We start from the raw sequence: 56330 nt of genomic DNA, 5'->3' as shown, positions 1-56330 counted from the left end.
ACTGGTCAGGTGACGCTGCGCGGTGAATTCCCGAACCCGAACGGCGATCTGCTGCCGGGCATGTATGTCCGCGTGCAGATTCAGCAGGGTATCCAGAAAGCGGCCTTCGCCGTGCCGCAGCAGGCGGTTCAGCGCGATGCCGGCGGTCAGGCCAGCGTGCTTGTCGTTAACGCCGAAGACACGGTCGAGCAGCGTCGCGTCAGCGTCGGCCGCTCCGTCGGCGATCGCTGGGTGATTTCCGAGGGCCTGAAGGATGGCGACCGCGTCGTGGCCGAAGGTTTCCAGAAGACCGCTCCGGGCGCGAAGGTGAAGCCGGAACCGTGGTCTGATGAGGCCGATGTCGCCACTGCCGCCGGCAGTGAGAGCGCGGCTCCCGCTGCGAAGCAATAAGGACCGATTTCATGGCACGTTTTTTCATCGATCGGCCCATTTTTGCCTGGGTCGTCGCCATCTTCATCATGCTCGCGGGCCTGCTTGCCATTCCCATGCTGCCGATTGCGCAATATCCGAATGTCGCCCCGCCGCAGATCTCCGTCTCGACCACCTATCCTGGCGCGTCGCCGGAGGATATTTACCAGAGCGTCACGCGTCCCATCGAAGAAGAGCTGAACGGTGTTCCCGGGCTGATCTACTTCGAATCGACGTCGGAATCCTCAGGTCGCATTTCCATCAACGTCACCTTTGCGCCGGGCTCCAACATCGGTGAAGCCCAGGTGGAGGTTCAAAACCGCATTGCGCGCGTTGAACCCCGCCTTCCGCAGGCAGTCACGCAGCAGGGCCTGCGTGTCGAGCAGGCGGGCACGTCGTTCCTGATGATGGTGGCGCTCACCTCCGTCGACGGCAACACGGATGCCATCGGTCTAGGTGATTATCTCAGCCGCAACGTTCTGGGGGAGTTGCGCCGCGTTCCCGGCGTCGGCAGCGCGCAATTGTTCGCTACCCAGCGCTCCATGCGCATCTGGATGGACCCGGACAAGATGCTGGGCCTCAGCCTGACATCGAACGACGTCATCAGCGCCATCCAGGCACAGAACTCGCAGGTTGCCGCCGGCCGCATCGGTGCATCGCCAAATCCCATCGGCCAGCAGATTTCCGCAACCGTCAACGTGCAGGGTCAGCTCACCTCGCCGGAAGAATTCGGTTCCATCGTGCTGCGCGCTAATCCGGACGGCTCATCCGTCCGGCTGCGCGACGTCGCGCGCGTGGAAGTGGGCGGCGAAAGCTATAACTTCTCGAGCCGCCTGAACGGCAAGCCGAGCGCTGCTATCGGCGTACAGCTTTCGCCCACCGGCAATGCGCTGCAGACCTCCGAGGGCGTTCGCGCCACGATGGAGGAGCTGTCGCGGTATTTCCCGCCGGGTCTGGAATACGAAATTCCCTATGACACCAGCCCCTTCGTCAAGATTTCGATCGAGAAGGTCATTCACACGCTGCTCGAGGCCATCATCCTCGTCTTCGTGGTGATGTTCGTTTTCCTGCAGAATATCCGCTACACGATCATTCCGACACTGGTGGTGCCCGTGGCGCTGCTCGGCACCTGCGCCATCATGTATGTCTCGGGTTTCTCTATCAACGTTCTGACCATGTTCGCCATGGTTCTCGCCATCGGCATTCTGGTGGATGACGCGATTGTCGTCGTTGAGAATGTCGAGCGCATCATGGCGGAAGAGCATCTGTCGCCCAAGGAGGCCACCCGCAAGGCGATGGGCCAGATTTCCGGCGCGATCATCGGCATCACGCTGGTGCTGACAGCCGTGTTCGTGCCCATGGCCTTCTTCCCGGGCGCCGTCGGCATCATCTACCAGCAGTTCAGCCTGACCATGGTGGTGTCGATCCTGTTCTCCGGCTTCCTCGCCCTGTCGCTCACGCCGGCGCTCTGCGCGTCGTTCCTGAAGCCCATCAAGGCCGGGCACCATGAGAAGAAAGGCTTCTTCGGCTGGTTCAACCGCGGCTTCGACAAGGCCTCGCACAAATATTCCTCGTCCGTCGGCAGCATCATCAAGCGTTCCGGACGCTTCATGGTCATCTATGCGGCGTTGCTGGTCGGCCTCGGCTGGGCGTATATGCAACTGCCGAGCTCGTTCCTTCCGAACGAAGATCAGGGCTACCTGATTGTTGACATTCAGGCACCGGCGGAAGCCAGCAGTGATCGTACGCTGCAATCCATCCAGCAGATCGAAAAGATCTTCATGGAAGAGCCGGCGGTGGATCGTGTGATTGCGGTTTCGGGTTTCTCCTTCTCCGGCTCCGGCCAGAATGCCGGTCTGGCCTTCGCCACCTTGAAGGACTGGAGCGAACGCGGACCGAGTGATTCCGCCGCCGCCATATCGGCGCGCGTCAATGCCAAGCTGTGGGGTCTTCCGGACGCCATGTCGTTTGCGCTGTCGCCGCCGCCAATCCAGGGCCTCGGCAATTCCAGCGGCTTCACCTTCCGCCTGCAGGATCGCGCGGGCGCGGGACAGCCAGCTCTCAGCGCCGCCGGTGCGCAACTGATGGCCGCTGCCCGTCAGAGCCCCATCCTTGCCGGCCTTCGCATTGAAGGCATGCCGGATGCGGCGCAGGTCAATCTCATTATCGACCGTGAGAAGGCCAATACGTTCGGCGTCACCTTCAGCGATATCAACGCCACCATCTCGGCCAATATGGGCTCGTCCTACGTCAACGACTTCCCCAATGCCGGCCGCATGCAGCGCGTGACGGTGCAGGCGGAGCAGGGCCAGCGCATGAAGACGGAGGATCTCCTGAACCTCAACGTCCGTAATGCCAATGGCGGCATGGTGCCGGTGAGCTCGTTTGCCACGGTGGAATGGGTGCGCGGTCCCTCGCAGGTGGTCGGTTATAACGGCTATCCGGCTGTGCGTATCGGCGGCCAGTCCGCACCGGGCTATTCTTCCGGTGACGCCATTGCCGAAATGGAGCGTCTGGCGAGCGAATTGCCTGCTGGTTTCGGTTTCGAATGGACCGGGCAGTCGCTGCAGGAAATCCAGTCCGGTTCGCAGGCGCCGGCGTTGATTGGGCTCAGCGTTCTCTTCGTCTTTCTTCTGCTGGCAGCGCTTTACGAAAGCTGGTCCATTCCGCTCTCCGTCATGCTGGTGGTGCCGCTTGGCGTCATCGGCTCGGTGGCGGCTGTCATGCTGCGCGGCATGCCGAACGACGTCTACTTCCTGGTGGGCCTCGTCGCCATCATCGGCCTGTCCGCAAAGAACGCGATCCTGATCATCGAATTCGCGAAGGATTTGCGGGCGGAAGGAAAATCCACCTATGATGCGACGGTGGAGGCGGCGCACTTGCGCTTCCGGCCGATCCTGATGACGTCGCTTGCCTTCTCGCTCGGCGTGCTGCCAATGGCGATCGCCTCCGGTGCGAGTGCGGCGAGCCAGAATGCCATCGGCACCGGCGTTCTGGGTGGCATGATCTCGGCGACGATCCTCGCGATCTTCTTCGTCCCCGTCTTCTTCGTCTTTGTCATGAAGATTTTCGGGGATCGGAAGAAGGAGAAAGAGATTGCTGCTGACGCCGTATCGCCGGCGGAATAAAACGTGTGTGAAGGCCGGGCCAAAAGTCATGTGAATGCGTTCATCTGATTGACAGCCCGGCACTGCAAAGAAGGCACGGTGCGAAAGCGCCGTGCCGCGATTGGAAGGAGACATGAGCATGCGCCGAACCAAGGCCGAGGCAGAAGAGACGCGTCAGGCGATCCTTGCCGCTGCCGAGCGGGTGTTCTTCAAAAAGGGTGTTGCCAACAGCTCTCTCGATGAGGTGGCGGCTGCCGCCGGCGTCACGCGCGGAGCGATCTACTGGCATTTTTCCAGCAAGAGCGATCTCTTTATCGGCCTCTATCAATCGGTGTCCCTGCCGGAATCGGATCTGCTCGATTTCGGCGACCCCGACCTCAAGGGGCTGGCTCTGCTGGCCAAGATCGAGGAAGCGGCCTGCAAGTGGCTGACGCTTCTTTCAAAAGATGAGCAACGCCAGCGCATCATGACCATCAGCCTGCGCACCAATTACTCGGATGAGTTCGCCCCGGTGCTGCACGCGCAGGAGGAACTAGACCGGTATCACAAGGATCGGCTCGAGGGCGCTTTCGCGCGGGCGCAGGCGGAAGGTGCATTCAACGACAACTGGACGGCGGACTCTGCGCTCGACGCGCTCTACTGGCTGCTGAAAGGCATGTGCTCCGACTGGCTGCTGTTCGGCAAGCGTTTCGATCTGGCCAAGGAGGGCGCCGAAGCCGTGCACCGTCTGATGAAGGGTTTCCAGCGCTCCTCCGCATCCTGACAGGACTTTCACGACCTTCTGGCTTGCGGTTCATACGGTCAAATTTGAGTGTATTCTAAAACACCAGCGAAAATTGCTTTACGTACCTCAAAACGGACGCTAGCTTCTTCTTCGAGCTTTGGGAGGAGTTCGTAGATGGTCATTTCAAAGAAAATTAAGGGGCAAGCGCCGTCCGTTCCTGCGGGACACCGGTGACGGCACATGGCTTTTGCTGACGAATCTCCAGACCATGCCCTTATCCGGACGGTTGGGCTGTCGAAGTCTTTCGGGCCGGTACAGGTTCTGAAGGATATCGAGATCGCGGTGCGTGCCGGTGAGGTCCACGCGATCATAGGCGAGAACGGTGCCGGCAAGTCGACGCTGATGAAGCTTCTGGCCGGCAATGAAAAGCCGTCGGGCGGGGAAATCCGCATCGATGGCGAAGCCGTGGCGCTGAGCGGCCCCGTGGATGCTGAACATCGCGGCATTGTTCTCGTGCATCAGGAAATATTGCTGGCGCCCGATTTGACGGTGGCGCAGAACATTTATCTCGGCCGCGAAGTACGCAGGGGCGCCATGGTGGACGACCGCGCCATGCGCGCCGGCGCCCGCAAGGCGATCGCCGATCTTGGCGGTACGATCGATCCGGACGCCATTGTCGGCAGCCTGTCGATTGCCCAGCGGCAGCTGGTGCAGATCGCCCGCGTTCTGCTCGTGCCGCATCGCGTGGTCATTTTCGATGAGCCGACGGCGAGCCTTACGCCCATCGAAACGGATGCACTGCTGAATGTCATCAGGGACATCCGGGCAAAGGGCGTGGCCGTGCTTTACATTTCGCATCGTCTGCCGGAAGTGAAGGAGATTGCCGACCGGGTGACGGTTCTGCGTGACGGCAAGCTGATCGCCTCCCATCCGGCATCGGCGCTGGAGCCTGCCGATATGGCGCGGCTCATGGTGGGGCGCGACGTAGCCAAGCTTTATCCGGACCGCGCCGCCGGCGGCGAGCACGAGCCGGTTCTGCAGGTGGAGCATTTTACCGTTCCGGGGTATGCTCAGGATGCCGGTTTCAGCCTGCGCAGGGGCGAAATTCTCGGTTTTGCCGGTCTCGTTGGCGCCGGCAGAACGGAACTCATGGAAGGAATACTCGGCCTGCGCGCCGGGCGGGGAACCGTGCGGCATCACGGCAGGCCGGTGCATTTCGCAAAGGCGGAAGACAGCCTGAAGGCCGGCATCGTTTATCTGAGCGAGGACCGCAAGGGCAAGGGGCTGCTGCTTGGCAAGGATCTGCGGATCAACCTGACACTGGCCTCGCTCAAGAAATTCAGCCGGATGTTCCAGATCGACACGCGGCGCGAAACGGCGGCGCTCGATGATGCGGTGCGCGACTTCGATATTCGCACTGGCCGCAAGGATTTGCTTGCGGGCCAGCTCTCCGGCGGCAACCAGCAGAAGCTGCTGCTTGCCAAGATGATGCTCCTCGATCCCTCCATCGTCATCATCGACGAACCGACACGGGGCATCGACATCGGCACCAAGGAGCAAATCTACCGCTTTATCGCCAAGCTCGCGGATGAGGGGCGCTCGATCATCGTCGTTTCCTCGGAAATGCCGGAGCTGATCGGCATCTGCGATCGTATTCTTGTGATGCGTTCGGGCCGGATCGTCGGTGAGGTGACCGGTGAGCGCATGACTGAAAACGACATCGTGGCGCTGGCGACGGGCGTTCATACGCAGGAACCTGCCTGAGCGCCCGTGTCGCGGGAAATATGGCCTGATAAAGAAACTGAGGGAAAACATGACTGAGGCCGCATTTGATAACGGCAAAACGCCGAAGACCTCGAAGGACTGGGACCTGCGAGCGGTTGCGCCTTTCGTGGCGCTGGCCCTGCTGCTGGTTCTCGGCACCATCGCCAATCCCAATTTCATCGGCATCGACAATCTGTTGAATGTCGTCACCCGCAGCGCCTTCATCGCCATCATCGCGCTCGGGGCCACCTATGTCATCACGTCAGGCGGGCTTGATCTATCGGTCGGCGCCATGGTCGCATTTGTCGCCAGCCTGATGATCCTGTTCATGAATAGCGGTGTCATCGCCAGTCCGCTTTTGATGCTGCTTACCGCCATGGCGCTGGCGCTCGCCATCGGCGCTGCCTGCGGGCTGACAAACGGCCTCATCACTACCATCGGCCGCATCGAACCTTTCATCGCCACGCTCGGCACCATGGGCATTTATCGCGGCTTGACCACGTGGCTGTCGCAGGGCGGCGCGATCACGCTGCGCAACCCGGAAATCCAGACGCTTTATCGCCCGGTCTATTTCGGTAATATCTTTGGTGTGCCGGTGCCTGTCATCGTCATCTTCGTCACCGCCGCAATAGCCGCCTTCGTGCTCTATCGCACCCGCTATGGCCGGCATCTCACGGCCGTCGGCTCCAGTGAGGATGTGGCGCGTTACTCCGGCATTTCGGTCGCACGGGTCCGCACCATCGCTTATGTGGTGCAGGGGCTCTGCGTCGCCGTTGCGGTGCTGCTTTATGTGCCGCGTCTTGCCTCCACCTCGGCCACGACAGGCATGTTGTGGGAGCTGCAGGCGATCACCGCCGTCGTCGTCGGCGGCACGGCGCTGAGAGGCGGGGTAGGGCGCATCTGGGGTACCATCTGCGGCGCCTTCATTCTGGAGATCGTCGGCAATATCATGATCCTGTCGAACTTCGTCAGCGAATATCTGATCGGCGCCATTCAGGGCGCGATCATCATCATCGCCATGCTGGTGCAGCGTTCGCTCAGCCGCAGGTGACGTATCACGCCGCGCGATGTGGGGCACGCGCGGTTGAAGGAGGAACGCCCCGGTCTTGGGAGGAAAGAGACTATGCGTAGTAAATTCATCGGCGTGGCCTTTGCCGCGCTGGCCACGGTGCTTGCGGGTTCAGTACACGCACAGGACAAGAAGGTCACCATCGGCGTGTCCATTCCGGCGGCCGACCATGGCTGGACGGCAGGCGTCGTCTATCATGCCGAGCGTGTGGCGAAGCTGCTGATGCAGGAGCATCCGGGGCTCAACGTCATTGTCAAGACGTCGCCGGATGCCGCCAATCAGGCGAACGCGCTTCAGGATCTTGCCGTGCAGGGGCTTGACGCGCTTGTCGTGCTGCCATCCGATCCAGATCCGCTGGTCAACGCCATCAAGGAGATCAAGGACAAGGGCACCTTCGTCGCGCTCGTTGACCGTGCGCCGAGCGTCAACGACAATTCGATCCGCGATCTCTACGTTGCCGGCAACAACCCCGCGCTTGGCCAGGTGGCGGGCGAATACATCAAGAAGACGACGCCGGATGCCGAAGTCGTGGTCATTCGCGGCCTGCCGATCCCGATCGACCAGCAGCGCCAGGATGGTTTCGACAAGGGTATTGCCGGTTCCAGCGTCAAGGTTCTCGACCGGCAATATGGCAACTGGAACCGCGACGACGCCTTCCGTGTGATGCAGGACTATCTGACCAAGTACAAGAAGATCGACGTGGTCTGGTGTCAGGATGACGACATGGCAATCGGCGTGCTGGAGGCTATCCAGCAGGCGAAACGTACCGACATCAAGTATATCGTTGCGGGCGCCGGTTCCAAGGACATGATCAAGAAGGTCATGGACGGCGACAAGCTGGTGCCGGTCGACGTGCTCTATCCGCCGGCAATGGTGGCGACAGCCATGCAGCTGACGGCCGGGCATTTCTACGATCAGGTCCCGGTTGCGGGTGAGTATATCCTCGATGCGACCCTGATCACCAAGGACAATGCCGAGCAGTTCTACTTCCCGGATTCGCCGTTCTGATCTGACTTTCAGCCAACACCGACGCCCGCCGCAAGGCGGGCGTTTCATTTGATGGGTTACCCGTTCTTCCTGAACCACGCCGAGAGATAATCGACAAAGCTCCGCACCTTGGCGGGCAGGTAGCGGCGATGCGGATAGACCGCATAAATGCCCCTGTCCTTGGAAATATAATCGTCGAACAGCGTCACCAGCTCACCGGACTGGATGTAGGGTCTGGCGATGAAATCCGGCACCAAGGCGATGCCGAGACCGGCGCGCGCCGCGCGCAACGTCGCCTGCGGGCTGTTGACCTCGATCGGCCCGCTGATGGTGACCGAATTCGAGCCGCCATCCGGCTCCAGATACCGCACTGTATTATGAAAACGCGTATTGGTGTCGATGATGAAAGGCACGCGGGAGAAATCCTGCGGGCCGTCTAGCGGCCCGTGTTGCGCCACGAAATCCGCCGTCGCCACCGCATAGACCCGGAAATCGGAAAGCTTGCGGGCAATGAGGCCCGAATCTTCCAGCCGGGTGATTCGAACCGCGAGATCGAAACCTTCCTCGATCAGGTCGACGAATCGGTCTTCCGCAACGATTTCCAGCGACAGTTCCGGATTTTCCTTGGCAAAATCGATCAGGCTCTGGCCGACATCGGCATCGATGAAGGTGCGGGGAACGGAAATTTTGAGCTTCCCCTTCAGATCGGCATTCTTTTCACGCACCAGATCGGCGAGGTTATCGATCTCCTTCAGAATATCGGAAGCGGTGCGGTAATAGGTATGACCGGCTTCCGTCAGCGAGAACTGCCGGGTGGTGCGGTTGAGGAGCAGTGCGCCGAGATCATCTTCCAGTTCCCGCACATATTTGGACAGAAGCGCCTTGGAGCGCCCGGTCTTGCGCGCCGCGGCGGAAAACCCCTCAGCTTCGACAACATCGATAAAGGCGCGGATGCGGGTCAGCGTGTCCATGAAAATCCTCCGGTTCGTTCCATATAATTGAACGTGCGCATGTCACTGTTCAACCCTTAATTCACTGCTGAAAAAATCCGCTCTTTGGTGAAAAATTCCTCTTGATTATGACTGCGAATATTCTTATCTCCCGTGCTGCCCAAAGTCGCACGTGCCCATGTGTGTCCGCCGAGTCCTCGATGTGGTGAGGATTTAGGTAAGGTACCTGGAACTAACCCCTCCAGTCGCTATTCCGGCCAACCGGGAAATGCGAGGACATATGAAGCAACGACGGTGCGGGCCTTTCTGGTTCTCTGCCGGCTTTCCATCAGCCGGGGTACTGAAGAGGCACACCATCATTGCCTGAAGTGCGGTCGGGTCATTCCCTCCAATCGATGGCAGACAAAGCCGAATGATGCTCTGGCAGGGCGTCGTTCACATTCGCGCCTTGAGCGTATGCTATCGAGTCTGCGCCTCCACCGGCTGATTCGTATGCATATCTCGAGCGTCCTTTGTCCTTCGGATTTTTCCGAAGTCGGTTTAACAGGGAATATATCGATGACGACTGCACGCATTCTCGACTTCATCAAGACCCGACGTCCCGAAGGCCCTTGCCTCGTGGTTGATCTCGACGTCGTGCGCGACAATTTCAACGCTTTCCGGCACTCCCTGCCGAACAGCGCCATCTATTACGCCGTCAAGGCAAACCCGGCTCCCGAAATCCTGAAGCTGCTCGCTTCGCTCGGCTCCAACTTCGATTGCGCCTCCGTGGCTGAAATCCAGATGGCGCTTGATGCGGGTGCGACTTCCGACCGTATCTCCTTCGGCAACACCATCAAGAAGGAACGCGATGTTGCACGCGCTCATGCGCTCGGCATCGATCTCTTCGCCGTTGATAGCCACGAGGAAGTCGAGAAGGTTGCCCGTGCCGCTCCCGGCGCACGCGTGTTCTGCCGCGTGCTGACGGATGGCGAAGGCGCCGAATGGCCGCTGTCGCGCAAGTTCGGCTGCGTGCCGCAGATGGCTGTCGACGTTCTGGTCTATGCACATCAGCTCGGCCTCGAATCCTACGGCGTATCCTTCCACGTCGGTTCGCAGATGATGAATCTCGACGCATGGGATGCGGCGCTGGCCGATGCCAAGCGCGTCTTCGCTTCGCTTGCCAAGCAGGGCATCCACCTGCAGATGGTCAACATGGGTGGTGGTTTCCCGACCAAGTACCTGCGCGACGTTCCGGCTGCCGAAGAATACGGTCAGGCGATCGACACGGCGCTGCGCAAGCACTTCGGCAACCAGATCCCGAAGACGATCATCGAGCCGGGCCGCGGCATGGTCGGCAATGCCGGCGTCATCAAGGCGGAAGTTGTTCTCGTGTCGCGCAAGTCCGACAACGACAACCACCGCTGGGTGTTCCTCGACATCGGCAAGTTCGGCGGTCTCGCCGAGACGATGGATGAGGCTATCCGTTACCCGATCCGCACCGAGCGCGACCAGGACGAGATGGAGCCCTGCGTTCTGGCCGGCCCGACCTGCGACAGCGCCGATGTGCTGTATGAAAAGAACATGTACCCGCTGCCGGTCTCGCTGACCATCGGCGACGAAGTTCTGATCGAAGGCACCGGCGCCTATACGACGACCTATTCGGCCGTTGCCTTCAATGGCTTCGAGCCGCTGAAGGCTTACATCATCTGATCCGAACGCCGTCCGCTGAGCAGGGCGGCGTCTCGACCAAGCTTCCGTTCCGGCTTTGCCGATTGTGCTGATGCGCAAATCCCTGCTTGCTGCACCTCTTCCAGCCGAGGAAAGCGTGTCGGCGGGCCGGAACGGCTCCACCATTTTTTTATCAAGGGCCGCGTGTGGGCGGTAGTGTGACGGGAGGCCAAGGATGGCCGCTCTTTTGAATTCGGTACGGGCATTTTTCACACCGCAGACATTTCATGTCGATCAGGAAAATCCGGGCGATGTCGTCGCCCGTGAGAACCTGCTGGACCGCGCCATGGGCGCCGGCCGCCGCCGCAAGTCTTCCGAGAAGCTGCGCGCCGGTCGCGTTCCGGCCGAAGGTCTGGCACTCGTCGCCCGCGATGAGGATGGCCATGTCATCGGCACGGTGCGCCTGTGGAATGTCGAGGCCGGTATCTCCCGCGAAGGTCGCGCCGTCGAAGCGCTGCTGCTCGGCCCGCTGGCTGTCGATGCCGCCCATGAGGGCAAGGGCATCGGCTCGGCGCTGATGCGTGCCGCCATTGGCGAAGCCACCAAGCGCGGCCACGGCGCCGTTCTTCTGGTTGGCGACGCCCCTTATTACGAACGTTTCGGCTTCTTCGCCGACAAGGCCCAGCATCTCATCATGCCCGGCCCGTTCGAGCGCAGCCGTTTCCTGGCGCTGGAACTGAAAGCCGGCTGGCTGGAAGGCGCTGCCGGTCTGCTGGTGGCAAGCGGCCGCAGGCTCTCTGCCTGAACGAACCTCGCTGCTGATATCAAACCCCGGCCCAAAGCCGGGGTTTATTGTTTCTGCTATATGGCCAAGGGAGGTGGCCCTTGCCCGCCGATAATTCCCGAGCACCTCTTGCGCGCAAAAATTTACGGGTATATACCCGAGACAAATGCCAAACGATAGTTGCCACTGCATCCTGTTGCGCAAAGCATCCCGTAAGGTCTCGTCCTATTATGACGAGGCCCTGGCGCCGCTTGGCGTCAATATCGGTCAGTTCAGCCTGCTGCGGAACATCAACCGCACCGCGCCCGTCTCGCTAACCGATCTGGCCGCGCGGGTGGAACTGGATCGCTCCACCGTTGGCCGCAATGCCAAGGTGCTGGCTCGTATGGGTCTGGTGGCCATCGGCCATGGCGAGGATCAGCGGGAAGCGATGCTGACGGTGACGACGGAAGGACACGCGATCCTGAAGGCGGGTGCGCCGCTCTGGGATGGGGTACAGGATGAAATCGAGGCCCGGCTTGGGCCCGAAAAGACAGCACAATTGCAGGAACTGCTCGCAGCCCTGTAATTTTTGGGGACATGCGGGTATCTGCCCGCAATATAGGGTATATACCCGTAAAATATCGGCCACGGCCGCTGGAAAGGGAATTTGAACATGCTCTCCACACGCCTCGCCAGCTGGATGGCCAGCAGAAATCTGCATTATGGCTGGCTCGTTGCCGCAACCACCTTTCTGACCATGCTGGCCACCGCCGGTGCGATGGGATCTGCAGGGGTGATGATCCAGCCGCTGCATCAGGAATTCGGCTGGGATATTGCCGATATTTCCTCCGCTATGGCCGTCAGGCTGGTGCTTTTCGGCCTGCTTGGGCCTTTTGCCGCCGCCTTCATGAATCATTTCGGCGTCCGGCAGGTGGTGTCCACCGCGCTCGCCCTGATCATGGGCGGCATCGTCGCCTCCTTTTTCATGACCGAGGTATGGCAATTGCTGCTGCTCTGGGGCGTGGTGATCGGTGTCGGCACCGGCATGACCGCCCTGGTATTGGGCGCCACCGTGGCGGCTCGCTGGTTTTCCAAGCGTCGCGGATTGGTGATCGGCCTCATGACGGCGAGCAATGCCACTGGCCAGCTGGTCTTTCTGCCGCTGCTGGCGGCGCTGACGGAAGCCTATGGCTGGCGAACCGCCCTTACCCTGTCCGTGGCGGTAATTGCCACGGCCATGGTTCTCGTCCTGCTTTTGATGCGCGACCATCCTGCCGATGTCGGCCTGCCGGCCTATGGCGAGACCGTGGTGGCAAAGCCGGTCAAGCAGGATCACAATCTTCTCGCCACATTGCTATCGCCGCTGGTGACGCTGAAGAGCGTATCGGGCAACCCGGTCTTCTGGGTGCTTTTCGGCACATTTTTTGTCTGCGGGCTTTCGACCAACGGTCTTATCCAGACACACTGGATTTCAATCTGCGGTGATTTCGGCATGGCAGCGGTGACGGCGGCGGGCACACTGGCGGTAATCGGCATCTTCGATTTCTTCGGCACGATCTTCGCCGGCTGGCTTTCCGACCGGTTCGACAATCGCTTCCTGCTGTTCTGGTTCTACGGTCTGCGCGGCCTGTCCCTGCTCTACCTTTCCTTTTCAGGGTTCAGCTTCGTGGAACTTTCGGTCTTTGCCGTCTTCTACGGGCTGGACTGGGTGGCGACCGTGCCGCCGACGGTGAAGCTTGCCGCCGAGAATTTCGGTCGCGAAAAGGCCGGTCTCGTTTTCGGCTGGGTCTTTGCCGGCCACCAGCTGGGAGCCGCCACCGCCGCCTTTGGCGCCGGTTTCTTCAAGAGCGACTTCGACACCTATATGCCCGCGCTGCAGATTGCCGGTCTGATGTGCATGATCGCGGCCGTATCGGTTCTGCTTCTGCGCAAGCCCGGTTCCGCGAGCCTCACGCCCCAGACCGCGTGAGAGAGGTGATGCACTGAAAAAGGCCTGCTGATGCGGGCCTTTTTTGTATTTTCCGAGCATGTGCCGGGTGCGGCGTGCACCGCTGCTCGATCGCCGGACGGTTTTGTTGCGCAATTGTCACAATGCGTGCCGGTTATCAGCTCCCTTGCGTGATCGGCACGCCGGTTTGATCCATCTCAATCGGCCTGCCTTTCCCGTTGTCATACTGGCTCCCAAGCGGTTGCGGCCAAGCGAAGATTCGCCAGACCCGCCGTCATCAGCCGGTTTCCGGGGACTTGCCCGGCTGCGGTGCGCTATAGGAGAGATGGAATGACGAACAGAAACAGAAAAACCGCTTTGCTTGCCAGTGTCATGGCTGGTGTTGCGGCCACGCTGATATCCGCCAATGCCATGGCGGCCGATCTGGCCCCGGCAGCGCCGGCGCCCACCGCCGAAGAGGCGATTGCCGCGGCAAGCCCGTGGATGCTGCGCGTGCGCGGCCTCGGCGTCATCACCAATGACAGCGGCAGCGTCGACGGTGTGCCGGGCGCGGGCCTGTCCTATTCGGACACCGTGATCCCGGAACTCGACATCAGCTATTTCTTCACCCCGAATATCGCCGCCGAGCTTATCCTTGGTACCACCTACGCCAAGATCAACGGCGAGGGCGTGCTCGCCGGAACGCCAGTGGGCAAGACATGGCTGCTGCCGCCAACGCTGACGCTGCAATATCACTTCACCGATTTCGGCGCCTTCAAACCCTATATCGGCGCGGGCGTGAACTATTCGCTGTTCTACAACCAGTCGGAAAAGCCCGGTTTCAGCAATCTCGACGTGAAGAACAAGCTCGGTGCTGCTGTGCAGGTCGGTTTCGACTATATGCTGGACGAGCATTGGGGCGTGAACTTCGACGTGAAGAAGATCTTCCTGAAGACCGACTGGACCGCCGAATTGGGTGGCACGCCGATCAGCGGCAAGGCCAAGCTCGATCCCTGGCTGATCGGCGCGGGTATTACCTATCGCTTCTGATCACGGTTCGATGCTGCGCCGCCTTTGACGGGCGGCGTCATATCGGCTATAGGGACGGCCACGGGCAGAAGAGCCCCGGCCGTCCGCAGGCGTTTGCGCCCCTGGTGAAGCTCTTTTCAGAATAACGGTCATCCCCATGTTTTGCATGTCGTCGATGGCAACGCGGACCCCCTTCGGAACATTCGGCATGCGCATGTTGGAGAACCGTTATGTACGTGTCCAAACCGCTTCCCGCGCTTGAGGGGCTGAAGGAACAGGCGAAACGCCTGCGCGCCGCTCTCGAAGGCGAGGGACAGGCAATCACCCATTCGAAAGCGCTGGAACTCATCGCCGCGCAATATGGCTTCCGCGACTGGAATACCCTCCACGCATCAGCCGGCAACCGCCCCGCCTTCAACCCCTACCTTCTGGGCTCAAGGGTGGAAGGCTTTTATCTAGGCCAGCCCTTCGTGGCTTCGGTGCTGGGCGTACAGGCGCTCGGCGGCGATCCCGAACGCTACCGGCTGACCCTGCATCTCGACGATCCGGTGGATGTGGTGACTTTCGAAAGCTTTTCCGCCTTCCGGCAGCGGGTTCACTGCAACGTCGATACATCCGGCCGGACGGTGGAGAAAACCTCCAACGGTCGGCCGCAGGTGGAACTTGTCTGGTAAGGAGCCGCTGAAGGTTCCAGCGATGGCGCGAGCACCCGCCGAGTGGCGGGTGTCCCGTTTCTTTGACCAGCCTAAATCCGCGTCCCCGCCGCATCGAACAGGTGGAAATCCTTTGCCTGTGCGGCGATCCGCAGCGTCTCGCCGATGCGCAACTGCGAACGGCCGTGGACGCGGAAAACGATCGCAGTGCCATCGGCGAAGGATCCGTGCACATAACTTTCCGCACCCACCAGTTCCACGGCGTCCACCTGTACGGTGCCGGTGAAGGCGGCATCCGCGGGGGCTTCATCGGCAAGGGTGATATCTTCGGGGCGGATGCCGAGCGTGGCGACGCCCTGCGGCAGTGCAGTGGTTCCCTGCACCGACCAACCGGAAGAGCCGTTGGCCGTCGCCGTGCCGTGGTTGAGCAGGTTCATGGAGGGGGAGCCGATGAAGGTGGCGACGAAGGTGGTGGCCGGTTTTTCGTAAAGCTCGATCGGCGTGCCCATCTGCTCGATGCGGCCGGCATTCAGCACCACCAGCCGGTCTGCCAGCGTCATGGCCTCCATCTGGTCATGGGTCACGTAGACGCTGGTGGTGGCGAGCGAGCGTTGCAGGCGGCGGATTTCGACGCGCATCTGCACGCGCAGCTTGGCGTCGAGGTTGGAGAGCGGCTCGTCGAACAGGAAGGCTGCCGGCTTGCGCACGATGGCGCGGCCCATGGCGACGCGCTGGCGCTGGCCGCCGGAAAGCTGGCGCGGCCTGCGCTCCAGGAACTGTTCGATTTCGAGCGCCTTGGCCGCCTCGGTGATACGCCGATCGATCTCGTCCTTCGGCGTGTTGCGGTTCTTCAGGCCGTAGGCAAGGTTCTGCCGCACCGTCATATGCGGATAAAGCGCATAATTCTGGAACACCATGGCGATGTCGCGGTCGGATGGTTCGAGATCGTTGACGACGCGATCACCGATTATGATCTGGCCGCCCGAAATGCCCTCCAGTCCGGCAATCATTCGCAACAGGGTGGATTTTCCGCAGCCGGAGGGGCCGACGAGCACGATCATCTCGCCGTCGGCGATGTCCATCGATACGCCCTTGATGGCCTCGACATTGCCGCCATAAACCTTGCGGACGTCTTTCAGCGCAATTTTTGCCATTACTTCTCGGTCTCCACCAAACCTTTGACGAACCAGCGCTGCATCAGCACCACAACGATAACAGGGGGGATGATGGCGAGGATCGCCGTCACCATCACATAATTCCAGGGCGTCGAGGCATCGGTGAAATCCACCATGCGCTTGAGGCCGATGATGATCGTGTTCATCTTGGCGTCGTTGGTCACGAGCAGCGGCCAGAGATATTGGGTCCAGCCATAGATGAACAGGATTACGAACAGAGCGGCGATATTGGTTTTCGACAGCGGCAGCAGGATATCGCGCATGAAGCGGAACGGGCCGGCATTATCGATACGCGCCGCCTCGACCATTTCACCGGGAATGGTCAGGAAGAACTGCCGGAACAGGAATGTTGCCGTGGCGGAAGCCATCAGCGGCAGCGTCAGCCCCGCATAGGTGTCGATCAGGCCTAAATCGACGATGACCTTGTAGGTGGGCAGGATACGCACTTCCACCGGCAGCATGAGCGTGATGAAGATCATCCAGAAAAAGCCCATGCGGAAGGGAAAGCGGAAGAAGACGATGGCGAAGGCCGACAGGAAAGAGATGACGATCTTGCCGATGGCGATGGCGAGCGCCACGACGAAGCTGTTGAACAGCAGCCGCTCGAGGCTGACGCCGACGACACGCTCGACGCCTCCGACCATGGCGTCGGTATAGTTTTCACCGAGATGGCCGCCGGGCAGCAGCGACATTGGCGGGCGGATGATGTCGTTCGACGTCATCGAGGAGGCGACGAAGGTGTAATAGATCGGGAAGGCCACGATGATGATGCCGAGTACCAGCATCAGATGGGCGATCACGCGTGCGACGGGGCGATTTTCAATCATGGGAAATCCTCAGCCGTAATGCACGCGCTTCTCGACGAAGCGGAACTGGAAGGCGGTGAGCGCGATGACGATCACCATCAGGATGACGGATTGCGCGGCGGAAGAGCCGAGATTGAGGTTCACGAAGCCATCATTATAGACCTTGTAGACCAGCGTTTCCGTGGCCTTTGCAGGCCCGCCGCCGGTGACGGCATGGATGATGCCGAAGGTATCGAAGAAGGCGTAGACAGTGTTGACGACCAGCAGGAAGAAGGTTGTCGGCGCAAGCAGCGGGAAAACGATGGTCCAGAAGCGTCGCGCACCACGCGCGCCGTCAATGGAGGCTGCCTCCAGCAATGATTTAGGAATTGCCTGTAAGCCTGCGACAAAAAACAGGAAATTGTAACTGATCTGTTTCCACGCAGCGGCCGCGACGACCAGCAGCATGGCTTGGTTGCCGTTGAGCAGCGGATCCCACATGATGCCGTTACGGCGCAGGATATAGGAGAAGGTTCCCATGGCCGGGTTGAACATGAACAGCCACAACATGCCGGCCACGGCGGGCGCGACGGCGTAAGGCATGATCATCATGGTGCGGTAAAAGCCCTTGCCGCGCACCACGCGGTCCGCCGCCGTTGCCAGAAGCAGCGCCAGCCCCATGGAGACGAGTGCGGTCAGGATGCTGAAGATGACCGTGACCTGCAGCGAGTTCAGATAGCTCTCGTCTGAAAGTACGGCGGAAAAATTGGCCAGCCCGACGAAATTGCTGCTCAGCCCGAAGGCGTCCTCGCGCATGGTCGACTGGTAGAGCGCCTGGCTTGCAGGCCAGAAGAAAAAGATCACCGTGAGGATGATCTGCGGTGCGACCAGCAGATAGGGCAGGATCTTGTTGGGGAATACGACGCTTTGCACGGCGATCTCCTGATGAGATGGGAGTGCCGCCCGCACCGGATAAGGATGCGGGCGGGGGCAGGGATCGTTTAGTTGCCGATGGCCTGCTTGATGGCCGCATCACCGCGCGTGACAATCTTGTCGAGCGCCGTCTTTGCGTCCTGCTTGCCGGCCAGCATCGCCTCATACTCCTCGTTCATGATGTCGCGCACCTGCGGCAGGTTCACGAGACGAACGCCCTTGGAATTTTCCGTCGGCGGCTTGCCCATCATCTGCAGCAGCGGCGTTTCGCGGGCGGGGTTCTTGTCGTAGAAGCCGGATTTCTTGGTTTCCTCATAGGCCGCGATCGTCACCGGCATATAGCCGGAGACCTGATGCAGGCGTGCCTGAATCTTGGTCTGGGAAAGGAAATGGAAGAATTCGGCCACACCCTTATATTCGGCATCGCTCTTGCCACCGAAGACCCAGAGGCTCGCGCCGCCCGGAATGGTGTTCTGCGGACCATGGCCCTCATAATAGGGAAGCTGGCCGATACCGTAATTCATGCCAGTCTTGACGATATCGCCAAGGCCGCCGGAGGATTCGGTCAGGATGCCGCATTCACCGGACATGAACAGCTGCTTGGCTTCCGAAGTGCGGCCGCCGTAACGGAAGACGCCGTCTTTCGCCAGATCGGCAATCGCCTGGAAGTGTTCAGCGAAGAGCGGCGCGTTGACGGCAAGCTTCACATCGGTGCTGCCAAGCCCGTTTTCATTACTGCCATAGGAAACGTTGTTCCACGCGGCGAAGTTTTCAGTCTGAATCCAGGTGAGCCATGTGGAGGTGAAACCGCATTGGGCGGCACCGCTGGTCTTGATCTTCTTGGCGGCTTCGAAAACTTCCGGCCATGTCTTCGGCGGGTTGGCGGCATCGAGGCCGGCTTTCTGGAAGACATCCTTGTTGTAATAGAGGATCGGCGATGACGAATTATAGGGGAAGGACAGCATGGTGCCGTCAGGCTTGGAATAATAGGCGACGATGCCGGCCAGATATTCGTCCTTGTTGAAGGTATAACCGCCTTCCTTCAGAACATCCGCCACCGGCTTGATGGCGCCGGCGGCACCCATCATCACACCCGAGCCGGCGTCGAAGACCTGAATGATCGCGGGCGGCTGCTTGGCGCGGAAGGCGGCAATGCCGGCATTCAAGGTTTCCGGATAGGTGCCCTTGAAGACGGGCGTGATCTTGTAATCTTTCTGGCTCTCGTTGAACTCTTTCGCCAGCGTATCCACGACCTCGTTATTGGCGCCGGTCATGGCGTGCCACCACTGGATTTCCGTTACTGCATATGCATTCGATGTGACAAAAAACGAAAGCGCGGATGCCGCGGCGAGGCGGTAGCTGAGTTTTTTCAAGGTGATTCCTCCCATTATGAAAACAGTAAAAGATACAGCCCCTTAATTGCAGCCTATCCTCCTCGATCCGGCTGCGGGTGATCTTTCCTGTATTAGCACTACCGATTAAAAGCGAACTCTAACGAAAATGCAAGAGAACGTGGAACGATTAAAACGAAAGTGAAGGAAACGGATTTATTATTCCATTTCCTTCGTTCCGTGGTTTTTTCATGCGCCCGAGAGTTGGGAGCATGTGGCCATGACATTTTCTTATCCGGCATAAGGGAATTGCTCTCGCCGGAAATCCCGTAATCGTCATTGATATGTTATTACATTACGTATTATGGTGCCGTGAATTTTATGGATAGCGAAGGTGCTGAAGTGTTCGGAATGAAGCGGAAGAAGGCGGTGGAGCGCAGGGACGACCCAACCGTCGCGCCATCCGTCAGCACGGTGCCGGTCACCCTGCTGACGGGTTTTCTGGGGGCGGGCAAGACGACGTTGCTGAACGAGCTTCTGGCTGAGCCGGCCATGGGTGATGCCGCTGTCATCGTCAATGAATTCGGCGCGGTGCCCATCGATCACGGTCTGGTTCGGACGGGTTCTGAACGATATTTCAGAACGACGACGGGCTGCATCTGCTGTACCGCCACCAGCGATATCCGCACCTCGCTTTACGAGCTGCATCAGGCCTTTCTGGAAGGGGTGGTGCCTGGTGTATCGCGCGTCGTTATCGAAACCACCGGCCTTGCCGATCCCGCACCGATCATCAACAGCCTGATCGCCGGCGGCACGCCGGCGCTTGGCCTGCGTGATCACATTGTCGCCCGGCATTTCCATCTTTCAGGCGTGGTGACGGCTTTCGACGTTGTCGCCGGCCCCGCGATGCTCGACAGTTTTATCGAGGGCTGGAAACAGCTTGCCTTTGCCGACCACGTCGTCCTGACGAAAACCGATCTTGCGGATGCTGCGGCTATTGACCGCGAAAGCATCGCCGATCTCAATCCTGCGGCGTCGTTTCATGACCGTAATGCGGCCGGCTTCGACCTGATGTCGTTATTTAAGGCATCGGATTATTCGCTGCGCGGCAAGCCGGAGGATGCACCGGGATGGTTGGCGGCCGACAGGCTGAGCCTTCATTCCGCCCATCAGCACGATATCAACCGCCATGGTGTCGGGGTCGAGGCCTTCGATCTCACCTTTGACGGCGCTTTGGATCCGCAGGCGATTGTCACTTTTCTTGAACTCGTCACCAGCAATGTGCATTCCGGCCTGTTGCGGCTCAAGGGAATTTTCGGTGCGACGGATGACCCCGAGCGGCCGGTTGTCGCCCATGCGGTGCAGCATCGGCTTTATCCACTGACCCGGTTGGAAAGCTGGCCGGATGGCAACCGCGCAACGCGCATCGTCCTGATCGGCATGGATATGCCGCAGCAGCCGATCCGCGATCTGTTCGATACATTGGCCTCGCAGGCGGGGCGGAAGGCATTCCGATGACGGTAAAAACGAATCCGCTTGCGCGCAGCGGCTCCGCGATCGTCTCGCAGGCCCGCATCATGAAGGACTGGACGCGTGAACTGCTGTTCCTTTCAGAAGACGACATCGTCTCCGTCCACGAGATTTCCTGCGCGCTGCCGAATTGCCCGCCGAAGGAAACCGTAATCCTCATTCTGTCCGCATCGGGCAAGACTCGGCAATTGTCGGTTCATAAGGCGCTGCTGGATGTAGCCCGCCATGATGTGGTTCAGGCCATTGCCGCCGATGTGCTGTAAGGCCATGTGAAATGTAGCCCGCTTGACGCCGGGGGCGTCATCCGGCACTTCGGCAAAGACCGTGAGATTCGCGGATGATGAAGGGCGGGCAATGGCCGATCTGGCAGTATATGCGGGTTTGTTTGTAACGGCGTTTATCGCGGCGACCATTCTGCCCATGCAGTCGGAGGCGGCACTGGCGGGCCTCATCCTTCTTAAATCCCAGCCTGTCTGGCTATTGGTCGCCGTGGCCAGCGCCGGCAATGTTGCAGGCTCCTTTGCCAACTGGCTGCTCGGCCGCGGCATTGAGCGCTTTCGGCGTGAACGCTGGTTTCCGATCGGGGAGGCGGCGCTGGAGCGCGCGCAGAACTGGTATCGTCGTTATGGCAAATGGTCCCTGCTGCTCAGCTGGGCGCCGCTGATCGGTGATCCGCTGACGGTTGCCGCCGGCATCATGAAGGAGCCGCTGCCGGTGTTTCTGCTGCTGGTCACCATCGCCAAGGTCGGGCGTTATCTTGTGCTGGCGTTGGTAACGCTGAATTTTCTGTAGTATTTCAATTGTTTATTTTCGCGAGAGGGTGTTCCCTTTCGTCTCCCCGCCGGGGAGAAGATGGCCCGAAGGGTCAGATGAGGGGCAAGCAGAGATTTGCGAAGAGCTTGCCCCCACAACCCGCTGCCGCGACCTTCTCCCCGGCGGGGAGAAGGCGGAAGACGCATCCGCTCGGCTAAAATGCGGGCGGTGGAGTCAATCAGGCTGCCTGCCTGTCCCAGCTGGCGAAGGGGTCCGGCAGGTGCCGCCATACATCCGGCGTGAATGCTTCGGTATCGATAAGGCAGGCATCGAGCTGCGCGCGGATGCGTGCCTCGCTCATCGGATCGGAGCCGATGAAGACGATTTCCTGTCGCCGGTCACCGAAGACCGGGTCGAGATAGGGCTTCATCATATCCAGAAACTGCTTTTCGCGCGGCCATTGCTCCCTAGGCACGGCGGACCACCAGAGGCCCATCCTGCCGGTGCGGACCAATGCGCCGGCCTGACTGATCTCGCCGACATAACGCGGACGCGTTGCCAGCCAGAAGAAGCCTTTGGCGCGCACCACCCCCGGCCAGGCGCGGTCGATGAAGCGCTGGAACAGTACGGGGTCAAACGGCTTTTGGGCGCGATAGACGAAGGAGCGGATGCCATATTCCTCGGTTTCGGGAATGTGATCCTTGAAGCCGTGCAATTCCTTGAACCACAGGGGGTGTTCTTCGGCTCTGGCGAAATCGAAACGGCCGGTGCCCAGAACCTCCTTCAGCGCCACCTTGCCGAAATCGGCCTCGATGAGTTTCGCATCCGGGTTCAGCCCGACGATGATCTTGCGTGCGGCATCCCTCTCATCCGGCGTGGCGGTGCCGATCTTGTTGAGGACGACGACATCCGCAAATTCGATCTGCTCCACCAGAAGATCGACGATCGTGCGGTTGTCACCTTCGCCCGCCGTTTCGCCCCGGTCGGCCAGAAAATCGGAAGAACCGTAATCCTTGAGAAGATTGGCGGCATCCACCACCGTCACCATGGTGTCCAGACGCGCGACATCGGAAAGGCTGCGGCCGTTTTCATCGCGAAAATCGAAGGTTGCTGCGACCGGCAGCGGTTCGGCGATACCGGTGGATTCAATCAGCAGGTAATCGAAACGGCCCTGTTCGGCCAGCGCCCGCACCTCGGTCAACAGGTCGTCGCGCAGCGTGCAACAGATGCAGCCATTGGTCATTTCCACCAACTGCTCTTCCGTACGGGAGAGATTGGCGCTGCCATCGCGCACCAGCGCGGCGTCGATATTGATCTCACTCATGTCATTGACGATCAACGCCACGCGCAGACCATCTCGATTGGCGAGAATATGATTGAGAAGCGTCGTCTTGCCGGCGCCCAGAAAGCCGGAAAGCACGGTGACGGGAAGTTTTTTTGACATGTGGACCTCGTTCTTTAGCAACGCTCGCGTGGACCTCACGGCGGACACGCGGACGATCTGGAAACGACGGGTTCAATGCTGCCCCGTCCGTATTTTGTAACGTAATAACATTACATATTGACCGCATGTCAACGGGCGACAGAAAAAAACCTCCCGCAACGCGAGGTGGTCTGTGGCTTGCACAGAGCGCAACGTCATCTTTCCAAGAGTTAATGTTATTTCATTACATATTCGTTTGACGAATGTAATAACATTACATATTAGGTGTCATCGAATGACATCCTGCCCCGGAGGGATCGATGAACGATCCGTGCCTTGCCTTCAAAAACCTGACACTTGGATATGCCGGCCGCGCGGCGGTGCATCATCTGAATGGCGATATCGCCAAAGGCTCGCTCACTGCGGTGGTCGGCGCCAATGGTTCTGGAAAATCGACGCTGATGAAAGGCATTGCCGGCATTCTGAAGCCGCTCGGCGGCGAGTGCCGGCTGAGTTCAGGTATTTCCGTCGCCTATCTGCCACAGCAATCGGAACTCGACCGTTCCTTTCCGGCGCAGGTGCGGGATCTGGTGGCACTTGGTCTCTGGCCGAAACGCGGCCTGCTCGGCCGCCACCGTCCCGCAGACCGGGCGGCGATGGGCCGCGTCATGGAAGCGGTCGGGCTTTCCGGTTTTGAGAGGCGCAATATCGACTCGTTGTCCGGCGGCCAGATGCAGCGCGCTTTGTTTGCCCGCGCCATGCTGCAGGATGCGCAGCTGATCCTGCTCGACGAGCCCTTCAACGCCGTCGACGAGCGCACCGTTGCCGACCTTATGGTGCTGATCAAATCATGGGTGGCGGAGGGGCGCACGGTTCTGGCCGTCCTTCATGACCATCAATTGGTGCGGCAGCACTTTCCCCAAACCCTGTTCCTTGCCCGGAAGCTCGTCGGTCTGGGCACGACAGCCGATGTCCTCAAGGCGGAGAACATCCGGCAGGCGCGGCATTTCCACGAGGCATGGGAGGAAAATGCACCCTGGTGTGAGCCGGCCGACGAGCCTTCGGCCCAAATAGTCGGGGCAAGTCCGCAAACGGCATCCGTCCATTCCCATGCCCACTCACACGCGAATTTGAATGCCCATGGCTGATATCTTCATCCAACCCTTCGTCCAGTATGTCTTCATGCAGCGCGCGCTTGCCGGTGCCTTGATCCTTGCCATCAGCTGCGGCCCGGTCGGGGTGTTTCTGATGCTGCGCCGCATGAGCCTGACAGGCGACGCCATGTCCCACGCCATCCTGCCGGGGGCGGCGGTCGGGTTTCTGTTCTACGGGCTGGAAATCCTGCCCATGACCATCGGCGGGCTGGCCGTCGGCCTACTGGTCGCGCTGGGCGCGGGTGCTGTGTCGCGCTTCACTATCCAGAAGGAAGACGCCTCGCTTGCCGCCTTCTATCTCATTTCACTGGCGCTCGGCGTGCTGCTCGTCTCGTGGCGCGGTTCGAGCGTCGATCTCATGCATGTGCTGTTCGGCACGGTGCTGGCGCTGAACAATGAGGCGCTCGGCCTGATCGGCGGCATCTGCATCGTGACGCTTCTGGTGATGATCACCTTCTGGCGGGCGCTGCTGGCGGAATGCCTCGATCCCCTGTTCCTGCGTTCGGTCAGCAACTGGGGCAGCCCGGTGCATTTCCTCTTCCTCGCCATCGTCGTGCTCAATCTGGTCGGCGGCTTCCAGGCGCTGGGAACGCTGCTGTCGGTCGGCCTGATGATGCTGCCCGCCGCCGCCAGCCGCTTCTGGTCCAATCGCGTCGCGCCCATGTGCTTCATCTCCATCGGCATCGGCATGGTTTCCTGCTTTGCGGGCCTGCTTTTGTCCTATCACGCGTCGCTGCCATCAGGCCCTGCGATCATCCTTTCCGCGGGCGTCATCTATGCGCTCTCCATCCTCGTCGGCACGCGCGGCGTGCTCAGCGATCTTCTCGGTTCCGGCCGTCACAGAGCGGCCTGAAAACAGCGTTCGAAAAAAGGAGAACCTTCATGTTCAAAACCCTCCGTCTAGCAACGGGCGTCAGCCTTCTTTCCCTCTCCCCGGTTCTGATGGCGCAGGCGTCCGCCGCCGAACTCAAGGTCGTGGCGAGCTTCTCGATCATTGCCGATTTCGCCAAAAACGTTGGCGGTGACCGTGTCGAAATCACCACCCTGGTCGGGCCGGATGGCGATGCCCATGTCTATGAGCCGCGCCCGGCCGATGCCGTCGCCGTCAGCAAGGCGGATGTGGTGCTGGTCAATGGCCTGGAATTCGAAGGCTTCCTGAAGCGGCTGATCGACACAAGCGGCACAAAGGCGCCGGTGGTGGAACTTACCAAGGGCGTGGAGCCGCTCAAGCTTTCCGAAGAGCCGGCCGGTCACGCCCATCCGGAAGCGGAGGAAGAGGAAGGTCACGATCATAAGGCAGAAGAAGCCGGCCACAAGCACGAGGCGGCCGAGGCCCATGATCACGATCACGGCCATGAGGGACATCACCATCACGGCGAGTTCGACCCGCATGCCTGGCAGTCGATCAAGAACGCCGAAATCTACGTGAAGAACATTGCCGGCGCATTTTGCGAGGTCGACAAGGCCGGTTGCGCCACGTACACCGCCAATTCGGATGCCTATATCGCCAAGCTTGCCGCTCTGAACGAGAAGGTGAAGACCGAGATCGCCGCCATCCCGCCGGAAAAGCGCGTCATCATCACCTCGCATGACGCTTTCGGTTATTTCGAGCATGCCTATGGCCTGAACTTCCTCGCGCCGGAGGGCGTATCGACGGAATCTGAAGCCTCCGCTGCCGATGTCGCCAAGCTGGTGGATCAGGTGAAGCACGACAAGGCTTCGGCAATCTTCGTAGAAAACATCACCGACAAGCGGCTGATCGACCAGATCGCCAGCGAAACTGGCCTCAAGGTTGGCGGCACGCTTTATTCCGACGCGCTTTCGACCGCCGACGGCCCGGCTGCCACCTATATCGACATGATCAACCACAATATCGAGACGATTACGGCGGCCGTTCTCAGCCAGTAAAACGGGCAGTTTCGCTATGAGCTGGGGAGGGTGGCCTGCGCCGCCCTCTCTGCTTTTTGTGGTTTGCCCGTGCAGATATTTATGCAGTTCGACCGCAGGCGCAGAAGCCGTCGAGATTTCGCTGCGTCATCAAAAAACCTTGCGCAGGAAAAACCGGCTGTGCGGCCCGGGATAGTTCTCAATGGTGCCAAAGACCTCGTAGCCTTGCTTCTTGTAAAATTCGGGAGCCTGAAATGCGAAGGTATCGAGCCAGGTCCCTTTGCAACCCTCACCTTTTGCCCAGTCTTCCGCATCTCGCAGTAACTTCGACCCCAGATTTTCGCCACGCATGGCTTCCGGAACGAACAGCAGCTCGATGAAAAGCCAGTCGTAATAGAGCTTCGCCCACAAGCCGCCGCGAACTTCATTTTCGTTATCGCGGAGCAAGAGCGCCAGCGGCTTGTAATTTTCATCTCCCGCTTTTGAGAGATTGTAAGCAAGAAGAGGCTCGAGGATGGCCTTTCGATCCTCTTCCGCTGGCTCCAAAACACGCTGAATAGTCACGAGAGGCATTTCCATCTCCGTCGATTCCTGACCTTGGGAATGAATTCGATAGTAGATGAATGCACGGTTGTCACGCCCACTTGCTGGCGCAAATATGCGGCCTGCTGTGGAGCGAGAAGGCGGGACAACATCAGAGCGACAATCCCTTCGCGATGGCCCTGGAACTGCTCCTTTAGCGATTTCCATATTGGTGCTACACACCATCTTCATGGCTGATGCGCTTCACATCTTCACCGACGGCTCCTTCGATAATGCCTCCCGATCCGGAGGATGGGCGTTCGTCGTTCATGAAGCAGGCCATCAAGTCCATTCCGCCTCGGGCAAGACGGTTGGCGCATCGAACAATACGTTCGAGGTCCTCGCTGTCCTGAACGCAATGTCCTGGATCGCCGCCGAGGCGCCAACGCGGGCAGTCACGCTCTGGACGGACGCTGTTCATGTCATTGAAGGCTGCCGCCGATATAGGGCCATCTGGCGCACCAATGGCTGGAAGCGGATCACGCCTAACCAGCGCACCCGCCGAAGATCGATCCCCGACAGGGAAATCTGGCAGCAGCTCGACAACCTGCTGGAGCGGCATCCCCATGTGGTCGTGGAATGGTGCAAAGGGCACTCCGGCACTGTCGGCAATGAGCATGCCGATGCATTGGCGCGTGGGGTAGCCCGCGCTACGGTGGCTTAGCCGGCGGCCGTCAGTCGCCGAGATTCGGTGCGCTAAGCTCTTAACTCCAGTCACTTTCGGTCTCGATCTATTCCCGTATCGGGCGGTTGCGCGGTACTTTTTTACCGCAACGTCAACCCACGTAATCACGCACGGCGACCTGAATCGTTTCAGGTATTCTGTGCCATTTCGGAGGCACAACAGGACATCGTGAAGGAGTGGCTCCACCAGCATCCGTCCTTGCCGGTTGACAATCCATCCACCCTTTGAAATGGTAAGATGTCAGACCAATTTGGAGGGTGCGTCTTGGACAGATCCAGCCGGGAACTCATGCAGCCGATTCCGCCGAGCGACCGCGTGCGCCAGGTCGAGGCCGCTCTTTCCGACTATGTGGAGCGGGCAGGGCTGAAGGCGGGAGACCGGCTGCCGGCGGAGCGGGAACTGATGGCGGCGCTGGGCGTGGGCCGATCCACCATCCGCGAAGTCATCCGCAAGTTTCAGGCGCTGGGTGTCATCGACAGCCGCAAGGGCAGTGGCAATTATCTGCTGAAGCCGATTTCCGCTGCCACCGTGCATATGCCGATTTCCATCGATGCCGAAAGCCTGCGCGATGCGCTTTTGATGACGCTGGAGGTGCGGCGTGGCATCGAAGTGGAAGCGTCCATGGCGGCGGCGCGCCGCCGCACGGCGGAAGATATTGTCACGATGGAAGCGCGGCTCGATGAGATGGAGCGGGTGCATCTGGCTGAAGGCACGTCCGGCAAGGCCGACCTTGCCTTCCACCTCTCCATCTATGACGCCACGCATAATTCGCTGTTCAAGCAGCTGCTGGAGCAGATGCGCGAAGGTTTCGAACGTTTCTGGCTGAAGCCTTTCGACCGGCCGGACTTTGCAAGCCGCTCCTTCCCCTTTCACCGCACGCTGTTCAACGCCATCGCCGCCGGCGATGCGGAGACCGCCCGTGAAGAAACACTGAAAATCCTCGCTGTCGTCGAGGAGGATATCAAGGACATGTCGAAATGAACCAAGGCAACGATCTCTTCGATCCCGCCTCCCTGATCGTCGCCCATGACGAGGCCCACGCTTTCGAAGCCGTGGTGCCGCCACTTGTGCAGACCTCGCTTTTCACCTTTTCCAGCTACGACGAAATGGTTTCCACCTATCGCGGCGAAAAGGTGCGGCCGGTCTATACGCGAGGGTTGAACCCGACCGTGCGGATGTTCGAAGAGATGCTGGCAAAGCTGGAGGGCGCAGAAGATGCGCTGGGTTTTGCCAGCGGCATGTCCGCCATTTCGTCCACCGTTCTCTCCTTCGTTTCGCCGGGCGACCGCATCGTCGCGGTGCGCCATGTCTATCCCGATGCGTTCCGCCTGTTTGGCACCTTTATGCAGCGCATGAATATCGAGGTGGTCTATGTCGACGGCCGCGACGAGGCGGCGGTTGAAAAGGCTATGCCGGGCGCGAAGCTGTTCTACATGGAAAGCCCCACCAGCTGGGTGATGGAGGCCCATGATGTCGGTGCGCTCGCCGCGATTGGCAAGCGCCATGGCGCCGTCACCGTCATCGACAATTCCTGGGCAAGCCCTGTCTTCCAGCAGCCGATCTCGCTCGGTGTCGATCTTGTCGTGCATTCGGCGTCAAAATATCTCGGCGGGCACAGCGATGTGGTCTCCGGCGTGGTTGCCGGTTCCAAGGCGATGATCGACCGTATCCGGGCGGAAACCTATCCCTATCTCGGTGGCAAGATGTCGCCCTTCGATGCGTGGTTGCTGATCCGCGGCTTGCGCACCCTGCCGCTGCGCATGAGGGCGCATCAGGCATCGGCGTTGGATATTGCCAGCCGCCTGCAGGCGCTCGATGTGGTGGAAAAGGTTTGCCATCCGGGATTGGCGAACCGCCTGCCGCCCGGCCTCAACGGTACGTCTGGCCTGTTTTCCTTCATTTTCAAGGAAGGGGTGGATGTGCGCGCTTTTGCCGACCGCCTCAAACTTTTCAAACTGGGTGTTTCCTGGGGTGGGCATGAAAGCCTGATCGTCCCGGGTGAAGTGGTGCTTGAACAGAAGGCGCAGCCAAACTCCGCGCACACGTTCGGCATCAGCGCGCGTTCGGTGCGCCTGCATGTCGGACTGGAGGGCACGGAAGCGCTCTGGAACGATCTCGAACCCGCGATCAAGGCGGCCACGGCCGCCTGACGCGTTTTAAAACTGACGACAAAAAAGGGGAGAACGACATGAAAAAACTGGTAGCAGCAGCAATCTTCACCGCCCTGATGACCGGAACGGCGCTGGCGGACACGACCTTGAAACTGGTCGAAGTCATTACAAGTCCCGAACGGACGGAAACGCTGAAGGGCATCGTTTCGAAGTTCGAAAGCGCCAATCCCGGCACCAAGGTGGAGATCATCTCGCTGCCCTGGAGCGAGGCCTTCCAGAAATTCGCCACGATGGTCTCCGCCGGCGATGTGCCTGATGTGATGGAAATGCCCGACACCTGGCTTTCGCTTTATGCCAATAACGGCATGCTCGAGAGCCTGGAACCTTATCTTGCCAAGTGGGAACACACCAAGGGTCTGAGCGAGCGCACGCTGGAACTCGGCCGCGACGTGAAGAATACGGCCTATATGCTGCCTTACGGCTTTTATCTCCGGGCAATGTTCTACAACAAGAAACTGCTGGAACAGGCCGGCGTGAAGGAACCGCCGAAGACGCTCAACGAGTTTGCCGATGCCTCCAAGAAGGTCGCGGCACTTCCCGGCAAATACGGCTATTGCCTTCGCGGCGGACCGGGTGGCCTTAACGGCTGGGTCATGTTCGGCGCATCCATGGCGGGTTCGAACGAGTTCTTCACCAAGGACGGCGCATCCACCTTTGACAGCCCCGGCTGGGTGAAGGGCCTGACCTACGTGATCGATCTCTACAAGAACGGGTTGGCACCGAAGGACAGCGTCAACTGGGGCTTCAACGAGATCGTCGCGGGCTTTTATTCCGGTACCTGCGCCTTCCTCGATCAGGATCCGGACGCCCTTATCGCCATTGCCCAGCGCATGAAGCCGGAAGATTTCGGTGTCATGACCATGCCGAAGGGACCTGACGGCAAGACCTTCCCGACCATCGGTTTCGCCGGCTGGTCGATCATGTCGGCCTCCGCCAACAAGGACCTCTCGTGGAAGCTGGTCGAGACGCTGGAAGGGCCGGAAGGCAATATCGAGTGGAACAAGAAGACGGGCGCGCTGCCGGTGCACAAGTCGGCGGAGAAGGACCCCTTCTATGCCAGCGAGCAGTTCAAAGGCTGGTTCGATGAGCTGGCGGACAAGAACGCCGTACCCACGACGATGCCGACCTATCTTGAGGAATTCGCCTTCTTCAAGGATTCGCTTGTCATCAAGACATCGCAGGAAGCGCTGCTCGGCGATATCACGCCGGAAGACCTCGCCAAGCAATGGGCTGATTACATGACCAAGGCGCAGCAGAAGTTCCTGGCCTCCAAGTAACGATACGGGTCGGCCGCGCGGGCGTTTATGCCCGTGCGGCGGTCTTGCCGGGCCTTCGCTGCGGCGGGCCTATTCTTGAAATTTTCGGATCGGCCGGCGCGAGGCTGGAAACATGTCCGTTCCGTCGTCCGATCAGGGAGCGATACAATGTCCTATGCCCATGGCGCCGGGCCGGTGGCCGCGCGCAAACCGGCTTGCAAACCAGCGATGCGAAGGTTTGCCGACTGGGCCGAACCCTGGCTCTACAGTGCGCCCGTGCTTGTGCTCATCGTCGCCGTCATGCTGGTGCCGCTGGTGCTCGGCCTGTCCTATGCGTTTCGCGATGTGCAGCTGCTCAATCCGTTTTCCGGTGGTTTCGTTGGCCTGAAACATCTGGAGGCGCTGTCGCAGGATGCGGCCTTTTACCGGGCCTTGAAAAATACGCTGTGGTGGACCGGTGCTTCGGTGTTCCTGCAATTCTTCTTCGGCCTCATTCTGGCGCTGCTGCTGGACAAGCCTTTCGCGGGCAGGGGGCTGGCGCAGGCGTTGGTGTTCCTGCCATGGGCCGTGCCAACGTTCCTCGCTGGTCTCAACTGGGCGTGGCTGTTCAACCCCGTCATCGGGCCGCTGCCGCACTGGATGGTCTCGCTCGGGCTTCTCTCCGCGCCGAACAATATTCTCGCCGATCCGCATCTCGCCATGTGGGGGCCGATCATCGCCAATGTCTGGTGGGGCATTCCCTTTTTCGCGATCACCCTGCTCGCCGCACTTCAGGCCATCCCGCGCGATCTTTATGAGGCCGCTTCCATCGACGGGGCAAACCCGTTGCAGCGTTTCACCTCGATTACGCTGCCGTTTCTGGCGCCCACTATCGCCATCACAGTTTTGCTGCGTACCGTCTGGATCGCCAATTTCGCCGATCTCATCATCGTCATGACCAATGGCGGACCGGCAGACCGCACCCAGATTGTCGCCAGTTACATCTTCACGCAGGCGTTCCGGCGGCTCGATTTCGGTTATGCCTCGGCCATCGCGCTGGTGCTTCTGGTGCTGCTTCTGGCCTATTCCATGCTCATCGTGCTCCTGCGCCAACGCCTTATCGAGAAGGACTGACCGATGACATCAAGGATATTCCTCACCCTTGCCCATCGCCTGGCGATCCTCGCCTATATCGTCTTTGCGCTGTTTCCGCTGTTCTGGCTGCTCAAGGTCTCGGTCACGCCGAACGACCTGCTTTATAGCGAAGGTGTGCGGATGTGGCCGTCTCACGCGACGCTCGATCATTATCGATATGTCATAGAAAACAGTGCCTTCCCGACATTTTTTAAGAACAGCGTCATCGTTGCCGGCTCCACGGCACTTGCCGTTACGGTGCTCTCGTCACTGTCCGGTTATGCGCTGTCGCGGTTCCGCTTCAAGGGCAAATACTGGATCGTGGCGCTGATGCTGATTACCCAGATGTTTCCGCTGGTCATGCTGGTCGCGCCGATCTTCAAGATGCTGTCGCCGCTCGGCCTCACCAACAGCTTGACGGGTCTCGTCATCGTCTACACCGCCTTCAACGTGCCGTTTGCCACTTTCCTCATGCAGTCATTCTTCGACGGCATTCCGAAGGATCTGGAAGAGGCGGCGATGATCGACGGGGCAAGCCGCTTCACGGCATTCCGCCAGATTATCCTGCCGCTGACATTGCCGGGCATCGCTGCGACGCTGGGCTTCGTCTTCACCGCCGCCTGGAGCGAGCTTCTGTTTGCGCTGATGCTGATTTCCGGCAATCAGAGCGCCACTTTCCCGGTCGGGCTGTTGACCTTCGTATCGAAGTTTTCCGTCGATTTCGGGCAGATGATGGCGGCGGGCGTTCTGGCGCTCATTCCGGCCTGCCTCTTCTTCCTGCTCATTCAACGTTATCTCGTGCAGGGCCTGACGGCCGGCGCGGTGAAAGGATAATCCCATGGCTTCCATCGAGCTGAAGAATGTCGGCAAGACCTATGGCGACCTTGCGGTCCTGCACGGGGTCGATCTGAAGATCGAGGACGGCGAATTCATCGTCCTCGTCGGCCCATCCGGCTGCGGAAAATCGACACTGCTGCGAATGATCGCCGGTCTGGAGGAGATTTCAGCGGGTGAATTGACCATCGACGGTGAGCGCGTCAACGACCGCAAGCCGAAGGACCGGGATATCGCCATGGTGTTCCAGTCCTATGCGCTTTATCCGCATATGAGCGTCGCCGACAATATGAGCTACAGCCTGCGCCTGCGCCGCAGCCCCAAGGAAACAATCACGGCGGCCGTGGCTGGTGCTTCGGCGAAACTCGGTCTCGATCCCTATCTGGCACGCCGTCCGAAGGCGCTTTCCGGCGGCCAGCGCCAGCGCGTCGCCATGGGCCGGGCCATCGTGCGCCAGCCTAAGGCATTTCTGTTCGATGAGCCGCTCTCCAACCTTGATGCACGGCTTCGCGAGCAGATGCGGGCCGAAATCAAGCGCATGCATGCTGATCTCGGCGCTACCTCGGTTTATGTCACCCATGACCAGATCGAGGCGATGACGCTAGCATCCCGTATCGTCGCGATGAATGCCGGCCATGTGCAGCAGATCGGCGCACCGCTCGATCTTTACGATCGCCCAGCCAATCTGTTCGTCGCTGGATTTATCGGTTCGCCGGGCATGAATTTTCTGGAAGGACGGCTCGGGCGGGAGAATGACCGTAGTTTCGTCGTGCTCGGCGATGGCACACGCCTCGAACTCGGCCGCGACGTGAAGCTTGCCGATGGTGAGCCGGTCACACTCGGTATCCGGCCGGAACATGTCACCGTCTCGCCTGCGGATGGTGCTGTCGAGGCGACCGTCGATCTCGTCGAGCCGACGGGTCTCGGCATCATCCTGCACCTAACCGTGCATGGATTGCCCTTCAAGCTGTTTTCGTCTGATCGGGCGCTGTTGCAGCCGGGCAAGTCCATGCGGGTCGGTTTCCCGCAGGAACGGCTTCATGTTTTTGACCGAAACGGTGTCAGGATCGACGAGGCCTGAACTTAAGGCGTCATATCGCGATGCCCTTGTCATCGAACCTGTGGATTTTGGCATCATCTGGTGTGATGAAGACGGTATCGCCGTGTTTGCATTCGAATTCACCGTCGGTTCTGGCGGTGATGGGGCCGATGCCGGGGACGTCGAGGTGGAGGAAGGTGTCGGAGCCGAGATGTTCGGCAACCGTGACCTTGCCCTGCCACAGGCCGGTTTCTTTCGACAGCGTCAGGTGCTCGGGCCGCACGCCGGCGGTGGTCGCACCCTTTTGCCGGGCGTAATCGCCGGTCACCAGGTTCATGCGCGGCGAGCCGATGAAGCCGGCGACGAAGAGGTTGGCGGGCGAGCGGTAAAGCTCCATGGGCGAGCCGACCTGCTCGATATTGCCGCGGTTGAGGACAACGATCTTGTCGGCCATGGTCATGGCTTCCACCTGGTCGTGGGTGACGTAGATCATCGTCGTCTTCAACGTGTTGTGCAGCTCGGAGATTTCCAGCCGCATGGTGCCGCGCAGCGCCGCATCGAGGTTGGAGAGCGGTTCGTCGAACAGGAAGGCTTTCGGTTCGCGCACGATGGCGCGGCCGATGGCCACACGCTGGCGCTGACCGCCCGACAGCTGCGAGGGCCGGCGTTCGAGATAATCGGTGAGGTTAAGGATGCGGGCGGCATCGTCGACCTTCTTGTCGATGACGGCCTTGTCGAGCTTGGCCATCTTCAGCGGGAAGGCGATGTTGTTCCTGACGCTCATATGCGGATAAAGCGCATAGGACTGGAACACCATGGCAAGGCCGCGCTCGGCCGGGGCCTTTTCGGTGGCGTCGTTGCCGTCGATGACTATTCTGCCGCCGGAGACGTCTTCCAGCCCGGCAATCAGGCGCAGCAGCGTTGACTTGCCGCAGCCGGAGGGGCCGACGAAGACGACGAACTCGCCGTCATGGATATCGAGATCGATCGACGGGATGACTTTTGCCTCGCCGAAGAGCTTGGACACGTTCTGAAGGGAAATGCTGCCCATTATTGTCGTTCCTTATTTCACGGCGCCAAAGGTGAGGCCACGCACGAGTTGTTTCTGCGAGAACCAGCCGATGACGAGAATGGGGGCGATCGCCATCATCGAGGCGGCCGAGAGCTTGGCCCAGAACAGCCCCTGCGGTGAGGAGAAGGAGGCGATGAAGGCCGTCAGCGGTGCCGCATTGGTGGTCGTCAGCCGGATGGTCCAGAAGGATTCGTTCCAGGCAAGAATGACGTTCAGGAGCAGCGTCGAGGCAATGCCCGGAACCGCCATTGGTGTCAGTACATGCACGATCTCGTTCCAGAGCGAGGCACCATCCATGCGCGCTGCTTCAAGGATCTCGCCGGGGATTTCGCGGAAGTAGGTATAAAGCATCCACACCACGATCGGCAGGTTGATGAAGGTGAGCATGACGGTCAGCCCAATGCGGGTATCGAGCAGGCCGGCATTGCGGAAGATCAGGTAGATCGGCACCAGCACCGCCACCCCCGGCATCATCTTGGTGGAGAGCATCCACATCAAAATGTCCTTGGTGCGTTTGGTCGGCGAGAATGCCATGGCCCAGGCGGCGGGAATGGCGATCATGAGCGCGATGATCGTCGAGCCGAGCGACAGCACGACCGAGTTCATGAACGGCTTGAAGTAATCGCGCTGGGTCTGCACGGTGATGTAGTTTTCGAGCGTGCCCGAGGGAATGAGGCTGAAGCCTGCAATCGCCTCCGGCTCGGTCTTGATCGAGGTGAGGAAGGCGTAAAGGATCGGGAAGAACAGCAAAAGCGCCACGGCCCATGCCGCGATGGTGAAGCCGATCTTTGCGCGTGTCGTTGTCTTGCGGGCCATGATCGCTTCTCCTTAACGGTCGAGGTTCTTGCCGACGGCGCGCATCAGGAAGATGGCGACGATATTGGCGAGCACGACGGCGATGATGCCACCGGCCGATGCGCCGCCGACGTCGTAGCCCAGAAGCGCCGTGCGATAGATGAGGAAGGCAAGGTTGGTCGAGGCATAACCCGGGCCGCCATTGGTGGTGACGAGGATTTCCGCGTAAACGCCGAGCAGGAAGATCGTCTGGATGAGGATGACGACGGTGATGGCGCGGGCAAGATGCGGCAGCGTCAGGTAGATGAAGCGGTTGATGAAGTTGGCGCCATCCATCTCGGCCGCTTCCTTCTGCTCGCCATCGAGCGACTGGAGGGCGGTGAGCAGGATCAGCGTGGCAAAGGGCAGCCATTGCCAGGCGACGATGATGATGATGGAGAGCAGCGGAAACTGCGCGAACCAGTCGACCGGCTGCAGGCCGAAGAAGCGCGACAGATCGGCAAGCACGCCGTAACCGGGATGCATGATCATGTTCTTCCACACCAGCGCCGCGACAGGCGGCATGACGAAGAAGGGCGAGATGATCATGATGCGCACGATGCCCTGACCGAAGATGTCCTGGTCAAGCAGAAGCGCAATGGCGATGCCGCCGATGACGGTGATCGCAAGGACGCCGCCGACGATCAGCAGCGTATTCCAGATCGACTGGAAGAAGGCCGGATCGGTATAGAAATACTGGTAATTGAACAGGCCCGCAAAGCTGACATTGGCAGGGTTGAGCAGATTGTAGTTCTGGAACGAAAACCACAGCGTCATCGCCAGGGGCACGATCATCCACACCAGCAAAAGCAGCACCGAAGGCGCCAGCATAACCCGCGCCAGACCGCTCGTGTTTCGTGTTGCCATTGGTAGTCCCCTCCATGACCGATACCCGCAACGTCTCCGCCGGGGCATCCGAATTTAACTTGACGATTGTCTTAGCAGCGACCTTCGCCCGTCGCCGCATGGTAGGTTGCTAGCACCTGATCCACCGCGGCGATCAGAACCTCCTCCATATCCTTGCCTGCAACCGTTGCGAGCGGCAGCTCGCCGAGGTATTGGCGCAGCAGGGTTTCGGGAATTGTCTTCCCGTCAAGCGCCTCATGCAAGGCGGAAACGGCTGCGAGCGCCTCGGGCCTTGTCCAGTAATAGCGAATGCGGTCGCTGTAGCTGTAGTGACGCTGCAATCTGAGCGTGATGTCATCACCATGGTAATGACCCTGCCAGTCGCCGGGCGCGCCGAGCATCAGCTGTTCCATGGTCCGCGCCAGCGGCCGGTCGCCATAGTCGCCGACCATCTCGGATGCGATCATATCGAGAGCGTAGAGTGCTTCGCGGTAAGCGAAGGTCAGCCCCGGACCGACTTTCAGGATCGGATATCCATCGCGCACTAGGGCGCCAAGCGCTGCTCTCGTTTGATAATCCGTCGAGTGTGCCTCAAAGACCAGTTGCGGTTCGCCGTCCAGTACGGCGCTGAGCGCCGTGGCCGCATCCGGATTGTAAGCGACGACATTGTCGCTGCCGAATTCCACGCCGGGCTGCACGACAAAGGCGATGACCCGTTCGAACGCATCGGAAAGACCGTGCTGCGCGAATATCTCACGGTGCAGGTCAATGGTCGTGCGCGCCGCCTGCGGCTCGGTGGGCGCCACCGTGTCGAGCACGTGATCGGCGCCGCCCGGCACCGGCACTTCGGTGCCGAGAATGTAAAGCGGTTTTGGCAGGCGCGCCTCGGCGGCTGCCTTTTCGGCGACAGCCGCGAGTTTTGCCGCGCGATTGGCAACGGTCACGTCATCCAGTGCGGCCGGCTCACCGGCGCAGCCCATCGACGCATCCAGATGAATCTTGCGAAAACCGGCTGTGACATAGGCTTCGACCATGGTGGCTGCTTTTGTCAGCGCGTCTTCGGCTTTCTCCTTGCGCCAGGGATTGGGACCGAGATGATCGCCGCCGAAAATCAGGAGCTCGCCGGGCAGTCCTTCTTCCTGCGCAATGCTGTTGACGAAGGTAACGAAGTCGCGCGGCGTCATGCCGGTATAACCGCCGAGATGATTGACCTGGTTGCAGGTGGCCTCGATCAGCACGGCTGTTTGACCGGCAGCGGCGCGGCGGATTGCGGCGCGCAGGACAACGGGGTGGGCAGAGCAGACCGAAGTGATACCTGCCGGCTTGCCGGCACGGCGCGCGGCGGCGAGATTTTCCAGAATGGCGGTCATAGGACTTCCTCCGACAATAGCGCGGTCATGAAGGCGTCAAGTTCGGCAAGGCTGGCAGCGCCTTCCATGGGGCCGCGCTTTATGACGTTGTGCGCGCCTGATGCATTGGCATAGGTGAGCGCTCTTTCGGGATGCATGCCGAGGCGGCGGCAGGTGAGGTAAGTTGCGCCGAAACAGTCGCCGGCGCCGGTCGGATCGATTTCGGAGACCGTCAGTCCGGGGGCGTCGATGCGGCCATAGGCGCGGCTGAAGTGGCTGGCGCCTTGCGCGCCGCGCTTCAGCACGATCTCGCCGATACCGGAGGCGAGGAGCTTTTCTATCGCTGCGTCCTCGTTATCCAGACCGGAGGCAGCTTGAAGTTCTTCGCCGGAAGGCAGCAGAAGGTCGGTGACATCAAGGAGATCGTCGATCAGCTTGCGGCCCTCGTTACCCTGCACCAGTTCCTTGCGGATGTTCGGATCGAAAGACACCGAGCCGCCGCGCGCCTTGACGCTTTTGATCGCCTCCAGAATGATCTCGCCGATACCGGCAATCGCAAACGCCGATCCCATGACGTGCACATGGCCCGCCTGTTCGATGAGAGCCTGCGCCTTATCAGTCATGTGCGTTTCGCGCGCTGCCGAATGGGCGATGTTGAAAACGAAATCCCGTGCGCCGTTTTCCCTGTAGCGGACAAAAGCGCTGCCGGTCGGCCGGTCCGCAATGGTGGCGATGGCCGATATGTCCACGCCGTCACGGCGCAGCCGCTCGATGTTGAGGCGGCCGAAATCGTCATCGCCAACCGCCGCGATAATGCCGGCGCTGCCGCCGCAACGCGCGACCTGATCGATGAAAATGGCGGGCGCGCCGCTTGGAAAGGGGCCGATCAGCGTTTGCGGCTCGAGAAAGCCGTCGCCCACTGTCGTCGCCATGATTTCCACGAGGATTTCACCCGCCGTAATGGTCGGGCCTTTCGCGTGCGGCGCCAGTGCGGATACCTGCCTCATCGTCTCCTCCATATGCATTCGGCTCCCACCTTTCCGGTGGGTGCAAACCCCCGACGTCCCGGCTCTGCTATTTTCCGGATATCAGTTAAAATTTACGCGCGTCAAGATATTTTTTGATGATATTTTTGTTGCGATGCAGCAAGTAAAGCGGATCATGAAATTATTTTTGATGACATTATCGACTTTAAAACAGCAAGTTATAGCAGTATATCCAAGAGTGCTCACGTCACAGTCTATTTTTGGATGTTGACAAATGACGAGATTTTGCGAGATAAAAATTTACGCATGTATTGTTATGCGTGGACATCCGTAAAGGAGGAGCGGGTCTCATGAGCAAATTCATTGGAATTCTGTCGTCGTCTGTGGTTGGAGCGGGCCTTTTGGCCGGACTTGCGCAGGCGGAAGAAATCAACATCGCCACCGTCAACAATGGCGACATGATCATCATGCAGAAGCTTTCCAGCGCCTGGGAGAAGGAAACAGGAAACAAGATCAACTGGATCGTGCTGGAAGAGAATGTTCTGCGCGAACGCGTCACCACCGATATCGCCACCAATGGCGGCCAGTTCGACATCATGACCATCGGCGGTTACGAAGCGCCGATCTGGGGCAAGCAGGGCTGGCTGGCTCCGGTCGATGATCTCGGCGACGATTACGATTACGCCGATCTGCTCGATCCGATCAAGAAAGGCCTGACGGTGGACGGCAAGCTTTACGCGGTGCCGTTCTACACCGAAAGCTCGTTTACGCTTTACCGCAAGGACCTGTTCGACGCCGCCGGCCTGAAGATGCCTGACAATCCGACCTACGACCAGATCAAGGATTTTGCCGCCAAGCTGACCGACAAGTCGAAGCAGCAATATGGCATCTGCCTGCGCGGCAAGCCGGGCTGGGGCGAGAACATGGCTTTCCTCGGGACCATGATCAACACCTATGGCGGACGCTGGTTCGATATGGACTGGAAGCCGCAGCTGACGAGCGAGCCGTGGAAAAAGGCGATCTCGGATTACGTCGCGCTGATGACCTCTTACGGCCCGCCCGGTGCGGCAGCCAACGGCTTCAACGAGAACCAGACGCTGTTCGCATCCGGCCACTGCGCCATGTGGATCGACGCCACCTCGGCGGCAGGCCGGGTCTATGATCCCAAACAGAGCCAGGTCGCCGACAAGACCGCTTTCACGCGGGCTCCGGTGGAGGCGACGCCGAACGGGTCGAGCTGGTCCTGGTCGTGGAACCTTGCAATTCCGAACAGCACGAAGAAGCTCGAAACCGCCAAGTCCTTCGTCAAATGGGCGACCTCGAAGTCCTATGTGAAGACGGTCGGTGAAAGCGAAGGCTGGGTGGCCGTGCCGCCAGGCACGCGCAAATCCACCTATGAGCTGCCGGAATACAAGAAGGCGGCGCCCTTTGCGGATACGGTGCTGAAGGCCATCATGTCGGCCGATCCGTCGAAACCGACCAAGGATCCGGTTCCCTATACCGGCGTGCAGTTCGTCGCCATACCGGAATTCCAGTCCATCGGCACGGTTGTCGGCCAGCAGATCGCGGCAGCCCTTTCCGGCCAGCAGACCGTCGATGCGGCGCTTGAGGGCGCACAGAAACAGGTCGAGCGTGACATGACCCGCGCGGGCTACATCAAGTAGCCGCGTCCTCCCGGCGTGCCGCCCGTTCGTCACTTTGGCGGCGGGCGGCATGGGTGGCCCCACACCCGCCGCCCTCATTCCTGTGCTTGTCACAGGAAACCAGCCAGCCCGAGTCCTTGGGCTGAAAGAACTCTCTCAGCCGCGTGAAAGCCACGTCGACTGGATTCCTGTGACAAGCACAGGAATGAGGGGTTGAGAAAATTGCATCTAACAACAAGCGAGCATGGCCGAGTTGTCCGCCATGCATCACGGAGATCGACATGAGATTGAACAACAAGGTCGCGCTGATTACAGGCGCCGCCCGCGGTATCGGCCTTGGTTTTGCGCAGGCTTTTGCAGATGAGGGTGCAAAGGTCATCATCGCTGACATCGATATCGCCCGTGCGACGGCGTCTGCCGCCGCCATCGGCCCTTCTGCCAAGGCCGTAAAGCTGGATGTGACTGACCTTAGTCAGATCGATGCGGTGGTGAAGGCGGTGGATGAGGAATTCGGCGGCATCGATATCCTTGTCAACAATGCCGCTATCTTCGATATGGCGCCGATCAACGGTATTACCGAAGAGAGCTATGAGCGGGTTTTCGACATCAATCTCAAGGGACCGCTTTTCATGATGAAGGCCGTCTCCAATGTCATGATTGCCCGCGCACGCGGTGGCAAGATCATCAATATGGCGAGCCAGGCCGGCCGTCGCGGTGAGGCGCTCGTCACGCTTTATTGCGCTTCCAAGGCCGCGATCATTTCCGCCACGCAGTCGGCGGCGCTGGCGCTCGTCAAGCACGGCATCAATGTCAACGCCATCGCGCCCGGTGTCGTGGATGGTGAGCACTGGGAAGTGGTCGATGCACATTTTGCCAAATGGGAAGGCCTGAAGCCGGGGGAGAAGAAGGCGGCGGTGGCGAAATCCGTGCCGATCGGCCGTTTTGCCACGCCCGATGACATCAAGGGGCTGGCGGTCTTCCTCGCCTCTTCCGACAGCGATTATATTCTCGCCCAGACATACAATGTCGATGGCGGCAACTGGATGAGCTGAAAAGCCGGAGATGACCATGCATGCCATTCAATTCGTCGAGAAGGGACGCGCCGTGCTGGCGGAGGTTCCGGTCGCGGATCTACCGCCGGGCCACGCCCTCGTGCGGGTCAAGGCTTCGGGGCTTTGCCACACCGACATCGATGTACTCCATGCACGTTATGGCGACGGTGCCTTTCCCGTCATCCCGGGCCATGAATATGCCGGTGAAGTCGCGGCCGTGGCCGCTGATGTGACTGGCATCAAGGTTGGCGAACGGGTGGCGGTCGATCCCAATCTGCCCTGTGGCGTCTGCGCGAGTTGCAGGAAGGGGCTTACCAACCTCTGCAGCACACTGAAGGCCTATGGCGTCTCCCATAATGGCGGCTTTGCGGAATTCAGCGTGGTGCATGCCGATCACCTGCACCGCATCGGTTCCATGCCCTATCATGTCGCGGCATTGGCAGAACCGCTCGCCTGCGTCGTCAATGGCATGCAGAGCGCGGGCATCGGCGAGAGTGGTATCGTACCGGAAAACGCGCTGGTTTTTGGTGCCGGCCCCATCGGCCTGCTGCTGGCATTGTCACTGAAATCGCGCGGCATCAGGACGGTGACGATTGCCGACATCAATGAAAGCAGGCTGGCCTTCGCCGAGGATCTCGGGCTTGAGGTGGCGGTTTCCGGCTCGGAAGCGCTCCTGCGGCAACAGAAATCGTTCGATTTCGTGGCCGATGCGACCGGCATCGCCGCTGTTGCGGAAGCGATGATCCCGCTGGTTGCCGATGGCGGTACGGCGCTGTTCTTCGGCGTCTGCGCGCCGGATGCCCGCATTGCTGTCTCGCCCTTCGAAATCTTCAGGCGTCAGTTGAAGCTTGTCGGTTCACATTCGCTGAACCGTAACATTCCGCAGGCGTTAGCTATTCTGGAGACGGATGGTGATGTCATGGCGCGGCTGGTGTCGCACCGACTGCCGCTTTCGGAGATGCTGCCGTTCTTTACGAAAAAGCCGTCCGATCCGGCTACAATGAAAGTGCAATTTGCGGCCGAATGATCTTTTGGCCGTTGATAACCACATTCGACCGGCTTTTCGTGCGAAGGCCGGTCGATATAGAATACCACATGTAATATTTCATGGGGGCAAGCACTTTGGCCAAATCTATCAGGACGATGGAAGAGTTTTCGGAATTCGTCGGCCTTTCCCGCCCGACCGTTTCGAAATACTTCAATGATCCGGCCTCGGTCCGCAAGAAGACCCGGGATGCCATCGAGGACGCGCTGAAGAAATCGGGCTTCAGGCCCAATATCTTTGCCGTGAACCTCAACCGCCGCCGTTCCAATATCATCGGCATCATCATCCCGAACTCGACGGACCCGTTCTATATGGCGCTGACGAGCCGTATCGAACTCATCGCCAATGAGGCGGGATTCCTTGCCTTCGTGCTGTCATCAGACGGCAAGGCGGAGATTGAAGACCGCGCCATCCGCACCTTCAAGTCGATGAATGTCGCGGGCGCCATCATCGCCCCGCTCGGTGTCAAATCCCACCGCGCCACGCTGGAGCAGCTCGCGGCCAGTATTCCAATCGTTTATGTGGATTCGCCCCTCGACGAGACCTCGGCCTTTGTCGGCACCGACAACCGCCAGAGTGTCGGGCTGATGGTGGATTATCTCTGCCGTTCGGGCGAGCCGCCCTGTTTCTTCGACATGCCGCAGGTCAACACCAACGCCGCGACGCGTCGCACGGCTTACGTGGAGGCCATGCAGCGTCTCGGTTTCGAGCCGCATGTGATCGATGTTCCTGATATCGTCACCTGGGATTTTGAACGTTTCGCCTTTGATGAAGCGTCCCGGCTGCTTGATGGGGCAGGGCATTTGCCATCGCGCACCATTCTGTGCGCCAACGACCGTATCGCCTTCGGCGTCATCGCCGCCGCCTTCCAGAAAGGAATCAAGGTTGGTCACGGTGCGGATTACGATCTCCGGGTCGCCGGCCATGATGATCATCCGCTGTCGCGTTACGCCTGCCCGCCGATTACCACGGTGGCGCAGAACTATAACGAGATCGGCAGGCTCTCGATCGAGCTTCTGTTGCAGAAGCTGGATGAAGAGGCGGATGACGCAACCCGGATGCGCGAGCGCATTCTCCTCAGCGCCGATCTGATGTTGCGTAAATCGGCCTGACGGTTTTTGGCGCAGAGTGGGGTCTTCGCTTAACGGATCACGGCGTTCACCTGAGTATCGCAGGTGATCGCCGTGATGAAAAGCGTTGAACGCAAGGCTTTTAGCGGTGGCTTGGCAGCTTCGGCAGGAACACTGTCAAAAGGCCGAGCAGCGGCATGTAGGAGCAGATGCGATAGACGAATTCAATGCCTTCCTTGTCCGCATAGACGCCCAGAACCGCCGCCCCGATACCGCCGAAACCGAAGGCGAAACCGAAGAACATGCCGGCGATGAGGCCGACACGGCCCGGCACCAGTTCCTGTGCGAACACCACGATGGCCGAGAAGGCCGACGAGAAGACGAAGCCGATCACGACGACCAGAACCGCCGTCCAGAGCAGGTTGGCATAGGGCAGCATCAGCGCGAAGGGAATGACGCCGAGGATCGAGAACCAGATGACCACGCGGGAGCCGAAACGGTCACCGATCGGGCCGCCGAAGAACACGCCGAGCGCCGAAGCCCCGAGGAAGAGGAACAGCAGAACCTGCGCGTCCTGCACGCCAAGACCGAACCGGTCGATCGTGTAGAAGGTGAAGTAGCTGGACAGGCTGGCGAGATAGGCGTTCTTGGTTGCGGTCAGGACCACCAGAACGAGAAGCGTCATCATAACCGTACCGCCTGCCAGCGGCAGGGCGCGGCTGACAGGGGCCTTGCCGACGGTGGCGCGGCGATGGCGGGTATACCAGACGCCGACCCAGGAAAGCACGCCAAAACCGACGAGCGCAATCAGCGAGAACCAGCTGAGGCTCGACTGGCCGAGCGGTATGACGATGAAAGCGGCGAGCAGCGGGCCGATGGCCGTTCCGGTATTGCCGCCGACCTGGAAGAAGGACTGTGCAAGGCCGTGACGGCCGCCGGATGCCAGGCGCGCAACACGCGAGGCTTCCGGATGGAAGATCGCCGAACCGATGCCGATGAGGCAGGCACCGATCACCAGAACCTCGAAACTGTGGGCGAAGGCGAGCGTGATGAGGCCGGCGCAGGTGGACAGCATGGCGACGGGCAGGGAGAAGGGCATGGGCCAGCGATCGGTCACCATGCCGACGACCGGCTGCAACAGCGATGCGGTGACCTGAAAGGCGAAGGTCAGCAGCCCGATCTGCATGAAGTCGAGCGCGTAATTGGCCTTCAGCAGCGGGTAAAGCGACGTCAGCAGCGATTGCATGATGTCGTTGAGCATATGGCAGAAGCTCGCGGCAGCGATGATTGAAAACGCCGTGCGTTGCGGGTTGAACCCGGCGCTGGTGACGGTGGCCATGATGTATCCTCTCCAGATTCCCGATGGAAGGGCGGGAAACGTGTCTTTATTTCTTCCCGCTTTTATTCATATTGTTTCTGGCCTGCATTTGTGTTCTGGACGAGTTTCTTTGTGAGTGGGCCAAATGGCAAAAATCAAATCGCGGCCGCCTGCAGGGCTGACGCAGGACGAGCATGAACGCAGTCTGAAATTGATCGACGGCACCAATGAACCGGTGCTGGCGCTTTGCCGCGTCTATCCCACGGGGCACCGAACCCCGCCCCACAGCCACAGCCGGGTACAGATCTGGTGTGCACGTCAGGGTGTGGTGCTGGTCAGCACCGCCGATGGGCGCTGGATGATACCGCCCGGTCACGGGCTCCTCATTCCTGCCGGGCTGCAGCACGAGGCCGAGACCATTTCCACGGTGGAGATGCACTCGATCTACGTTCATCCCGATCTCTTCCATGCCGGCGCGCCGCGGGTGGTGGAAATAACCGATCTCGCCTCCAGCCTGATTTCGGAACTGCTGGCTGAGGAACACCAGCCGTCGGCATTTCATCGGCAGGGCCTCGTGCGCGCGCTTTTGCTGGACGAGGTCAACCGCCTGCCGGAAAGGCCGCTCGGATTGCCTTTTCCCGATAATCAGCGTCTGGCTGCGCTCTGCCGCGATTTCCTCAAGAAGCCCGTAGCACGGGTGGAGATCGACGACTGGGCGGCAGCCATGGGAATCAGCCGCCGCTCTTTCACGCGCCTGTTCCGCCGGGAACTCGGGGTGAGTTTCGTCACCTGGCGCCAGCAGGCCTGCATTTTCGCTTCACTGCCGAGGCTGGCGGCCGGCGAGGCGGTGACCAATGTGGCGTTGGATGCCGGTTATGAAAACATTCCCGCCTTCACCACCATGTTCCGGCGGATGCTCGGCAGTTCGCCCCGGGCTTATCGGCAGGCGGCGCGGCAGCGCGGCGGAGCTTTTCCGAAACCGGAAGAAATTGGGGACTAGGCTTCACGCTCCTCCTCGTCCCTATGCTTGTCACAGGGATCCAGCCCGCCAAAGTCTTGAGCTGAAAAGAGTCCTCTCGCCGCGTAGACGCGCGTCGACTGGATTCCGGTGACAAGCACAGGAATGAGGGAGGTGCCCTAAGCCGCCGTCGCCCGCATGTCGCGGCGGAAATCGGAAGGTGACATGCCGGCGATCTGGCGAAACGCCTTGTTGAAGGCGCTGACGGAGCCGAAGCCGCTTTCCATGGCGATCTGCAGAATATTGTCCTTGCCGGTCATCAGCATTGCCTGTGCACGCGAAAGGCGTAGCAGGGTCAGATATTTGATCAGCGTCATGCCTGTGGACTTGCGGAACAGGTTCATCGCATATTTCGGATGCAATGATGCGGCGCGGGCAATATCGGTCGCGTCGATATCGTCGAGGAAATTGGCGGCGATGAAATCGCACATGCGCACTACGCCGATGGATGGCGCCATGCCTTCCTCATCCTCTCTGTGTTTTGCATCGGCGGCGGACGATACGACGGAATAGGGTTCGAGAAACATCCGTTCCACCCGCAGCAGCAGTTCCTCCACCGCATGCTGCGCTCTGGCCGGATCGCCTGAGGCGACATAGCGGAACCAGCGGCCGAAATTCTCCTTATCCGCCAGGTCAGTTTCGGCGCTGACCATTGTGGCGCCACCCATCAACTGGCTGGAGACGGCGGCAGGCAGGCGCATTCGGAAGAAATGCACGAGCGGCAGATGCGCGCCCGCATAAAAGGAATCGTCGGAGGAGCGGTCCATCTGGTGCGGCTGGCCACCCCAGAAAATGCACATCTGGCCGGCCTCGAGCGAGAGTTCATGATCGCCCATGCGGTAATGCACCGATCCCGACATCACATAATTCACCTCCACCTGCGCGTGCCAGTGGGGGCGGAGCATGATGGGCGGGTGATTATGAAAGAGCTGAAGCGTTGTCGGCATGCCTTCGATGCTGCTCGCACCCGGTTGGTAGAAGGCTCTTTCGGCAATCTTACTTTCCGCCAAATCGGTGTTCCCTTTTTACGAGACAGATTTCCTGCCGCCGCTAATGTGCCCATGTTCGCTTAAGAACGGCAATTGAAAAAGGGAGGTTTTCAATGTGCTTGAAATTTCTAGGCGCGTCTACCGCTATGCTGCTTCTTGCAGCCCCGGCTTTCGCGCAAACCGAGACCGTCACCATCTGGAGCTGGAATGTCGCGGCTTCCGCGCTGAAATCCACGGTGGAAGGTTTCAATAAACAGAATCCGGATATCAAGATCGTCGTTGAAGACCTTGGAAACAATCAGGTTTTTGACAAGACGCTTGCCGCCTGCGCAGCCGGTGGTGATGGTCTTCCGGACATTGTCACCATAGAGAATTTCGAGGCGGAGCTGTTCTGGAGCCGCTTCCCCGATTGTTTCGCCAATCTGACCGAGCTTGGCTACACGCCTGAGAAACAGGCGCTTTTCCCTGATTTCAAGCGCACGGAACTAGAGGTTGACGGCGTCGCCTATGCGGTTCCGTGGGACTCGGGTCCGGTGGCGGTGTTCTATCGCCGCGACTTCTATGAAAAGGCGGGTGTAGATCCCGCCACCATAAAAAGCTGGGATGATTTCATCGCTGCGGGCAAAAAGGTCATGGCTGCCAATCCCGGCACCGTCATGGCGCAAGCCGATTTCAACGGCGACAGCGAATGGTTCCGCATGATCGCCAATGAACAGGGATGCGGTTACTTTTCGACCGATGGCCAGAGCATCACCATCAACAAGCCCGCCTGTGTCGCGACCCTTGAAAAGGTCAAGGAGATGAAAGACGCTGGCATCATCACGGCCGCGATCTGGGATGAAAAGATCCAGGCCAATACGGCAGGAAAGGCCGCAAGCCAGATGTATGGCGCCTGGTATGAAGGCACGGTGCGTTCCGGCTCTCCTGATCTTTCCGGTAAATGGGGCGTCTATCTGATGCCGAGCCTGACGCCGGATGGCCCGCATGCGGCCAATCTCGGCGGTTCGTCACTCGCAATCAGCTCGACATCCCAGCACAAGGAAGCCGCTTGGAAATATATCGATTACGCGCTGACCACCAATGAAGGGCAGGTGACGATGTTGAAATCCTTCGGTCTTGTTCCCTCGCTGCTGTCCGCCATTGACGATCCTTTCGTAAAGGAAAAGCAGCCCTATTGGGGCGGGCAGGCTGTGTGGACCGATATTCTCGCCACCCTGCCGAAGATCGTGCCGAGCCGCGGCACGGCGTTCCAGTCGGATGCGGATGCGATCTACAAGGCGACGCAGACGAAGTATTTCGCTGGCGGATATCCGGATGCGAAGGCCGCGCTGGATGATGCGGCCAAGCAGATCGAAACGGCAACAGGTTTGCCGGCCGCGGAGTAATCCTTCGGTAGTTGATGGACCGAGCGGGTGCCGCGCGTTTCTTCTCCCCGAGGGGGAGAAGTCCGCGGCAGCGGGATGAGGGGCGAGGCCAGCGATAGACCGCGAGCTAGCCCCCTCATCCGGCCCTTCGGGCCACCTTCTCCCCCACGGGGAGAAGAAACGCGCGGTACCGCCTTGCCATGGCCTCGCCCTCAAACGGGGGCAGCCTCTCCCAAGCTTTTCCATTTATCCGGCCAAACCGCCGGCATCTGGAGGTCGTCATGCCGTCAAGGAACAGGATCGCTTATGCGTTCCTTGCGCCCTATCTCCTGATTTTCGCCACCTTCTGGGTTTGGCCGATCATCAGCTCGTTCATGCTGTCGTTCCAGAACACACGCATCAATCCGTGGCGCTTCGCGCCCTCCATGAACTGGGGGCGGCTCGTCTCCGACCCGGCTTTTTATAACGCGCTCTACAATACGCTGATCATTCTGGTCATTCAGGTGCCCGTCATGATCGCGCTTGCCACCGTCATGGCGGTGCTCTTGAATTCGCCGCTCTTAAAGGCGCGGCCACTCTACCGTTTTGCCTTTTTCGCGCCTGTTGTTGTCGGCGAGGTTGCCTATGCAGCTGTTTTCCGGCTGATGTTCAGCGCCGATTTCGGCATCATCAACAAGCTCATCACCTCCGTCGGCCTTTCGCCCATTTCGTGGTTCGACAATGCCAATGCCGCCATGGCGCTCGTCATCATCGCGGTTACTTGGCGCTGGGCGGGGTATAACGCCATCATCATTCTGGCCGGGCTGCAATCCATCCCGGGTGATGTCTATGAGGCGGCGACGCTGGACAAGGTGAGCAAACGGCAGCAGTTCTTCTACATAACCCTGCCGCTCCTCAAGCCCATCATCCTCTTCTGCGTCGTCCTGTCGGTCATCGGCACCATGCAGCTTTTCGCCGAACCCTTCCTCATCACCAACAGGGGTGGGCCGGGCGGCGGCACGGAGACGCTGGGGCTGTTCCTTTACCGGCAGGGCTTCACCTCGCTCAATTTCGGTTATGCCTCGGCCATTGCCTACACCATGGCGGCGCTCGCCATCGCCATTTCGCTGCTCAATCTATGGGTCGGGAGGGAGCCGAAATGAGATCGAAATCGAGATCGCTTTTCTGGCAGAAGATCGCGCTGCATGCGGCGCTGACGCCGCTCGCCATCATCTGGCTGTTTCCGCTGTGGATGATGTTCGTGTTCTCGACGATGCCGGATTACGGCATTTTCAGCCCGGACATTGTGCTGGTGCCGTCCACCAACTTCATCGATAATTTCGAGAACCTTCAGGCGGATACGAATTTCCTCCGGGCCATGTTCATCTCGATCACCGTCGCTGTCATCTACACTGTCCTTTCGGTGTTCCTGACCTCGATGGCGGGCTGGGCGCTGGCGCGGTACCGCTTTGCGGGACGCGGGGTGGTGATCGCCATCATTCTCGGCACCATCACCCTGCCTTTTGCGGTCGTCGTCATTCCGCAGTTCATCATGGTGGCGCGCGAATTCAAGCTCGCCAATACCTGGGTGGCGCTGATCGTGCCGCCGCTGTTCAATTCGCTCGGCGTGCTGTTCATGCGGCAATCCTTCTCGATGATGCCGACGGAACTCTTCGATGCGGCACGGGTGGAGGGCGTCAAGGAGTGGCAGATATTTCTGCGCATCGCCCTGCCGCTGGCGCGTCCCACCATGGCGGCGCTGTCGATCATCCTCTTCCTGGCCTCGTGGAACAACTACCTCTGGCCGCTTCTCATCAATTCCCGCCCAGGAATGATGACCGCACCCGTGGCGCTTGGCACCCTCATCGGGCTCACCAAAGTGTCATGGGGCGGCATCATGGCCGGCGCGGTGCTGCTCACCGCACCCATCCTCGTGGTTTTCGTGGCCTTGCAGCGTCACTTCATCGCCGGCATTTCCGCCGGGGCAGTCAAGTAAGGGGAGGCCGCATGGCGGAACTTTCGCTCAAGAACGTGGTCAAGCGTTACGGCGCGCTCGAAGTCATCCACGGTGCCGATCTGGATATTGCCGACGGCGAATTCGTCGTCTTCGTTGGCCCCTCCGGATGCGGCAAATCCACGCTGCTGCGCATGATTGCCGGGCTGGAAGACATATCGGATGGTGATGTCAGCATCGGCGGCAGGACGGTCAATGATGCCGATCCGGCGGATCGCGGCATCGCCATGGTGTTCCAGTCCTATGCGCTTTATCCGCATATGACGGTTGCCGAAAACCTGTCTTTCGGCCTTCGAATGAATGGCAATCCCAAGGCCGATACGCAAAAGCGGGTCAACCGCGCCGCCGAAATCCTGCAGATCAACGAGTTGATGGAGCGCCGGCCGAAGCAACTTTCCGGCGGCCAGAGGCAGCGTGTCGCCATCGGCCGCGCCATCGTGCGTGAACCGCAGGTTTTCCTGTTCGACGAGCCGCTCTCCAACCTCGATGCGGAGCTGCGGGTGCAGATGCGCGTCGAGATATCGCGGCTGCACAAGCAGCTGGGGACAACGATGATCTATGTGACCCATGACCAGACCGAGGCGATGACGCTGGCCGACAAGATCGTCGTGCTGCGCGCGGGCAATATCGAACAGGTCGGCGCGCCGCTCGATCTTTACGATGATCCCGCCAACCGCTTCGTTGCCGGTTTCGTCGGTTCGCCGAAGATGAATTTCCTCGACGCCACCATCATCGGCAGCGGCGCTGATAGCGTGACGCTCTCGCTGGACAGCGATCCTGCGGTGCGGCTGACCCTGCCGACAAAGGCCCGCTTGAACGACGGAGCCCGTGTTTCGCTCGGCATCCGGCCCGAACATTTTTCCGATGCGGGGCAGGGCGATGCCGATCTCACCGTGCATGTCGATGTCGCCGAACATCTCGGCAATACCAGCTACGTTTATGCGCGTACCGAAGGCGGCGAGCAGCTCATCATCGAGAGGCCGGAATCGCGCGACGTCGGCAATCGCGACCGGCTGACGGTCGGTCTTTCCGCCCGTCGGGCCTTCCTTTTCGACAGCAAGGGCGAACGCCTGCGCTGAACCTTTTCCCAAGCACCTACACAAGACGAGGATTTCATGACGACCGAACAACCGATCCGCTGGGGCATCATCGGCCCGGGTACTATCGCGAAAACATTCGCTGACGGCATCGCCCATTCCCGTACCGGCAGGTTAGAGGCCATCGCCACCCGCAATCCGGACAAGCCCGGCCTGGCCGAGGCCTTCGCCGGTGCGCGCATCATCCATGGGTACGATGCGCTGCTTTCTGATCCCGATATCGATGCCGTCTATATCGCCACACCCCATACCGGCCATGCCGAATGGGCGATCAAGGCAATCCGCGCCGGCAAGAATGTATTGGTGGAGAAACCGATTGCGCTTTCCGCCTACGATGCCGACGCCATTTTCCACGAGGCGAGAAAGGCAGGCGTCTTTGCCGGCGAGGCTTATATGTATCGCCTGCACCCGCAGACGGCGAAATTGCTCGAACTGGTCAAGAGCCGCGCGGTTGGCGATATCCGCATCATCCGTTCCAGCTTCGGTTTCAACATGGGTTCGTTCCGGGCCGATCACCGGCTCTTCGCCAATGAGATGGCGGGCGGCGGCATTCTCGATGTCGGCGGCTATCCGGTCTCGATGGTGCGGCTGATTGCCGGCGCGGTGGATGGCAAACCCTTTGCCGAGCCGGAAAAGGTGGCGGGCGCTGCCCATCTCGGCCAGTCGGGTGTCGACGAATGGGCCTCGGCCGTGCTGAAATTTTCCAATGGCATCGTCGCCGAAGTGTCCTGCTCGATCATGGCGGGGCAGGACAATGTGCTGCGCATCATCGGTTCGGAAGGCCGGATCGAGGTCAAGGATTTCTGGTACGCTTCCGGCCATAAGGGCGGCACCGGCCGGATTGATATCTTCAGGGGCGACAAGGTGGAAACCATCGAGCTGCCGGAGGATCGTTGGCTTTATTCCTTTGAGGTCGATGCAGCGGGTGAGGCGATCCGTGAGGGCAAAAAGGAATTCGATGCACCGGGCATGGGCTGGGCCGACAGCCTCGGCAATCTGCGTGTCATGGATCAATGGCGCGCCTCGGTCGGCCTTGAATACAGCGTCGAAAAGGCAACCTCGCGCGTTGCCAACATTACCGGCGGCAAGGTCGTGGCTGGAAACGCGGTTCCGAAGCGGCAGGTGCCGGGCCTTGCCAAGCCCGCTTCCGTGGTCGCGCTCGGTTTCGAATTTTTCCCCAATTTTGCTTCTGCATCGCTGACGCTCGATGCTTTTTACGAGGCGGGCGGCAATCTGTTCGATACGGCCTATGTCTATGGCGCCGGCAGGACCGAGGCGATTTTCGGTGACTGGCACACCAGCCGCAATGTGCCGCGCGAGGAGATCGTGCTGATCGGCAAGGGTGCGCATTCGCCGCTCTGCTACCCTGATATGATCGCCAAGCAACTCGACCAGTCGCTGGAACGTCTGAAGACGGATTATGTCGATGCCTATTTCATGCATCGCGATAATCTGGATATTCCGGTCGGCGAGTTCGTCGATGCCATGGATGCCGAGGTTCGGCGCGGCCGCATTCGCGGCATTTTCGGTGGTTCGAACTGGACGCGCGAGCGCATGGACGAGGCGGCCGCCTATGCTCAGAAGAACGGCAAACAGGCCCCGGGCGCGCTTTCAAACAATTTCTCGCTCGCCGAAATGCTCGATCCGATCTGGGCGGGATGCGTGGCGGCATCGGATGACGAGTGGAAGGAATGGCTGAAATCCCGCCAGATCCCCAATTTTGCCTGGTCCAGCCAGGGGCGCGGTTTCTTCACCGACCGGGCAGGGCGCGACAAGCAGGATGATGAGGAAATCGTCCGCGTCTGGTATTCCGACCGCAATTTCGTCCGCCGCGACAGGGCGATCGAACTTGCGCAGAAACTTGGGCGGCACCCGATCCATATCGCGCTCGCTTATGTCATCGCCCAGCCTTTCCCGGTCATCCCGCTGATCGGACCGCGCACCATCGCTGAACTGGAGGACAGTCTTTCGGCGCTGGATATCAAGCTGACGGCCGAGCAGGTGAAGTGGCTGGAGGCGTGAAAGACAATGAGGCGGCGGATTTATCCGCCGCCTCATTGGGATAGAGAAGGCTTTGCGGCATGTTTCTTCTCTCCACCGTGGAGAAGAAACAAGCGGTATCCGCTCATCCAATGCTCGATCCTCCGCGTACGGACATCTTCCACCTTCATTCCTCTCCCGGCGACTGCTAAAGCGTAGGTTCATAAACCGTGCGCGGCCCAGCACCGCGCGCAAACGATCTACCGGGGTCCCCATGAGCGATATCGACCGAATCCGTGCGCAACAATTGATGCAGGAGGCTGATATCGACGCGCTGGTGTTGTTCCAGCCGGAAGCTTTCCGCTATGCGGTCGGCGCTGCCGCCGGTGTCGCGACGATGTGGGGCAGGGCGGGCTCAGTGATTGCGCTGGTGCCCGCCGATGCTGATGCCGGTCTCGCTGCTGTCGTCAGCGATCATGCCGCCCCGCTCGTCAGAAAGGCCGCGCCGGATATCGATCTGCGCTGCCATCGCATCTGGATCGATATGGTCGATCTGTCCGGTACTGAGGCCATCGGGCAGGTGGACGATGCCTATCGCCGCCATAATGCCGGCGGCCCGAGGCCGGAGACATTCGATCGCACGGCCTGTTTCGGTCTGTTGGCTGACCTGCTGCAGGAGCGTGGACTATCGGGCGCGCGCATCGGCGCCGATCTCGAATTCATGCCCGCTGCCGATTTTCTGGCGCTGCGTCAGGCGCTTCCAGATGTGAACTGGATCGACGGTTCGGCGGTGTTGCGCCGCCTGCGCGCGGTGAAATCCGAACGCGAGATCGGGCTTCTGCGGCGCGCGGCAGCGGCGGCTGAGGCCGGGCTGGTCGCAATGGCAGCGGCCGTGAGGCCCGGAGCAGCGCTCGGCGGACTTTCTGCCGCCTGGAAGGCCGGCGTGCAGGCGCATGCCATGAAATCCGGTTTTTCAATGAGCGGGCATTGGGATTACATATCCGTGGGGCCTGCCTTGTCGGATATGGCGGCGGTTGTGACGCCGGGTGCGCTGATCAAGGCAGATGTCGGTACGCTGGTCGACGGTTATTCGTCGGATGGTGCAAGAACCTTTTCATGGGGACCGGTCTCGCCTTTGGCGTCCGATATCTTCAAGGCGCTGGAAGCAGCCTTCGCCTGCGGGCTGGAAGCGCTTCGCCCCGGCAACAGCTTCGGTGCGGTGCACGCCGCGATGCTCGCCTCGATGCGTAAGGATGGTTTCAGCGAATATTATCGCGGCCATTTCGGCCATTCCGTCGGCGGTGGTGTGGGCATCGAGGAATGGCCGTTCTTTTCCCATGACAATGCCGAAATCATTCTTCCGGACATGGTGGTCGCGCTTGAAGCGCCCTTTTATGGCGAAGGGTTGGGTGCGTTGATGATCGAGGACCAGTTTCTTGTTACATCATCTGGAGTGGAGTGCATGAACAGCCTGCCACGCACCCTGCGGGATTTGTCACTGGAGTGACGACCTGCCGCCGCGCTCTGCCTCAGAGGAAATCGTCGCGGCGCGGGGTGAAGCAGTCGATCAGCTCGCCCTCTTCCAGGCACAGGCAACCATGCTCGATATGGCCGGGCACAATAAGGCTGTCGCCCTTCTGCAGGTCATAGGCTTCACCATCGCGGTAAAAACGGAAACTGCCGCTGGCGACATAGGTGGATTGCACATGCGGATGGCTGTGCAGCTTTCCTTCGGCACCGGTCTTGAAGCGGAAGGAAACCACCATCAGCTCCGGCGCTTCGGAAAGCACGGTGCGTTCGACACCATCGTCGGGTGAAACGGTGGGGAATGTCGGTAGCTGCTGCATGTCGTTCTCCTCAATCATGTAATGCGGTTTAGGCAGTTTCAGCGTGGTGCGCGCAGCATGGCGCGATACCGCGTCTGGCTGCTTTTCAGGTGGTTGCGCATGGCGCTTCGCGCCGCATCCTCGTTGCCGTCCTGTATGGCGATCAGGATCGCTTCGTGTTCGCCGACGAGACGGCTGAGATCGGCAGGTGAAAGCACGGTTTCCGAGCCGTTTTCGGCCACGGCGCGGCGTGGAATGACGGTCGGCCCCAGCACCTGCAGGAACTCGCTGAAGCGGGGATTGTTGGTCGCCTCGGCCACGGCGAGATGAAAGGCGAAATCGGCTTCGGCCGTCGGGCTGCCCTTGGCGGCGCTGGCACGGAAGGCATCGAAGGCCTCGATGATCTTTTCTTCCTGCGCCGGCGAACGGCGAATGGCGGCAAGGCCGGCGGCATCGCCTTCCACGGCCGTACGTAGCTCCAGCATCTCGATCAGCGAGGAGACGCGTGCGAGATCGACATTGTGGAAGGGCCGCCGCTCCGCAGGTGCGGGCTCCAGCACGAAGACGCCGGCGCCCTGACGGGGTTCGACCAGACCGTCGGATCGCAGCGAAGCGATAGCCTCGCGCACCACCGTGCGGCTGACGCCGAATTCCTGCGTCATCTGCGCTTCGGAGGGCAGGCGGTCGCCCGTCTTGTAACGGCCCTTGGCGATCTGGCTGCGGAGTTCCTCGGAAACCTTCACCACAAGCGTTCTGCCCTGTGGAGCGCCCGGTTCGGAGGTTGTCGCTTTTGTCATCTTGGTCGCCGTTCTAAAAAATGTCGGTTGCGTGCACCGGTCCTCGATACGTCATTCGCTGCCCGGCTTGCAATCCCGCCGCTTGCGCCGGGAATGTTTCATGCGGCATCTCAGCTTTCCCTGAAGATCGGATTGTCGACGAACACGCCACCCTGAAACCGCACCAGCGCATCCTCAGGGGCAGGCTTCGGCGTTGTCGCTGATATATGCTGCCGGAAGGTCTCGGCATTGTCCTTCGGTTTCCAGCCGAGATAACCGAGATGCGAATTGTCCCACCAGCCGGCATCATTGGCCGATGCGCCCCAGACGACCGGGCAGCCGAGCACCGGTGCGCGAAACACCGCTTCGATCAGCGACACAAAATCA

The 56330-nt window shown here is 60.1% G+C and carries 53 protein-coding genes (2 of these 53 cut by a window edge); 36 read left to right on the top strand and 17 right to left on the bottom strand.

The genetic code is table 11. The annotated features are described in order from the left end of the window. The 6 genes from MRBLRC7O_RS15315 to MRBLRC7O_RS15290 form a co-directional block, all read left to right on the top strand. On the top strand, positions 1-390 hold the end of the coding sequence (locus tag MRBLRC7O_RS15315) for an efflux RND transporter periplasmic adaptor subunit (RefSeq protein ID WP_003506580.1). The gene continues 801 nt to the left of window position 1, outside the view; only the last 390 of its 1191 coding nucleotides appear in the window; the start codon falls outside the window, past its left edge; it ends in the stop codon at positions 388-390. An 11-nt stretch (positions 391-401) separates the two neighbouring features. Beyond that, entirely contained in the window at positions 402-3536 is a 3135-nt protein-coding gene (locus MRBLRC7O_RS15310; RefSeq protein WP_060726852.1) for a multidrug efflux RND transporter permease subunit, read from the top strand. A 118-nt stretch (positions 3537-3654) separates the two neighbouring features. Further along, positions 3655-4278, top strand: coding sequence for a TetR family transcriptional regulator (locus MRBLRC7O_RS15305; RefSeq protein WP_031234023.1), 624 nt, complete (start codon positions 3655-3657; stop codon positions 4276-4278). Between the two features lie 201 nt (positions 4279-4479). Then, the gene (locus tag MRBLRC7O_RS15300; protein ID WP_020810940.1) at positions 4480-6003 is read left to right on the top strand and encodes a sugar ABC transporter ATP-binding protein; all 1524 of its coding nucleotides are present in this window, start codon (positions 4480-4482) and stop codon (positions 6001-6003) included. A gap of 49 nt (positions 6004-6052) precedes the next feature. Then, entirely contained in the window at positions 6053-7054 is a 1002-nt protein-coding gene (locus MRBLRC7O_RS15295; RefSeq protein ID WP_020810941.1) for an ABC transporter permease, read from the top strand. A 72-nt stretch (positions 7055-7126) separates the two neighbouring features. Beyond that, positions 7127-8080 carry a substrate-binding domain-containing protein gene (locus MRBLRC7O_RS15290; RefSeq protein WP_020810942.1) on the top strand — a complete coding sequence of 318 codons (954 nt, stop codon included), beginning with the start codon at positions 7127-7129 and terminating at the stop codon, positions 8078-8080. 56 nt (positions 8081-8136) lie between these two features. Here MRBLRC7O_RS15290 and MRBLRC7O_RS15285 read toward each other — a convergent pair whose 3' ends face one another. After that, complete coding sequence (locus MRBLRC7O_RS15285) at positions 8137-9030, bottom strand: LysR family transcriptional regulator (protein WP_003506591.1); 894 nt, start codon at positions 9028-9030, stop codon at positions 8137-8139. A gap of 537 nt (positions 9031-9567) precedes the next feature. Between MRBLRC7O_RS15285 and odc2 the strand changes: the two genes are divergently transcribed. The 6 genes from odc2 to MRBLRC7O_RS15255 all read left to right on the top strand — a co-directional run bounded on the left by odc2 (position 9568) and on the right by MRBLRC7O_RS15255 (position 15055). Further along, positions 9568-10701: an ornithine/lysine decarboxylase gene (gene odc2, locus MRBLRC7O_RS15280; protein ID WP_003506594.1), complete on the top strand. Its 1134-nt coding sequence runs from the start codon at positions 9568-9570 to the stop codon at positions 10699-10701. A 193-nt stretch (positions 10702-10894) separates the two neighbouring features. Then, the gene (locus MRBLRC7O_RS15275) at positions 10895-11464 is read left to right on the top strand and encodes a GNAT family N-acetyltransferase (RefSeq protein ID WP_003506595.1); all 570 of its coding nucleotides are present in this window, start codon (positions 10895-10897) and stop codon (positions 11462-11464) included. A 145-nt stretch (positions 11465-11609) separates the two neighbouring features. Then, positions 11610-12011, top strand: a complete 402-nt coding sequence (locus MRBLRC7O_RS15270) for a MarR family winged helix-turn-helix transcriptional regulator (RefSeq protein WP_020813368.1) — start codon at positions 11610-11612, stop codon at positions 12009-12011. Positions 12012-12098: 87 nt separating this feature from the next. Further along, the gene (locus tag MRBLRC7O_RS15265) at positions 12099-13394 is read left to right on the top strand and encodes an MFS transporter (RefSeq protein WP_020813367.1); all 1296 of its coding nucleotides are present in this window, start codon (positions 12099-12101) and stop codon (positions 13392-13394) included. Positions 13395-13703: 309 nt separating this feature from the next. Beyond that, a complete protein-coding gene (locus MRBLRC7O_RS15260) occupies positions 13704-14402 on the top strand; it encodes an OmpW/AlkL family protein (RefSeq protein WP_020813366.1) in 699 nt (232 codons plus the stop codon). Positions 14403-14611: 209 nt separating this feature from the next. Continuing rightward, positions 14612-15055: a glyoxalase superfamily protein gene (locus tag MRBLRC7O_RS15255; RefSeq protein WP_020813365.1), complete on the top strand. Its 444-nt coding sequence runs from the start codon at positions 14612-14614 to the stop codon at positions 15053-15055. Positions 15056-15126: 71 nt separating this feature from the next. Here MRBLRC7O_RS15255 and MRBLRC7O_RS15250 read toward each other — a convergent pair whose 3' ends face one another. The 4 genes from MRBLRC7O_RS15250 to ugpB all read right to left on the bottom strand — a co-directional run bounded on the left by MRBLRC7O_RS15250 (position 15127) and on the right by ugpB (position 19306). After that, the gene (locus MRBLRC7O_RS15250; protein WP_020813364.1) at positions 15127-16188 is read right to left on the bottom strand and encodes a sn-glycerol-3-phosphate import ATP-binding protein UgpC; all 1062 of its coding nucleotides are present in this window, start codon (positions 16186-16188) and stop codon (positions 15127-15129) included. Continuing rightward, positions 16188-17036 (bottom strand): sn-glycerol-3-phosphate ABC transporter permease UgpE, encoded by an 849-nt coding sequence (gene ugpE, locus MRBLRC7O_RS15245; protein ID WP_003506733.1) that lies wholly within the window; start codon positions 17034-17036, stop codon positions 16188-16190. Before ugpE ends, MRBLRC7O_RS15250 begins: the two co-directional genes overlap by 1 nt. 9 nt (positions 17037-17045) lie before the next feature. Continuing rightward, positions 17046-17927 (bottom strand): sn-glycerol-3-phosphate ABC transporter permease UgpA, encoded by an 882-nt coding sequence (ugpA, locus tag MRBLRC7O_RS15240; RefSeq protein ID WP_003506735.1) that lies wholly within the window; start codon positions 17925-17927, stop codon positions 17046-17048. A gap of 68 nt (positions 17928-17995) precedes the next feature. Then, a complete protein-coding gene (gene ugpB / locus MRBLRC7O_RS15235; protein ID WP_173992200.1) occupies positions 17996-19306 on the bottom strand; it encodes a sn-glycerol-3-phosphate ABC transporter substrate-binding protein UgpB in 1311 nt (436 codons plus the stop codon). 363 nt (positions 19307-19669) lie between these two features. On the opposite strand from ugpB, the gene MRBLRC7O_RS15230 reads away from it, so the two are divergent. From MRBLRC7O_RS15230 to MRBLRC7O_RS15220, 3 genes are all read left to right on the top strand, one after another. Continuing rightward, on the top strand, positions 19670-20776 hold the full coding sequence (locus MRBLRC7O_RS15230; protein ID WP_031234541.1) for a CobW family GTP-binding protein: 1107 nt from the start codon (positions 19670-19672) through the stop codon (positions 20774-20776). Further along, positions 20773-21051, top strand: a complete 279-nt coding sequence (locus MRBLRC7O_RS15225) for a hypothetical protein (protein ID WP_020813361.1) — start codon at positions 20773-20775, stop codon at positions 21049-21051. Before MRBLRC7O_RS15230 ends, MRBLRC7O_RS15225 begins: the two co-directional genes overlap by 4 nt. A gap of 91 nt (positions 21052-21142) precedes the next feature. Then, positions 21143-21580 carry a YqaA family protein gene (locus MRBLRC7O_RS15220; RefSeq protein WP_020813360.1) on the top strand — a complete coding sequence of 146 codons (438 nt, stop codon included), beginning with the start codon at positions 21143-21145 and terminating at the stop codon, positions 21578-21580. A gap of 199 nt (positions 21581-21779) precedes the next feature. Here MRBLRC7O_RS15220 and zigA read toward each other — a convergent pair whose 3' ends face one another. Continuing rightward, complete coding sequence (gene zigA / locus MRBLRC7O_RS15215; protein WP_020813359.1) at positions 21780-22985, bottom strand: zinc metallochaperone GTPase ZigA; 1206 nt, start codon at positions 22983-22985, stop codon at positions 21780-21782. Between the two features lie 299 nt (positions 22986-23284). Between zigA and aztA the strand changes: the two genes are divergently transcribed. From aztA to aztC, 3 genes are read left to right on the top strand one after another with little or no spacing between them, the layout of a single operon-like run. Next, positions 23285-24112 carry a zinc ABC transporter ATP-binding protein AztA gene (gene aztA / locus MRBLRC7O_RS15210; RefSeq protein ID WP_020813358.1) on the top strand — a complete coding sequence of 276 codons (828 nt, stop codon included), beginning with the start codon at positions 23285-23287 and terminating at the stop codon, positions 24110-24112. After that, complete coding sequence (gene aztB, locus MRBLRC7O_RS15205; protein ID WP_077998654.1) at positions 24105-24971, top strand: zinc ABC transporter permease AztB; 867 nt, start codon at positions 24105-24107, stop codon at positions 24969-24971. The genes aztA and aztB overlap by 8 nt, the downstream gene beginning before the upstream one ends. Before the next feature lie 29 nt (positions 24972-25000). Beyond that, a complete protein-coding gene (gene aztC, locus MRBLRC7O_RS15200) occupies positions 25001-26026 on the top strand; it encodes a zinc ABC transporter substrate-binding protein AztC (RefSeq protein WP_003510406.1) in 1026 nt (341 codons plus the stop codon). A 129-nt stretch (positions 26027-26155) separates the two neighbouring features. Here the strand turns inward: aztC and MRBLRC7O_RS15195 are convergent, their stop codons facing one another. Next, entirely contained in the window at positions 26156-26578 is a 423-nt protein-coding gene (locus tag MRBLRC7O_RS15195) for a GNAT family N-acetyltransferase (RefSeq protein ID WP_020813356.1), read from the bottom strand. 199 nt (positions 26579-26777) lie between these two features. Here MRBLRC7O_RS15195 and MRBLRC7O_RS15190 point away from each other — a divergent pair, with 199 nt between their 5' ends. From MRBLRC7O_RS15190 to MRBLRC7O_RS15160, 7 genes are all read left to right on the top strand, one after another. Beyond that, on the top strand, positions 26778-27251 hold the full coding sequence (locus MRBLRC7O_RS15190) for a ribonuclease H family protein (protein WP_031234540.1): 474 nt from the start codon (positions 26778-26780) through the stop codon (positions 27249-27251). 309 nt (positions 27252-27560) lie between these two features. Further along, complete coding sequence (locus MRBLRC7O_RS15185) at positions 27561-28253, top strand: FadR/GntR family transcriptional regulator (protein WP_003510400.1); 693 nt, start codon at positions 27561-27563, stop codon at positions 28251-28253. After that, positions 28250-29422: a PLP-dependent transferase gene (locus MRBLRC7O_RS15180; protein ID WP_020813353.1), complete on the top strand. Its 1173-nt coding sequence runs from the start codon at positions 28250-28252 to the stop codon at positions 29420-29422. The genes MRBLRC7O_RS15185 and MRBLRC7O_RS15180 overlap by 4 nt, the downstream gene beginning before the upstream one ends. A 38-nt stretch (positions 29423-29460) precedes the next feature. Beyond that, a complete protein-coding gene (locus tag MRBLRC7O_RS15175) occupies positions 29461-30720 on the top strand; it encodes an ABC transporter substrate-binding protein (protein ID WP_020813352.1) in 1260 nt (419 codons plus the stop codon). A gap of 147 nt (positions 30721-30867) precedes the next feature. Next, positions 30868-31812, top strand: a complete 945-nt coding sequence (locus tag MRBLRC7O_RS15170) for a carbohydrate ABC transporter permease (protein ID WP_020813351.1) — start codon at positions 30868-30870, stop codon at positions 31810-31812. A gap of 3 nt (positions 31813-31815) precedes the next feature. Further along, the gene (locus MRBLRC7O_RS15165) at positions 31816-32646 is read left to right on the top strand and encodes a carbohydrate ABC transporter permease (RefSeq protein WP_003510396.1); all 831 of its coding nucleotides are present in this window, start codon (positions 31816-31818) and stop codon (positions 32644-32646) included. 4 nt (positions 32647-32650) lie between these two features. Beyond that, positions 32651-33727, top strand: a complete 1077-nt coding sequence (locus tag MRBLRC7O_RS15160; protein WP_020813350.1) for an ABC transporter ATP-binding protein — start codon at positions 32651-32653, stop codon at positions 33725-33727. A gap of 10 nt (positions 33728-33737) precedes the next feature. Here the strand turns inward: MRBLRC7O_RS15160 and MRBLRC7O_RS15155 are convergent, their stop codons facing one another. From MRBLRC7O_RS15155 to MRBLRC7O_RS15135, 5 genes are all read right to left on the bottom strand, one after another. Beyond that, positions 33738-34736, bottom strand: a complete 999-nt coding sequence (locus tag MRBLRC7O_RS15155) for an ABC transporter ATP-binding protein (RefSeq protein WP_013761442.1) — start codon at positions 34734-34736, stop codon at positions 33738-33740. Positions 34737-34748: 12 nt separating this feature from the next. Continuing rightward, positions 34749-35573, bottom strand: coding sequence for a carbohydrate ABC transporter permease (locus tag MRBLRC7O_RS15150; RefSeq protein ID WP_003510506.1), 825 nt, complete (start codon positions 35571-35573; stop codon positions 34749-34751). Positions 35574-35585: 12 nt separating this feature from the next. Continuing rightward, a complete protein-coding gene (locus tag MRBLRC7O_RS15145; protein ID WP_113138293.1) occupies positions 35586-36458 on the bottom strand; it encodes a carbohydrate ABC transporter permease in 873 nt (290 codons plus the stop codon). Between the two features lie 71 nt (positions 36459-36529). Next, positions 36530-37807: a D-tagatose-bisphosphate aldolase, class II, non-catalytic subunit gene (locus MRBLRC7O_RS15140; RefSeq protein WP_020812581.1), complete on the bottom strand. Its 1278-nt coding sequence runs from the start codon at positions 37805-37807 to the stop codon at positions 36530-36532. Beyond that, positions 37804-38811 (bottom strand): tagatose kinase, encoded by a 1008-nt coding sequence (locus tag MRBLRC7O_RS15135; RefSeq protein WP_020812580.1) that lies wholly within the window; start codon positions 38809-38811, stop codon positions 37804-37806. The genes MRBLRC7O_RS15140 and MRBLRC7O_RS15135 overlap by 4 nt, the downstream gene beginning before the upstream one ends. Before the next feature lie 311 nt (positions 38812-39122). Here MRBLRC7O_RS15135 and MRBLRC7O_RS15130 point away from each other — a divergent pair, with 311 nt between their 5' ends. The 4 genes from MRBLRC7O_RS15130 to MRBLRC7O_RS15115 all read left to right on the top strand — a co-directional run bounded on the left by MRBLRC7O_RS15130 (position 39123) and on the right by MRBLRC7O_RS15115 (position 43624). Beyond that, entirely contained in the window at positions 39123-40436 is a 1314-nt protein-coding gene (locus MRBLRC7O_RS15130) for an ABC transporter substrate-binding protein (protein WP_020812579.1), read from the top strand. A gap of 260 nt (positions 40437-40696) precedes the next feature. Beyond that, on the top strand, positions 40697-41467 hold the full coding sequence (locus tag MRBLRC7O_RS15125) for a galactitol 2-dehydrogenase (RefSeq protein ID WP_020812578.1): 771 nt from the start codon (positions 40697-40699) through the stop codon (positions 41465-41467). Between the two features lie 16 nt (positions 41468-41483). Further along, positions 41484-42494 (top strand): D-altritol 5-dehydrogenase, encoded by a 1011-nt coding sequence (locus MRBLRC7O_RS15120; protein ID WP_031234376.1) that lies wholly within the window; start codon positions 41484-41486, stop codon positions 42492-42494. 116 nt (positions 42495-42610) lie between these two features. Beyond that, a complete protein-coding gene (locus MRBLRC7O_RS15115) occupies positions 42611-43624 on the top strand; it encodes a LacI family DNA-binding transcriptional regulator (RefSeq protein WP_031234375.1) in 1014 nt (337 codons plus the stop codon). A gap of 100 nt (positions 43625-43724) precedes the next feature. On the opposite strand, the gene MRBLRC7O_RS15110 is transcribed toward MRBLRC7O_RS15115, so the two are convergent. Next, a complete protein-coding gene (locus tag MRBLRC7O_RS15110) occupies positions 43725-44921 on the bottom strand; it encodes an MFS transporter (protein WP_020812575.1) in 1197 nt (398 codons plus the stop codon). Positions 44922-45045: 124 nt separating this feature from the next. Here MRBLRC7O_RS15110 and MRBLRC7O_RS15105 point away from each other — a divergent pair, with 124 nt between their 5' ends. Beyond that, positions 45046-45900 (top strand): AraC family transcriptional regulator, encoded by an 855-nt coding sequence (locus tag MRBLRC7O_RS15105; protein WP_003510382.1) that lies wholly within the window; start codon positions 45046-45048, stop codon positions 45898-45900. A gap of 137 nt (positions 45901-46037) precedes the next feature. Here MRBLRC7O_RS15105 and MRBLRC7O_RS15100 read toward each other — a convergent pair whose 3' ends face one another. After that, complete coding sequence (locus tag MRBLRC7O_RS15100) at positions 46038-46928, bottom strand: helix-turn-helix domain-containing protein (RefSeq protein ID WP_003510385.1); 891 nt, start codon at positions 46926-46928, stop codon at positions 46038-46040. A gap of 92 nt (positions 46929-47020) precedes the next feature. Here MRBLRC7O_RS15100 and MRBLRC7O_RS15095 point away from each other — a divergent pair, with 92 nt between their 5' ends. The 6 genes from MRBLRC7O_RS15095 (at position 47021) to MRBLRC7O_RS15070 (ending at position 54848) form a co-directional block, all read left to right on the top strand. Beyond that, a complete protein-coding gene (locus MRBLRC7O_RS15095; protein WP_020812574.1) occupies positions 47021-48292 on the top strand; it encodes an ABC transporter substrate-binding protein in 1272 nt (423 codons plus the stop codon). A gap of 260 nt (positions 48293-48552) precedes the next feature. Beyond that, the gene (locus MRBLRC7O_RS15090; RefSeq protein ID WP_003523586.1) at positions 48553-49413 is read left to right on the top strand and encodes a carbohydrate ABC transporter permease; all 861 of its coding nucleotides are present in this window, start codon (positions 48553-48555) and stop codon (positions 49411-49413) included. Then, entirely contained in the window at positions 49410-50246 is an 837-nt protein-coding gene (locus MRBLRC7O_RS15085; protein ID WP_003510390.1) for a carbohydrate ABC transporter permease, read from the top strand. The genes MRBLRC7O_RS15090 and MRBLRC7O_RS15085 overlap by 4 nt, the downstream gene beginning before the upstream one ends. Before the next feature lie 11 nt (positions 50247-50257). Continuing rightward, positions 50258-51343 carry an ABC transporter ATP-binding protein gene (locus MRBLRC7O_RS15080; RefSeq protein ID WP_020812572.1) on the top strand — a complete coding sequence of 362 codons (1086 nt, stop codon included), beginning with the start codon at positions 50258-50260 and terminating at the stop codon, positions 51341-51343. 36 nt (positions 51344-51379) lie between these two features. After that, entirely contained in the window at positions 51380-53383 is a 2004-nt protein-coding gene (locus MRBLRC7O_RS15075; RefSeq protein WP_020812571.1) for an aldo/keto reductase, read from the top strand. Between the two features lie 232 nt (positions 53384-53615). Continuing rightward, a complete protein-coding gene (locus MRBLRC7O_RS15070; protein ID WP_020812570.1) occupies positions 53616-54848 on the top strand; it encodes a M24 family metallopeptidase in 1233 nt (410 codons plus the stop codon). Between the two features lie 22 nt (positions 54849-54870). On the opposite strand, the gene MRBLRC7O_RS15065 is transcribed toward MRBLRC7O_RS15070, so the two are convergent. From MRBLRC7O_RS15065 to MRBLRC7O_RS15055, 3 genes are all read right to left on the bottom strand, one after another. Continuing rightward, positions 54871-55188, bottom strand: coding sequence for a cupin domain-containing protein (locus MRBLRC7O_RS15065; protein WP_020812569.1), 318 nt, complete (start codon positions 55186-55188; stop codon positions 54871-54873). A gap of 38 nt (positions 55189-55226) precedes the next feature. Next, complete coding sequence (locus tag MRBLRC7O_RS15060) at positions 55227-55964, bottom strand: FadR/GntR family transcriptional regulator (protein ID WP_003508113.1); 738 nt, start codon at positions 55962-55964, stop codon at positions 55227-55229. 110 nt (positions 55965-56074) lie between these two features. Continuing rightward, positions 56075-56330, bottom strand: the end of a protein-coding gene (locus MRBLRC7O_RS15055; protein ID WP_020812568.1) for an NAD-dependent epimerase/dehydratase family protein. It continues 542 nt past the right edge of the window; the window shows 256 of its 798 coding nt (coding positions 543-798); its start codon lies off the right edge, out of view; the stop codon is at positions 56075-56077.

It is taken from the genome of Agrobacterium radiobacter, from assembly GCF_040801995.1.
Classification (GTDB): Bacteria; Pseudomonadota; Alphaproteobacteria; order Rhizobiales; family Rhizobiaceae; genus Agrobacterium; species Agrobacterium radiobacter.
Note: the sequence above shows the minus strand (reverse complement) of the source record. Positions and strands in the feature narration are given on the sequence as shown.

Excerpts from the sequence above, each read along its gene's own strand:
- MRBLRC7O_RS15310 (WP_060726852.1), top strand. The coding sequence starts at position 402 with ATGGCACGTTTTTTCATCGATCGGCCCATTTTTGCCTGGGTCGTCGCC.
- MRBLRC7O_RS15305 (WP_031234023.1), top strand. The coding sequence starts at position 3,655 with ATGCGCCGAACCAAGGCCGAGGCAGAAGAGACGCGTCAGGCGATCCTT.
- MRBLRC7O_RS15300 (WP_020810940.1), top strand. The coding sequence starts at position 4,480 with ATGGCTTTTGCTGACGAATCTCCAGACCATGCCCTTATCCGGACGGTT.
- MRBLRC7O_RS15295 (WP_020810941.1), top strand. The coding sequence starts at position 6,053 with ATGACTGAGGCCGCATTTGATAACGGCAAAACGCCGAAGACCTCGAAG.
- MRBLRC7O_RS15290 (WP_020810942.1), top strand. The coding sequence starts at position 7,127 with ATGCGTAGTAAATTCATCGGCGTGGCCTTTGCCGCGCTGGCCACGGTG.
- MRBLRC7O_RS15285 (WP_003506591.1), bottom strand. The coding sequence starts at position 9,030 with ATGGACACGCTGACCCGCATCCGCGCCTTTATCGATGTTGTCGAAGCT.
- odc2 (WP_003506594.1), top strand. The coding sequence starts at position 9,568 with ATGACGACTGCACGCATTCTCGACTTCATCAAGACCCGACGTCCCGAA.
- MRBLRC7O_RS15275 (WP_003506595.1), top strand. The coding sequence starts at position 10,895 with ATGGCCGCTCTTTTGAATTCGGTACGGGCATTTTTCACACCGCAGACA.
- MRBLRC7O_RS15270 (WP_020813368.1), top strand. The coding sequence starts at position 11,610 with ATGCCAAACGATAGTTGCCACTGCATCCTGTTGCGCAAAGCATCCCGT.
- MRBLRC7O_RS15265 (WP_020813367.1), top strand. The coding sequence starts at position 12,099 with ATGCTCTCCACACGCCTCGCCAGCTGGATGGCCAGCAGAAATCTGCAT.
- MRBLRC7O_RS15260 (WP_020813366.1), top strand. The coding sequence starts at position 13,704 with ATGACGAACAGAAACAGAAAAACCGCTTTGCTTGCCAGTGTCATGGCT.
- MRBLRC7O_RS15255 (WP_020813365.1), top strand. The coding sequence starts at position 14,612 with ATGTACGTGTCCAAACCGCTTCCCGCGCTTGAGGGGCTGAAGGAACAG.
- MRBLRC7O_RS15250 (WP_020813364.1), bottom strand. The coding sequence starts at position 16,188 with ATGGCAAAAATTGCGCTGAAAGACGTCCGCAAGGTTTATGGCGGCAAT.
- ugpE (WP_003506733.1), bottom strand. The coding sequence starts at position 17,036 with ATGATTGAAAATCGCCCCGTCGCACGCGTGATCGCCCATCTGATGCTG.
- MRBLRC7O_RS15230 (WP_031234541.1), top strand. The coding sequence starts at position 19,670 with ATGAAGCGGAAGAAGGCGGTGGAGCGCAGGGACGACCCAACCGTCGCG.
- MRBLRC7O_RS15225 (WP_020813361.1), top strand. The coding sequence starts at position 20,773 with ATGACGGTAAAAACGAATCCGCTTGCGCGCAGCGGCTCCGCGATCGTC.
- MRBLRC7O_RS15220 (WP_020813360.1), top strand. The coding sequence starts at position 21,143 with ATGGCCGATCTGGCAGTATATGCGGGTTTGTTTGTAACGGCGTTTATC.
- zigA (WP_020813359.1), bottom strand. The coding sequence starts at position 22,985 with ATGTCAAAAAAACTTCCCGTCACCGTGCTTTCCGGCTTTCTGGGCGCC.
- aztA (WP_020813358.1), top strand. The coding sequence starts at position 23,285 with ATGAACGATCCGTGCCTTGCCTTCAAAAACCTGACACTTGGATATGCC.
- aztB (WP_077998654.1), top strand. The coding sequence starts at position 24,105 with ATGGCTGATATCTTCATCCAACCCTTCGTCCAGTATGTCTTCATGCAG.
- aztC (WP_003510406.1), top strand. The coding sequence starts at position 25,001 with ATGTTCAAAACCCTCCGTCTAGCAACGGGCGTCAGCCTTCTTTCCCTC.
- MRBLRC7O_RS15195 (WP_020813356.1), bottom strand. The coding sequence starts at position 26,578 with ATGCCTCTCGTGACTATTCAGCGTGTTTTGGAGCCAGCGGAAGAGGAT.
- MRBLRC7O_RS15190 (WP_031234540.1), top strand. The coding sequence starts at position 26,778 with ATGGCTGATGCGCTTCACATCTTCACCGACGGCTCCTTCGATAATGCC.
- MRBLRC7O_RS15185 (WP_003510400.1), top strand. The coding sequence starts at position 27,561 with ATGCAGCCGATTCCGCCGAGCGACCGCGTGCGCCAGGTCGAGGCCGCT.
- MRBLRC7O_RS15180 (WP_020813353.1), top strand. The coding sequence starts at position 28,250 with ATGAACCAAGGCAACGATCTCTTCGATCCCGCCTCCCTGATCGTCGCC.
- MRBLRC7O_RS15175 (WP_020813352.1), top strand. The coding sequence starts at position 29,461 with ATGAAAAAACTGGTAGCAGCAGCAATCTTCACCGCCCTGATGACCGGA.
- MRBLRC7O_RS15170 (WP_020813351.1), top strand. The coding sequence starts at position 30,868 with ATGTCCTATGCCCATGGCGCCGGGCCGGTGGCCGCGCGCAAACCGGCT.
- MRBLRC7O_RS15165 (WP_003510396.1), top strand. The coding sequence starts at position 31,816 with ATGACATCAAGGATATTCCTCACCCTTGCCCATCGCCTGGCGATCCTC.
- MRBLRC7O_RS15160 (WP_020813350.1), top strand. The coding sequence starts at position 32,651 with ATGGCTTCCATCGAGCTGAAGAATGTCGGCAAGACCTATGGCGACCTT.
- MRBLRC7O_RS15155 (WP_013761442.1), bottom strand. The coding sequence starts at position 34,736 with ATGGGCAGCATTTCCCTTCAGAACGTGTCCAAGCTCTTCGGCGAGGCA.
- MRBLRC7O_RS15150 (WP_003510506.1), bottom strand. The coding sequence starts at position 35,573 with ATGGCCCGCAAGACAACGACACGCGCAAAGATCGGCTTCACCATCGCG.
- MRBLRC7O_RS15145 (WP_113138293.1), bottom strand. The coding sequence starts at position 36,458 with ATGGCAACACGAAACACGAGCGGTCTGGCGCGGGTTATGCTGGCGCCT.
- MRBLRC7O_RS15140 (WP_020812581.1), bottom strand. The coding sequence starts at position 37,807 with ATGACCGCCATTCTGGAAAATCTCGCCGCCGCGCGCCGTGCCGGCAAG.
- MRBLRC7O_RS15135 (WP_020812580.1), bottom strand. The coding sequence starts at position 38,811 with ATGCATATGGAGGAGACGATGAGGCAGGTATCCGCACTGGCGCCGCAC.
- MRBLRC7O_RS15130 (WP_020812579.1), top strand. The coding sequence starts at position 39,123 with ATGAGCAAATTCATTGGAATTCTGTCGTCGTCTGTGGTTGGAGCGGGC.
- MRBLRC7O_RS15125 (WP_020812578.1), top strand. The coding sequence starts at position 40,697 with ATGAGATTGAACAACAAGGTCGCGCTGATTACAGGCGCCGCCCGCGGT.
- MRBLRC7O_RS15120 (WP_031234376.1), top strand. The coding sequence starts at position 41,484 with ATGCATGCCATTCAATTCGTCGAGAAGGGACGCGCCGTGCTGGCGGAG.
- MRBLRC7O_RS15115 (WP_031234375.1), top strand. The coding sequence starts at position 42,611 with ATGGAAGAGTTTTCGGAATTCGTCGGCCTTTCCCGCCCGACCGTTTCG.
- MRBLRC7O_RS15110 (WP_020812575.1), bottom strand. The coding sequence starts at position 44,921 with ATGGCCACCGTCACCAGCGCCGGGTTCAACCCGCAACGCACGGCGTTT.
- MRBLRC7O_RS15105 (WP_003510382.1), top strand. The coding sequence starts at position 45,046 with ATGGCAAAAATCAAATCGCGGCCGCCTGCAGGGCTGACGCAGGACGAG.
- MRBLRC7O_RS15095 (WP_020812574.1), top strand. The coding sequence starts at position 47,021 with ATGTGCTTGAAATTTCTAGGCGCGTCTACCGCTATGCTGCTTCTTGCA.
- MRBLRC7O_RS15090 (WP_003523586.1), top strand. The coding sequence starts at position 48,553 with ATGCCGTCAAGGAACAGGATCGCTTATGCGTTCCTTGCGCCCTATCTC.
- MRBLRC7O_RS15085 (WP_003510390.1), top strand. The coding sequence starts at position 49,410 with ATGAGATCGAAATCGAGATCGCTTTTCTGGCAGAAGATCGCGCTGCAT.
- MRBLRC7O_RS15080 (WP_020812572.1), top strand. The coding sequence starts at position 50,258 with ATGGCGGAACTTTCGCTCAAGAACGTGGTCAAGCGTTACGGCGCGCTC.
- MRBLRC7O_RS15075 (WP_020812571.1), top strand. The coding sequence starts at position 51,380 with ATGACGACCGAACAACCGATCCGCTGGGGCATCATCGGCCCGGGTACT.
- MRBLRC7O_RS15070 (WP_020812570.1), top strand. The coding sequence starts at position 53,616 with ATGAGCGATATCGACCGAATCCGTGCGCAACAATTGATGCAGGAGGCT.
- MRBLRC7O_RS15065 (WP_020812569.1), bottom strand. The coding sequence starts at position 55,188 with ATGCAGCAGCTACCGACATTCCCCACCGTTTCACCCGACGATGGTGTC.
- MRBLRC7O_RS15060 (WP_003508113.1), bottom strand. The coding sequence starts at position 55,964 with ATGACAAAAGCGACAACCTCCGAACCGGGCGCTCCACAGGGCAGAACG.